We start from the raw sequence: 56479 nt of genomic DNA on the forward strand, positions 1-56479 counted from the left end.
AAGCCGGGCCGGAACGCCACGAGGAACTTGAGGTGCTCGGTGTGCTGACCGACCATCGCGGTGGTCAGCCAGGCGTCCTCGCACCAGGCCCCGGTAGGGGTGAGCGCACCCACGAACCCGAGGTCCTCCGCGGCGCGGGCGATCTGGCTCAGATAGGCGACCGTCGGCGGCCGGTCCCTCCCGGAGGCCGTGGCGGGGGTGCCGTGGCCGCCGCCGACGACGTGGCGGCTGTCGCCGTTGGTGGGGAGGAACCAGTGGAAGGTGAGGGACACGTGGGGTCTCCGATCAGGAACGTCCGTCTGCGGGTCTGCGGGTCTGCCGAGGCAACGGGTGCCGGGGCGCCGGCCTCCGGGGCGCTGGACCCGCGGTCGCGTCTGTCGGCCACCGGGCCGAGGTGGTCCGTCGCGGGCGGGATCTGGGCGATGCTGCCGTCGGCGGCGCCGAGCAGACGGAAGATCTCCGCAGGCGTCAGGGCGCTCACGTCCGCCCCGCCGTGGTCGGCGGGGACGGTGACGGCGAGCAGCCCGGAGGCCGACAGCGCGTCCAGCCCGGCCCGGGGCAGGCGCCGTTCGCTGTCGCGGGCCCGGGCTCCGGCGCGGAACTCCTCGGCGAGCGGGGCCGCCACGGCGAGTGCCTCGGCGTCGTCGGCGATCACATGGGCTGACATCGTGCGCTCAGCTCGCCGCGACCAGGTACGGCGTGCGGCCGAGCGCGGCCGAGAACTGGTCGACGACATGGGTGAGCGCCTCGGTGGCCGTCGGGGCGACCGTGACCGATCCGTCCTCGTGGGCGGTGATGTCCTTGTCCAGGGTGAACCAGCCCTGCACGATGTGGGCCGCGCCCATGGAGTTGAGCACCGGACGCAGGGCGTAGTCGATGGCGAGGACGTGGGCGGTGGAGCCGCCGGTGGCCAGGGGCAGGACCGTCTTGCCGGTGAGCGCGTACTGCGGGAGCAGGTCCAGAAGCGCCTTGAGGACGCCGGAGTAGGACGCCTTGTAGACGGGGGTGCCCACGATGACACCGTCGGCGCGCGCGAAGAGCTCGGTGGCCTCGACGATCGCGGGGTGGCGGAAGTCCGCGCCGAGGAGGGCCTCGGCCGGGACGGTGCGGACGTCGAGCGGGATCACCTCGTGCCCCTGGAGGGCGAGCCGCTGGTCGAGGTGGCGCAGCAGACGGCCGGTGCGGGAGGAGGCGGAAGGGCTGCCGGAGACGGACAGGACGGTGGCCATGGGTCCTCTTTCGAAGGAGCCCGGGGCACCCCGGCAGGGCGGGGCGCTCCGGTGGGAGCGGTCAGGAGTGCCAAGTGCCGGGCGGGTTCGGGCGGTCCGCCTTCGAGGACCCGGCGGGCGGACCCCGCGGCGCTCCTGTGCGCCGGGGTCGTGGAGCGGTCGGGGACGGTCAGACCCGCGCGGGCACGGACTCTTCGCGCGGGTACGGGAGTTACGGCTCCGGTTCGCGGACGAGCGGCGTGTCGCGCTAGCCGACGTACTCGGCCTCCTCGTGGTCCTGCGGGAACCCGAGGAGGAAGGGGTGGACGCCGAGCTTCCCGCAGGCGGCATCGGGGAACCGGCAGGCGCATTTCACGGGCTCGGCGGACATGCGGAACTCCTGGTGCGGATTGTTTTCGGGCACGCCGAACTCACGGGCGCACCGGCGCCCAGGAGCGCGGACGCCAAGAGATCGGCGGGCGCGGTGAATTCAGGCGGGAAAAGGCGAAAGCGCGGCGGATCGCGGGGAGGTGATCAGGCCGCGGCGCAACAGGAGGCGCTGGAGACGCGCGCGAGGTCGACATGGCGTCGCCGCGTGAGGTCCAGTCGCATCATCATGTCGTCGATCGTGGCAGCCGCCTCCGACGGCAGTCAAGGCAAACCCGACCGGTCTCGCATCGCGGACCATTGAATTTCACGAAGGTGTGACAGGTAACCCTTGAACGGGCCCCGGACGGGCCCGCATTCTTCCGTCGTGCGTACGGAACAGCTGGAATACAACGCGGCGGTCACCCGGCTCGGTTCACTGCGCCGGGCGGCCGAGGAACTCCGTCTTTCCCAGCCGGCGTTGAGCGAGACCGTGCGCAACCTGGAGCGTGAACTCGGGGTGGACCTGCTGGAGCGCAAGCGGTCCGGCGCCACCATGAGCGCGTCGGGCAGGGAACTGCTGCCGCACATCATCGGGGTGCTGGACGCGGTGGACCGGCTGCGCTCGGCGGCGGGCGAGCAGCACCGGATCAGCCGCATGGTGCGGGTCGGCACGGTGAACGCCGCGACCGTGCCGCTGCTCATCCCGGCGGTCCGGGAGTTCCGCGCCGCGCATCCCGTGACCCAGGTGGAGGTGGTGGGCGCCCAGCAGACCGACATCCACCGGACCCTGCTGGAGGGCGGGTTCGACCTGGGTCTGGTCAATCATCTGGAGGGCGACGACGAGCCCGCCGAGCTCGAGTCGACCGAGCTGCTGCGCGGCCGGCCGGTGGTGTGCGTGCGCCCCGACAGCCCCTTGGCCCGCGCGCCGTCGGTGTCGGTGGACGACCTGCTCGGCGTACCGCTGATCGGGATGCGGTCGGGCTACGTCATGCATCGCTACGTCCACCGGCTTCTGGCCGGGCGGGGCCTGTCCTTCGCCTACTCCACCAACGGGGCGGAGATGGGCAAGCTGATGGTGGCCGAGGGGCTGGGCGCGACGGTCCTGCCCGACTTCAGTGTGATCGGGGATCCGCTGGAGCGGCGCGGAGCGCTCACCCATCGGCCGATCAGCGGCGACACGACCCGGGTGCTGCTGATGCTGCAACGGCGGCGGGCGGAATCCGTGCCCCGGGCCGCCCGGGACCTGCACGAGGTCTTCGTCCGGACGGCGCGGACCCTGTGCGCGAGGCCCGAGGCGCACTAGTCGGGTGACCTGCGGGGTGACCGTCCCATGATTCACTCGTTTGACGGAGCGCAAGGGCAGTACGTCACCGGTCCCGGAGGTGCCCGCTCGATGCCCCGTCTTTCGTTCCGTCGGCCCCCCGGCGCCGGCGCCGCGGGCGCCCAGGTGCTGCTCGCCGAGTCCGCCCTCGTCGAGCGGTACGCCGATCTGGTCCGGCTCGCCTATCTGGTCCTGCCGCCGTCGATGGGCCGGCACCGCCGGGTGCTGGCCGCCCACGGTCTGGTGCAGCGGGCCCTGCCGGGCGGCCGTCCGGGCCCGGTGCGCGCGACGGTTCCCGCGCCCCGCCGGAAGGCGGGCGGAGCCGACGCCGCGCTGGACCTGCTGCGGGTGGAGGTCCTGCGGACCGCGCTGGCGCGCGCCCGCCGGCCGCGGCGGTGGCCCGCCCGGCTGGCCACGCCCGCCGATCTGGTTCCCCGTCTGCCGTTCGTGGTGGGACTGCGCCTGTTCCCGCGCTTCGGCGGGGTCGAGGAGATGGTCCTCGGCCAGGCCCTGGCCGGGGTGTCCGCGGACGCGCGCGCCGTGTTCGTGCTGCGGCGGCTGGACGGGCTGCCGGACACGGCGGCGCGCGAACTGCTCCGGGCCGCCGGCTCGGCCGACGTCGAGGCCGCGGTGCGGGCGGCGGCCCGCCTCGACGCGTCCGCCGGCGCTCAGGCGGCCACCGCGCTCGCGGCGTCACGGGAGTTCGACGCCTGCACCGTCCAGGCCCGTCCCACCGACCTGCTGCGCCGTCGGCGGCGGGTGCGGCTCGCGGGTGCGGCGGGCGCCGCCGTCCTGCTGACCGTTGCCGCGCTCACGGTGGCCGACCGGGTGACCGTCCCGAGCGAGGGTCCGCGGGACGCGGTGCCCGCCCGGTCCGTCGCGGCCGTGCCCCGGCCGGTGGATCTGGTGCGGACTCCCCCGGACGCCTGGGCGCGCACCTCGCGGGTGGACTTCACCGCCTGGCCGGCCCGCGGCGCCCGCACGGACGACGAGGCGTTGCTCGCCCGCGCGCTGACCGTGTGGGCCCGTCCACCGGCCGGTACCCGTCCGGCCTATTCCCCCGCCACCGCCGAGGACCCGCCGCCCGCCTCGCCCCGGTTGCTGTACGCGGGCGACGTCGGCGACCGGGCGGTCGTGCTCCTGTTCGACGGGATGCGCCTCGCCCGGTACGGGGAGCCGCTCGGCCCGGAGGGACCACGCACCCTCGACGTCTCCCGGGCCGACGACGCGGACGTCACCACGGCGGCCGCGGTCGCCGTGGACGTGCGGGACGGCGCGACGCGCTATCTGCTCGCGCCCTGGGTCGCCGAGGCCCGCACCCGCGACCTGTCCCGGCCAAACGTTCCGGCACGCCCGCTGACGGTGGCGCGGGACGGTCTGACCGCGCCGGTGCCCACGCTCGACGGCGACTGCGCCGGCGCGGGGGTGCTGCAACTGCGGTCCTCCTCGCGGATCGTGGAGGACCACGCGTTCCTGCTGGCGGGCCTGGGCGGCCTGTCGCCGGTGCACCTCACCTACACCCCGCTGCCCGTCCGCGGTGCGCCGCCCGCGCGCCAGCCGCGTGAGGCGACCGGCCCCGCGGCCCTGTCGGCGTGGAGCCGGCTGGGCTGCGGGGGCGGCGCGTTGCGCGGGGGCGGCGGCGTACGGGCCGTCAACGCCTGGGACTTCGCCGAGCAGCGGCTGCCGGACGGCGGCGGGACCGCGGTGTGGACCTGCTCACGCGCCGACACCTGGCGGGGCGTGGGCGACGTCCGGCTCTCGCTGCGGACGGCCGGGGCGCCGGCCCGCGCGGTGGCCTCGGAACACTCGACGGCCGCGTGCAGCCGGTTCGGTCAGCACATCGTGGTCGGTGCGCGCTGGCGGTCGCCGGCGGGCCGCTGGTACCTGCTGGCGGCCGGGAGCCGTGCCGTCACCGGCATCACCGTCACCGAGGGCCGTACCGGGGGCGTCAGCGCGTCCGTCGCCGGGCGCACCCTCGCGGTGCCCGCGCCGCGTGACGCCCGCTTCCGGGTGACGGCCCGGCTGGCGACGGGCGGGACCCTCGACGAGACCGGTCACCGGACCGGTCGGCGTTGAGGGCCGGCCGCCTCGCCGGACCGACCGAGGGGGACCGGCCGTCGCCGGGGCCGGCCGAAGAGGACCGACCGGCGTCGGGGGCCGGCCGCGGAGGGCCGGCCCCGCGCCGCGGCGGTCCGGGGTTCAGTCCTCTTCGCCGAGCGGCACCACGACGAGGAAGGCATCCGACTTCAGGTCCATGACCACGGTGGCGGGCTCCCCCTCGGCCCGCCGCCGCGCCGCGTACTCCTCCGCGGGCCACGATCCTCGCGGGGATCCTGCGGGGAAACGCTCCAACACCTTCGTGCCCATAGCGGCAGACACCTCCCGATGCGAAACGGTCAATCTCTCTGGGATGCGCCTGCCCGGGATCGACGCGGTCATGTTCCGGTCAGCACCAGCGGCTCCTCGTCCGCCTTGTCCCCCTCGCGACCGAGCCGTCCCGGCCACCAGGCGGGGGCGCCGATGTCCCGCACCAGCGCGGGCACCAGCAGCGACCGCACCACGAGCGTGTCGAGCAGGACGCCGAAGGCGACGATGAAGGCGATCTGGGCGAGGAAGGCCAGCGGGATCACCCCGAGCGCGGCGAACGTGGCGGCGAGCACGACGCCGGCCGAGGTGATGACGCCGCCGGTGGTGACCAGACCCCGCAGGACGCCCTCGCGGACGCCGTGCCGCAGCGACTCCTCACGCACCCGCGACATCAGGAAGATGTTGTAGTCGACGCCCAGCGCCACCAGGAACACGAAGCCGTACAGCGGGACGGACGGATCGGTGCCGCTGAAGCCGAACACGTGCCGGAAGACGAGAGCGGAGACGCCCAGGGTGGCGAGGAAGTTCAGCGCCACGGTGGCCACCAGCAGCGCGGGCATCAGCAGCGAGCGCAGCAGGACCGTCAGGATGAGGAAGATGATCGCGAGGACGACCGGGACGATGAGGGTGCGGTCCCGTTCGGCGGTGCGCAGGGTGTCGTACCGCTGGGCCGTGTAGCCGCCGACGAGGGCGTCCGCGCCGGAGACGGCGTGCAGGGAGGTGCGCAGGCGCTCCACGGTCCGCAGGGCCGCGTCGCCGTCCGCGGCGGAGTCGAGGGTGACGTCCACCCGGACCCGCCCGTCGACCACCAGGGGTTCGCCACCGGGCCGGCCGGAGGCGGTGACGCCGGTCGCGGACGCGACCCCCTCGGTGTCCCGGGCCGCGGCGAGGACCGCCGGCAGCCGGCCGGCGTCCGCGACGACCACGGTGGGGTTGCCGGAGCCGCCGGGGAAGTGCCGGCCCAGGGTCTCCTGCGCCGCGACCGAGGGAGCGTCGTTCACGAAGGTCTCGTCGAGCGGCACGCCCTTCGAGGCGAGCGTCGGGGCGAAGGCGGCCCCGGCCAGCAGGACCGCGAGGGTGACCGCCCAGACCCGGCGCGGCGCCCGGTCGACGAGGCCCGCGACGCGCCGCCAGACGCCGTGGCCGGCACCGTCCTCCTTCATGCGGGCGGGCCAGTAGGCGGCCTTGCCGAGGAGGACCAGGACGGCGGGCAGGAAGGTCAGCGTGCTGAGCACGGCGCAGCCGATGCCGATGGCGCCGACCGGGCCGAGCGCGCGGTTGTTGGTGAGGTCGCTGAGCAGCAGGGCGAGCAGGCCCAGGGCGACCGTCGCGGCGCTGGCCACGACGGCGCCCCAGGACTTGCGCAGCGCGGCCGTGATGGCGGCGAACCGGTCGGTGCGCGCGGCGAGTTCCTCCCGGTAGCGGGCGGTGAGCAGCAGGGCGTAGTCGGTCGCGGCGCCGATCACGAGGATGGAGAGGATCCCCTGGACCTGTCCGTCGACGCGCACCACGTCGTGGTCGGCGAGCGCGTACACGACGGCGCAGGCGAGGCCGAGCGCGAAGACCGCGCCGAGGATGATCACCAGCGGGAGCAGCACGCTGCGGTACACGAGCAGCAGGATGACCAGGACGGTGGCCAGCGCGACGGCGAGCAGCAGCCCGTCGATGCCGGCGAAGGCGTCGGACAGGTCGGCCTGGGTGGCGGCCGGTCCGGCCAGGAGGACCGTCGTGCCGGGGACGCGTTCGGCGGCGGCGCGGATCCGGTCGAGGGTGGGGGCGAGATCGTCCCCGAGATCGGGGCGCAGGGGCACCACGCCCTCGATGGCCTCGCCGTCCTCGGAGAGCAGCGCGGGCGACACGTCACCGGCGACGCCCCGGTCGTCGGCGAGGGAGGCGAGTGCCCGGCCGGCGGCGGCCACCCGGTCCTCGACCCCGGCGGTCTCGCCGCCTCCGGCCTCGGTCTTCCCGGTCCAGACGACGATCGCCGGGAGGGTCTCGTTCTGGCGGAAGGCGCGTTGCGCCGCGATGACCTCGGTCGACTCGGCGCTGCGGGGCAGGAAGGCGGCCTGGTCGTTGGTGGCGACCTCGCCCAGCCGTCCGGCGAAGGGACCGAGGACTCCGCCGACACCGAGCCATACGGCGACGAGGAGGACCGGGACGAGCCAGCGGGCTCGTCGAGGGGTGGTGGACATCGTTCTCCAGCTCCGGAAGGAAGGGGATCGGGCAGCGACTGGGGCGGCCGGACGGGACGGGTGACCCAGATATCTCAACAACAAACAATCTCAATGATTGAACAAGTTGCCGCCGGGTGATCGTAGACGTTGCCTGTCCTTCTGTCCCCGGCCGGCCCCCGGATGCGGCGGAACCCGGAATTCTCAGCGCCCCGGAGGGGTGATCCCGGACAGCTCCTCGCCCATCGCGGTGAGGAAGCGCAGCACCACCGACAGCTCGTCCTCGGTGAAGCGCGAGCGCGCGGCCCGGGTCGCCTCGGCCAGCGGCCGGAAGTAGGCGCGGGCCACCGACCGGGCGTCGGCCGCGTAGTACAGGTGGACCACCCTGCGGTCGGCGCTCTCCCTGACCCGGCGGATGTGCCCCGCCCGCTCCAGCCGGTCCACGCACGCGGTGACGGCCCCGGAGGTGAGCCCGAGATGCTCACGCAGCCGCTTCGGGGTCATCGGCCCGTCGGCGTCCAGGATCGCGGCGAGCGCCTGGACGTCCGTGGCGTGCAGCCCCTGGTCGCCCGCGAAGCCGTGCACCAGCCGGTTGATCTCGCCGTTCATCCGCCGCAGCCGGACGGCGAAGGCGTGCAGGTCGGTCGGCGTACCGGGTGCCTCGGACGGCTGTCCCGGCACCCGCCCCTCACGGTCGTTCGCTGTGGCCACGGGGCCAGCGTAGTCGCCGTCCGCGATCACTCGTTCGTGCGCACAAGCCGCTGCCGCATCCGCGGCCCGCCCGCGCGTGGAATCGATCTGCGAGAGGGCCACCGACGCGAAGGAGCGAGGATCCATGACCGCAGACGGCCGCGGCACCCTGTGCCTGGTGACCGGCGCCACGGGATACATCGGCGGCCGGCTCGTCCCGGAGCTGCTCGCGGCGGGTCACCGGGTGCGCTGCCTGGCCCGCTCCCCCGACCGGCTGCGCGACCACGAGTGGGCCGGCGACGCCGAGACGGTGCGCGGGGACGTCACGGACGCCGCCTCGGTCGCCTCGGCGCTGCGCGGCGTGGACGTGGCGTACTACCTGGTGCACGCGCTGGGCACCGGCGAGGACTTCGAGGAGACCGACCGGCGGGCGGCACGGATCTTCGGCGAGCAGGCGCGGGCGGCGGGAGTGCGCCGCATCGTCTACCTCGGCGGCCTCACACCGGCCGGGGTGCCCGAGCGGGAGCTCTCACCGCATCTGCGCTCGCGCGCCGAGGTGGGGCGGATCCTGCTGGACTCCGGCGTGCCCACCACCGTGCTGCGGGCGGCGGTCGTGATCGGCTCGGGCTCGGCCTCGTTCGAGATGCTGCGCTACCTCACCGAGCGGCTGCCCGTGATGGTCACCCCGAGCTGGGTGCGCACCCGGATCCAGCCGGTCGCCGTCCGCGACGTGCTGCGCGCCCTGGTCGGCTCCGCCGGGATGCCGCAGGACGTCAGCCGGGCCTTCGACATCGGCGGACCGGAGGTCCTGACGTACCGCGAGATGATGATCCGCTACGCCGAACTCGCCGAACTGCCCCGCCGGATCATCCTGTCCGTGCCGATGCTCACCCCGCGTCTGTCCAGCCACTGGGTCGGGCTGGTGACCCCGGTGCCGGCCTCCATCGCGCGGCCGCTCACCGAGTCGCTGCGGCACGAGGTGGTCTGTCACGAGCACGACATCGCCCGGTATGTGCCGGACCCGCCAGGCCACCCGCTCGGCTTCGACGAGGCGGTCCGGCTCGCCCTGCGCAGCGTGCGGGAGGCGCGGGTCGCCACCCGGTGGTCCTCCGCGTCCTTCCCGGGCGCCCCCAGCGACCCGCTGCCCACCGACCCCGGCTGGGCGGGCGGCAGCCTCTACACCGACGTCCGCGAACTGAGGGTCGGCGCTCCCCGGGAGTCCCTGTGGCGGGTGATCGAGGGCATCGGCGGTGACAACGGCTGGTACTCCTTCCCGCTCGCGTGGGCCGTCCGCGGCCGGCTGGACCGGCTGGTCGGCGGGGTGGGACTGCGCCGCGGCCGCCGGGACGCGACCCGGCTGCGGGTGGGCGACTCGCTGGACTTCTGGCGGGTGGAGGAGATCGAGCCCGGACACCTGCTCCGGCTCCGGGCCGAGATGCGGCTGCCGGGCCTGGCCTGGCTGGAGATGTACGCGGAGACGGACGCCCACGGCCGCACCCGCTTCCGTCAGCGCGCCCTGTTCCATCCGCACGGGCTGCTCGGCCACGCCTACTGGTGGAGCGTCTCCCCCTTCCACGCCCTCGTGTTCGGCGGCATGGCCCGCAACATCGCCCAGGCGGCGGTGGCGGACGCGGCGGCACGCAAGGGGGAGCCGGTCCGCTGACCGGACGCGCGCGGAGGCCCGCCGGCGCCCGCCCCCTGCATCCGCCGGCCCCGACTTCCCCGAACCAGTGATCGTCCGAACCCCTGCCCCGGAGCCCTGCCATGAACGTCTCGGTCGTCCTGTTCACCGCCGACCTGCGTCTGCACGACCACCCACCGCTGCGCGCGGCCCTCGACGGGACGCGGCAGGTGGTCCCGCTGTTCGTGCGCGACCGGGCCGTGGACGGGGCCGGGTTCGCCACCCCGAACCGGCTGGCGTTCCTCGCCGACTGTCTGCGCGACCTCGACGCGGGGCTGCGCGAGCGGGGCGGCCGGCTCGTCCTGCGCTCGGGCGACCTGGTCGAACAGGTGTGCCGGGTGGCCGCCGAGGCGGACGCGGACGAGGTGCATCTGGCCGCCGACGGGAGCACGCACGCACGGCGCCGCGAGGAACGGCTGCGGAGCGCCCTGGAGTCGGAGGGCGTGCGGCTGCACGTGCACGACGCGGTGACGACCGCCGTCGGCCCCGGAGCGCTGAGGCCGGCCTCCTCGGACCACTTCGCCGTCTTCACGCCGTACTTCCGGCACTGGGCGCAGTGGCGGCTGCGCGAGCCGCTCGACGCGCCGCGCACCGTGCGGGTGCCGGACGGGATCGGCTCGGAGAAGCTGCCCACCCGGAAAGGACTGTCGGGACTGTCTCCCGCGCTGGCCACCGGGGGCGAGGACGAGGGCCGCGAGCGGCTCGCCGCCTGGCTCCGCTCGGGCATCGAGGCCTACGAGGACCGGCACGACGACCTGGCGGGCGACGCGACCTCCCGGCTCTCGCCGCATCTGCACTTCGGCACCCTGTCCCCGGTCGAGCTCGTGCACCGGGCGCGCCGGGCGGGCGGGCCGGGGGCCGAGGCGTTCGTGCGGCAGCTGGCCTGGCGCGACTTCCACCGTCAGGTGCTGGCGGCCCGGCCCGCCGCGGCGAGCGCCGACTACCGCACCAAGCACGACCGCTGGCGTTCCGAGCGGACGGCGGGCGAGGACGTCGAGGCCTGGCGGGACGGCCGTACCGGCTACCCGGTGGTGGACGCGGCGATGCGGCAGCTGCGCCACGAGGGGTGGATGCACAACCGCGGCCGTCTGCTCACCGCGAGCTTCCTCACCAAGACGCTGTACGTCGACTGGCGGATCGGCGCCCGGCACTTCCTGGACCTGCTGGTCGACGGGGACGTGGCCAACAACCAGCTCAACTGGCAGTGGATGGCGGGCACCGGCACCGACTCACGGCCCAACCGGGTCCTCAACCCCGTCACCCAGGCCAAGCGGTACGACCCCGACGGGGCGTACGTACGGCGCTGGCTGCCGGAGCTCGAGGGCGTGGCAGCGTCGGCGGTGCACGAGCCGTGGAAGCTGCCGGACGCCGACCGGGCGGCGCTCGACTACCCGGACCCGATCGTCGAGCTCTCCGAAGGGCTCGCCCGGTTCAAGCGGGCCAGGGACCGCTCCTGAACGCCCGTCGGCGTGTCTCACCAGGCGGGCGCCGCGCTCAGCAGGAGAGCGCGGACCCGGGCCACGTCCCGGTTCTCGACCGCGCCGGGCCGCTGCACGAGGAAGGCCGTGTTGATCGGCGGGTCCGGCGGCTCGTGGAGCGGGACGAGGGCGCCGGACGCCAGTTCGCCCAGGCACAGGTAACGCGGCAGCACGGTGATCCCCGCCCCGCCGACGACCGCGGCCAGCACCCCGCGCAGGTCGGGCACGGTCACCGCGGCGGAGCCCGACAACCGGCGGCCGAAGACGTGCCGCCAGTAGCGGCGCGCGATGGGCAGGTCCTCGGCGTAGGTGACCAGCGGGACGGAGTGCAGGGCCGCCGGTCCCTCGTCGGCCAGCGGTCCGCGCAGCCGGTGCGCCCAGTCCGGGGCCGCGACCAGCACGAACTCCTCGTCCGTCAGCGGGACCGAGGCCAGGGCCCGGCCGCGCGGCCGGGTGGTGGCGATGACCAGGTCGTGCCGCCCCGCCCGCAGCTCCCCGAGCAGCGGGTCGGTCAGACCGGTGGCGACGCGCAGCCGGACTCCCCGGGCCACCAGCGGCGCGAGCGCCGGGAGCACCCGGGTGCAGAGCAGCTCGGCGGGCCCGGCCAGATGCACCGGGTCCGACCGGCCGGGCACCGGGTCCGGACCGGCCACGGCGGCCAGCTCGTCGAGCGGTGCGGAGACGCGGGCCGCGAGCTCGTCGGCCACGGCGGTCGGCGAGACGCCCCGCGGGAGCCGCTCGAACAGCTCACGCCCGGCCTGCCGCTCCAGCGCCCGCATCTGCGTCGTCACCGTCGGCTGGGACAGCCCCAGCATCTGCGCCGCCCCGGTGAAGGAGCCCGAGCGGTACACCGCGAGGAAGGTCCGCAGCAGGTTCAGGTCCAGATGCTCGGCGGAGCGGCCGTCGGTATGTTCCACCTGGCCCAGTATTCCTCCCCCACCCATAGGAAGACCTATGACGGGCATTGGAATCCTCATTGGATCCCTATGCCTCGACCGCCTACGTTCGGCAGGGCACCTCACCCGCCGGGCTCCGCGATCGCGGAGCCCGGCACCGACACTTCCGGAGTTCACCCATGGCCAAGATCCTTTTCGTGCTGACCGGCGCCGACCACTGGACGCTCGCCGACGGCACCCTGCACCCCACCGGCTTCTGGGCGGAGGAGGCCGTCGCGCCGTACGAGGCGTTCCGGGCGGCCGGCCACGAGGTCGTCGTCGCCACCCCGGGCGGTGTCGTCCCCACCGTGGACCGGGGCAGCCTGGCCGCGGAGGTCAACGGCGGTCAGGAGGCCGCCGACCGGATCGCCGCCGCGCTCGACGCCCTTGCGGAGCTGCGACGGCCGGTCCGGCTGGAGGACGTGGACCTCGGCGAGTACGCCGCCGTCTTCTACCCGGGCGGGCACGGCCCCATGGAAGACCTGGCCGTCGACGCCGTCTCCGGTCGGCTCCTGGTCGACGCCCTCCGCTCGGGCAGGCCCCTGGGCGTGGTCTGCCACGGCCCCGCCGCGCTGCTCGCGGCGGTGACCGAGGACGGCTCCAACGCCTTCGCGGGCTACCGGGTCGCCGCGTTCACCAACGAGGAGGAGTTCCAGGCCGGTCTGGGCGACAAGGCCAAGTGGCTGCTCCAGGACCGGCTCACCGAGGCGGGCGTCGACGTCCAGGTCGGCGAGGCGTGGGCGCCGCACGTGGTGGTGGACCGCAACCTGGTCACCGGCCAGAACCCCGCCTCCTCCGCCCCCCTCGCCACGGAGCTCCTGAAGCACCTGGGCTGACCGACCGCCACTGCCGGGCCTGCGGTGACCGGGGCGGGACGGAGGGCGCGCGCGGGCCTCGCGGCCCGGAGCGGGGCCGGGCAGGGCGCGGGGCGGCGGGCACGCCGCGACCCGGCGCCGCGCGGCCCGGCGCCGCTCCGATGATCCGCCCCAGCGGTCCGGGCCGGGCCCGCACTCCCGTCCGGGGCAGGCCCCGCGCGGCGGCTGAGCCGTGACACGCGGCGCGGGCGCGCGAACCGGCCGGTCCGCGTGCCCGCTGCGGGCCGGCCGGTCCACGTGCCCGGTCGGCGCCGCCGCACCCGTGCGGGCCTGGGTCCGGCTGCCGCCGGGCGGACGGGTACGCCTCGTCAGGCGGCGTAGGCGCCGGCCAGGAGGGTCAGGGCGTCGCTCAGTCCGGCCGGGCGAGGGAGGCCCGGGGCGGAGCGGCCCGCCCAGCCGGGGCCGGCGAGCATCACGATCGGGGCGCGCCGGGCGCCGGTGACGCCCCAGCGGGTCTCGGCGAGGTGGCGGGCGAGGGGCAGGCTCGCGGTGGAGCGGGCCTGGGCCCACAGGACCACGGCGACCGGGCCCAGCCGCTGCACGGACGCGATCAGCGCCTCGACGGGCACGGCCGCACCGAACATCCGGGTGGGGATGTCGAGTTGACCGAGCCCCGCGTTCAGCGCCTCCAGCGGCAGACTGTGCTGCTCGCCCGGCACGCAGGCCAGCACCACCGGCCCCGGCCCGCCCGCCGCGTCCGCCGGCATCACGGCGCGGGTGGCACGGCGCAGGGCGGTGGAGACCTGCCAGGACAGCAGGTGCTCCACCTCGACGTACCGGTCGCCGGACGAGGCCCACTTGCGTCCCACGGCGTGCAGGGTGGGGACCATCACCTCCTGCCAGGCGACGGTGAGTCCGTGCCGTTCGACGGCCGTGGCCAGTTGCTCCTCGACGGCCGGCGCGTCGAGCCGCACGGCGGCCCGGGCCAGCCCCCGGCACTCCTGGCGGACGTCGCCGCCGAGCGGCAGGGCGCCGGGCGCGGCAGGCCGTCCGGGGGCCGGCCGCGCCGGTTCCGCGGCGGTCGGGAGCTCCGTCTCGGCAGCGGGCGGGAGCGCCCCCTCCTTCGCCACCCGGGCCGCGTCCGCGGGCGGCACACCGGACGAGGTGAGCCGGCACATCGTCTCCAGTACGGCCACGTCCGCCGCCCGCCAGCGCCGGTGGCGCCCGTCGGCGCGGACGGCGGGTCCGATGCCGTACCGGCGGTCCCAGGAACGCAGGGTGGTGGGCGCCACGCCCAGTCGGCGGGCCAGTGCCCCGGTCGTCAGGCCGGCCTCGTCGGGGCTCGGGAATGCGCTCATGGAGCGACGATACGACGCAGAAACGATGCGTGTTGAGGCGCCTGGTGCGCGGCTCACAGGATGAGGCCACCGGGGCCGCCCCCGGAGCACGTCATGGAACGGCCCGAACGCGGGCCGCCCGACGCGAGGAGCCGTCGTCATGAGCCCCCAGCAGACCGCCGCCCCCCGGCCCGCCCCGGCGCCCGAGCCGCTCGCCGACGAGGACCTCGCCCGGGGCCTGATGGCGGGGGACGAGACGTCCCTGGCCGCCGTCTACCAGCGCTGGCGCACCCTGGTGCACTCGCTCGCCTGGCGTTCCCTGGGCGACGCCAAGGAGGCCGAGGACGTCACGCAGCAGGTGTTCCTCGGGGTCTGGAGCGGGCGCGCGGGCTACCGGCCCGAGCGGGGCGCGCTCGGCGGCTGGATCGTCGGCATCACCCGGCGCAAGATCGCCGACGCGCTGGCCGCCCGGACCCGCCGTCAGGAACTCGTCGCCTCGGCCGGCTCCTGGCTGTCGGTGCGCGACCCCGGCCGCGGCCGTCCCGAAGAGGTCCTGGACCGCGTCCTGGTGCGCGGCGAGCTCGCCCGGCTCCCGGAGCCCCAGCGGCAGGTGCTGCGGCTGACCTTCTACGAGGACCTGACACAGACGCAGATCGCCGAGCGCACCGGCTGGCCGCTGGGCACGGTCAAGAGCCACGCCCGGCGCGGCATGCTGCGGCTGCGCGGCCGCCTGGAGGCCGCGCCGTACGCCTGAGCACGCCTTCCGCACGCGCGTTCCCCGGTCGAATCCGAATTCGACGCACAAGCGCTGCATTCGATCCGTTCGAGGAATGGCGGGCGCGGACCAATCCCCCGCCCCTCGTGCACCGGATTACGTCCGGACATGCCGCACACCCGAAGGATCCCCCGTGAAAGAAGCCGTCTACATCGGCCGGAACCCGGCCTCCCAGCCGGATCCGCAGGAACTCCTGGGCGCGGTGGCCCTGGGCGACCAGGAGGCCTTCGCCGGGCTCTACGACATCGTCGCCGGGCCGGTGCTCGGGGTGGTGCGCGCGGTGCTGCGGGACCGGGCGCAGTCGGAGGAGGTGGCCCAGGAGGTGCTGGTGGAGGTGTGGCGCTCGGCCCCCCGCTACCGCCCTGAGCGCGGCTCGGCCGTCAACTGGGTCCTGACCATGGCGCACCAGCGGGCCGTGGACCGGGTCCGTTCGGTGCAGGCCGCGGCGGCGCGCGAGCACCGGGCCGCCCTGCTGGACCACGCGCCCGAGTACGACGAGGTCACCGAACAGGTGGAGGCCCGGCTCGAACGGGAGCAGGTCAGGCGCTGTCTGCGCACACTGACCGAGCTCCAGCGGCAGGCCGTCGAACTCGCCTACTACCGGGGGCTGACCTACCGGCAGGTCGCCGAGTCCCTGGCGGTGCCGCTCGGCACAGTGAAGACCCGACTGCGCGACGGACTGATCCGGCTGCGCGACTGCCTGGGGGTGAGCGCGTGATCACGTCGGATCTGCACACGCTGTCGGGGGCGTACGCACTGCACGCCCTGGAGGACGACGAGCGCGCCGCCTTCGAACGCCATCTCGCGGACTGCGAGGCCTGTGCCCGTGAAGTCGCCGAGTTCACCGCGACGGCCGCCCGGCTGGGCCTGGCGGTGTCGCTGCGGCCGGCGCCCGGGGGCCGGGACCAGGTGCTGCGCCGGATCGCCGAGGTCCGGCAGGACGCCCCGGACCGGACGCCCTCGGACCGCTCCGGACGCAGGGCGCGCAGGGCGTGGTGGGCGTCCCGCTGGACCCTTGCCGCGTGCCTGGCGGCGACGGCCGCGCTCGGCGGCACGACGGTGTGGCAGTACCAGCGCGCCGAGGACGCCCGGACCGAGGCCGGCCGCTCCCAGCGCGAGTCCGCGGAGCTGTCCGCGGTGCTCGGGGCGCCCGACGCCCGCTCGCGCACGGTCCGGCTGGCGGACGGGGCCGAGGGGACGGTCGTCGTGTCCGCGAGCCGCGACCGTGCCGTGTTCCTCGCGACCGGGATGGCCCGACCGCCCGGCGGCAAGGTCTACCAGCTGTGGTTCGACGAGCACGGCGTCATGCGCGACGCGGGGCTGATGGACCCGCGGCGCACGAGTCAGGCGGTGGTCCTGAGGGGAACGGTCGACGACGCGTCCGCGATCGGCATCACGCTCGAGCCGACGGGCGGGTCGAAGGAGCCCACCTCACAGCCCGTGGCGCTGCTGCCGTTCCCCGCCTGACGCGGACCCGGCCCGGGCGCTCATCCGGACGGCCGTCCGGGTCGGCGCCCGGGCGGCCACGGGAAGAAGCCGCTCGTGCGGGACACGTACGCTGCGTAGCCGGGCCGCTCGGCCATGTGCCGTTCCAGGAGCGGCTTTCCGCTGCCCCTCATCAGCAGGAAACTCATCACGAGCGGGGAGACGACGCCGACGAGAGCCGAGGCGGCGGAGTCGCAGGCGACGAGGAAGAGACCCCACCAGACGCAGAAGTCCCCGAAGTAGTTGGGGTGCCGGGTGTACCGCCACAGGCCGCGGTCCATGACCCGGCCCCGGTGGGCCGGATCCGCCTTGAACCGGGCCAGCTGGGCGTCGCCCACCGCCTCGAAGAACATCCCCACCGCCCACAGCGCGGCGCCGGCCCAGGCGAACGCGGTCAACGGCGCCGACACGTACTGCGCGGCCTGGACCGGCAGCGACACCAGCCACACCAGGGCGCCCTGAAGCAGGTACACCATGCGCAGCGCGTACAGGTTCCGGCTGCCGGGAGCCTTCGCCAGCATCGCATCGTAACGGGGATCCTCTCCGTGGCCGCGGCCGCGGCGCGCGATGTGCACGGCCAGCCGCAGTCCCCACACGGCCGTCAGGACGGTGACCAGGACCCGGCGCCCCGCGTCGCCCTCCCCTGCGGAGAGCACGCAGGTCACGAGGGCGACGGCGGTGAAGGCGACGCCCCACGCGACGTCCACGAGCCGGTGCAGGCCCTTGGCCGCGGCCGGCGCGAAGGTGGCGAGCAGGACGACGAGGACCGTCGCGGCGGCCCAGCCGAGATTGACCGCGAACGCCCCCCAGGGGTAGTCGCTCACGAGCGATCCAGCCTCGCGTACCAGCCCTCCGGGCTGCCCGGCAGCCCACTGTCCCCGAGCGGTGTCGGCCGCACGCAGAGGATCTGGTCGACGCCCATGCGGCCCTCCTCGAAGGCGAGCGCCCCGCCGACCAGATAGAGCCGCCACACCCGGGCCGTCTCCGCGCCGACGAGCCGCACCACGTCGGCCCAGCGGTCCTCCAGGGTGCGGTGCCAGGCGGCGACGGTGCGCACGTAGTGCTCGCGCAGCGACTCGGCGGACCGCACCTCCAGACCGGCGCCCTCCAGGTGGGTGACGGTCTCGCCGAGCGGCCGCATGTGCATGTCGGGGGCGATGTACGCCTCGATGAAGGGTCCGCCGCCGGGCGCGTTCCGTCCGCGGGACATCTGCTGCACGAGCACCCGGCCGCGCGGGCGGACCAGCCGGCGCAGCGCGGCGGCGAAGGCCGGGTACTCGGCGTCCCCGACGTGTTCGCCCATCTCGATGGAGGCGACGGCGTCATAGGCGCCGCCGTCGATGTCCCGGTAGTCCTGGCACACCACCTCGACCCGGTGCTCCAGGCCCCGTTCGCGCACCTCGCGCCGTACGTACGCGGCCTGTTCGTGCGCCAGCGTCACCGCGGTGACCTGTGCCTTGTGCCGCTCGGCGGCGTACAGCGTGAGGGAGCCCCAGCCGCACCCGATGTCGAGCAGCCGCGCTCCGGGGACGACGGCGAGCTTGCGGCAGACCAGCTCCAGCTTGGCGTACTGGGCCTCGGCGGGCGTGCGGTCGGGCTCCTCGTCCGCCCAGTAGCCGCACGAGTAGGCCATCGGCTCGCCGAGGAGCAGGCGGTAGAAGTCGTTGGACAGGTCGTAGTGGTGGCTGATCGCGGCCCGGTCGCGGGCCCGGCTGTGCAGTCCGCCGCGCAACCGGGCCTGGGCCGCGGGCGGGGCGGGGCGCGGTCCGACGGCTCCGAGCCGCAGCGCCTCGGCCGCGGCGCGGGTGCGGTCGGCGAGGCCGGGCCGCGGGGCGTGCGGGCCCCTCTCCCGGCCGGCCGCCCAGAGGGCGCGCAGCGCGAGCCCGAGGTCGCCCTCGACGTCGATCTCACCGGTCACATAGGCCTGGGCCAGGCCGAGTTCGCCGGGTTCCCAGAGCAGGCGGCGCAGGGCTCGGCGGGAGCGTACGACGACGACGGGGCCTTCGGCCGGGCCGGCCTCGCTGCCGTCCCAGGCGCGCAGCCGGACGGGCAGGGCCGTGCCGAGCGCGTCCTCGACGAGAGCGGCGAGCCGGTGGGCGGTGCCGGGCCGGGTGGTGCGGGCGGTGCGCGCGTCGGTCATCGGGTCGGGTCCTCCTTGGCGAACAGGTACTGCTGGACGTCGAGGTAGCCGGAGCGGAATCCGGCCTCGGAGTAGGCGAGGTAGAGGGTCCACATCCGGCGGAACGTGGCGTCGAAGCCGAGGGCGGCGACCTCGTCGGCGCGTTCGGTGAACCGCTCGCGCCACAGCCGCAGCGTCTCGGCGTAGTGTGCGCCGAAGCCGTCGCGGCGGGCGACGGTGAGCCGGGTGTGGTCGCGCACCGTCTGTTCGACGGCCTCGACGGACGGCAGCAGGCCGCCGGGGAAGATGTACTTCTGGATCCAGGTGTGGGTGTCCCGGCTGGCCAGCATCCGCTCGTGCGGCATGGTGATGGCCTGGAGGGCGGCCCGGCCGCCGGGGGCGAGGCGGTCGTCGAGGGTGCGGAAGTAGACCGGCCAGAACTCCTCGCCGACGGCTTCGATCATCTCGACGCTGACGACCGCGTCGAAGGTGCCGCGTGCCTCGCGGTAGTCGCACAGTTCGATCGCGACCCTGTCGGCGAGGCCGGCGTCCCGGACCCGGGCGAGGGCGAGGTCGCGCTGTTCGCCGGAGAGGGTGAGCGAGGTGACCTGGGCGCCGCGCGCCGCGGCCCGGAGCGCCAGTTCGCCCCAGCCGGTGCCGATCTCCAGCAGCCGGGTGCCGTGCCGGACTTGGGCGAGGTCGAGCAGGCGGTCGATCTTGCGGTGCTGGGCGGCGGCGAGCAGGTCCCAGTGGGCCGGGAAGCCGCGGAACAGCGCCGAGGAATAGGTGAGCGTGTCGTCCAGGAAGAGCCGGAAGAGGTCGTTGGACAGGTCGTAGTGGCTGCTGATGTTGGCGCGGGCGTTGTCCGGGGTGTTGCGCCGGTGGTGCGGCTGCCGCTGCGCCCACCAGCCGCGCAGACGCTGGAGCGGGGCGGGGATCAGGTCGGCCGCGTGGGCGGCGAGCACGGTGAGCGGGGCGACCAGGTCGGGCGCGTCCCACTCGCCGGCCATGTAGGACTCGCCGAAACCGATGAGGCCCTGGGCGCCGATCCGGGCGTGGAAGGCGCGCGGATCCCTGATCTCCAGCAGCGGGCCGCCCCGGCCGGCGGAGGTGCCGTCCGCGTAGCGGGCCAGCAGGGGCAGCCGGTCCAGCGCCCGGCGGACGACGGCCGCGGTCACGGCGGTCCGGACGCCGGCGGCGGTCGGCGGGGCTGCCACGCCGGGCCGGCGCGCGGCGTGCGCGTGCGGGACGGCGTGACGGTCGCCCCGCCGCGCGGTGGCGGGGCGGGGCTCGACGTACGTCATGGGTGGTTCTCTCCGGTGCGGTGGTCGGGACGGGGTCGGACGGGCAGGCCGCGCAGATAGAGGCGGACGCCGTGCAGTCGGATGGCGGCGGACACGGCCACGGTGGACCAGGGGCGGCGCAGCGCCAGGCGCAGCAGCATCCCGGTCGTCGCTTCCCGCCGTGTGCCCCGCACGGTTGCGGTGAACGGGCGCCCGCCCGCGCGGTCGAGGTGCACGGTGAGGTCGAGCCGCTCGTCCGGCCTGGGCAGCCTCATGCGGTAGTGGCCGTCGACGGGGAAGAACGGCGAGACGTAGAACTCCTTGTCGGTCCGCGCCCTGCCGTTCGGATCGGGGTCGAGCAGATAGCAGTGGCGTTCGCCGTAGGTGTTGTGGACCTCGGCGACCACGCAGCGCGGCTCGCCGTCGGGGCCGTGGCACCAGTAGAGGGTGAGCGGGTTGAAGACGTGCCCGAACATGCGGGCCTGGGTGAGCATGAGCACCCGGCCGCCCGCCAGGTCCACGCCGCGCGCCGACAGGAAGGCGTCGAGGCCCGCCCGGACGGCGGGCTCGTCGCCGGTGAAGTGGTCGCGCCCGTCGAAGCGGGCCAACGCCCGCAGGGGACGCGGGAATCGGGGCGGCCGGTCGACGTCGACCAGCCACAGATGGGTGCGGTGGCGCAGCACGTACCGCAGGGGCGAGGTGCGCACGTGGGTGACCGTGCAGACGTACAGGGCGGGCGTCGGGGACATCGGCTCGGCCCGCGCCGCGGGCTCGGCCCGCCCGGCCCCGGCACTCCCCCGGGCACTCCGGGGGCTCACCATCGCACCCCCAGCGCGGCCGCCGCAGCCACGCCGGACCGGCAGCCGTCCTCGTGGAACCCCCAGCCGTGGTAGGCGCCGGCGAACGCGGTGACGGTGGTGTTCAGTCCGGGCAGGTCCCGCTGGGCGGCGACCGACTCCGGTGTGTAGACGGGGTGTTCGTAGACCATGCGGGCGAGGATCCGGCCGGGGTCGACGCGGTCCTCGCCGCCGAGGGTGACCACGTACGGCTCGGCCGCGTCCAGTCGCTGGAGCCGGTTCATGTCGTAGCTGACCCGGACGTGGTCGGCGCCCGACCCGCAGGACGGCATCAGGTAGTTCCAGGACGCCCGGGCGCCACGGGCGCGGGGAAGCACCCCTGCGTCGGTGTGCAGGAGCGTGACGTTGCGCGCGTACCGGAACGCCCCGAGCACCTCCTTCTCCCGCGGGGTGGCGTCGGCGAGCATCCGCAGCGCCTGGTCGGGGTGGACGGCGATCACCACGGCGTCGTAGGCCTCGGTCACACCGTCCTCGGTGGTGATCTCGGCGCCGTCCGGGGTGCGCCGCACGGTCCGTACGGGGCTCCCGGTGCGCACGGCGTCCAGGCGCTCGGCGACCCGGTCGACGTAGGCGCGCGAGCCGCCGGTCACCGTGCGCCAGACCGGGGAGCCCCCGATCGAGAGCATCCCGTGGTGCTCCAGGAACCGGAACAGATAGGCGGCCGGGTAGCGCTGGGCGGTGGCGGTGTCGCAGGACCAGACGGCGGCGACGACCGGCGTCATGAAATGCGCGCGGAAATAGGCGGAGAAGCCCTCGCGGTCGAGGAAGTCCCCCAGGGTGAAGGCGTCCTCGGCTCCGTCGGCCAGCAGACGGCGGGCCGCGCGGTGGAAGGCGGGGACCTCGGCGAGCATGCGCAGGTAGGGAAGGAGCACGGCGTTGCGCGGCCGGGCCAGCAGACCGGCGGGGCCGCGCGCGCCGCTGTACTCGAGGCCGCAGCCGTCGCACCGTACGGACATGCTCATCTCCGACTCCTGGGTGGAGACGCCGAGATCGTCGAAGAGCCGCAGCAGGTGGGGGTAGGTACGGCGGTTGTGCACGATGAAGCCGGAGTCGACGCGGTGGACCCGGCCGTCGGGTCCGGTGAGGTCGTGGGTGTGGGCGTGTCCGCCGAGGCGCTCGTCGGCCTCGTAGAGCGTGACCCGGCGGTCCGCGCGGCGCAGCACGTGTGCGGCGGTCAGCCCGGCCACCCCGCTGCCCACCACCGCCGTCCGGCGCCGCCCGTCGGACCCGGCTCCGGGTCCCCCGCGCGGCTCGCCGCCGGTCGCCGCTGTCGTCCGCACCATCGTCCGCTCCTCCCCCCGGCCCCGCTCCGGGGCCGACGCGGTTAATCCGAGGCCGTGGCCGGTGCGGATTGGCGCGGGCGGCGGGATTCTCCGCCGAGGGGGACGAAAGGCATGAGATCCGAACAGTGCGTGCGACCTCTACACATAAAGACTGAATAAGAGCAGAATGGACACGCGCGGCACTTACCGCACCCGCTCCTCAGCGGTCGGGCCCGAGAGTCGAAGGAGACGAATCATGGCCAACGTCTCGCCCACCAGAGGTGACATGTCGACGCACCCCGATGTTCCCGAGATGCAGGCGCGGTACGCCCGCATGCTCGGTGGTCATGACGTGGCGCTCGTGGACGGACCGGTGTTCCTGCTGGGTCTGTACTGCGCCGTGTCCCCGTGGATCCTCCACTACACCGCCAGCCAGCCCGCGCTCATGACCCACAACCTGATCGTCGGGATAGCGATCGGCCTGCTCGCCCTCGGCTTCACCGCGGCTCCCGCCCGGATGTACGGCCTGAGCTGGGCGATGTGCGCGCTGGGCGTCTGGATGATCGTCGCGCCGTGGATCGTCGGCGACAGCCCGGACGCCGGTGTCGCGGTGAACAACATCATCATCGGCGCCCTGGCCCTGATCCTGGGGCTGATGTGCACCGCCACCGCGGCGAGGAGCACCCCGCAGCCCTAGCGCCCCTGTCACTCCCCGGACGACGGCCGGGGCGGGTCCCGGTTCGGCGGGGCCGGGCGGCGACGGGCCGCCGAGGGCCGACCGGATCGGCGGGCCGTACGGCGGGGCCGATCCGGACGGACACCGCGGGCGCCGACCGGACGGGCCGCTCGTCCGGCGGGGCCGGTCCGGTCGCCGCGGGGCGGCGGCCTCCCGCCCTAACGGGTGTAGACATACGGCGTCGTCGTGCTCAGCGGCGCGAAGCCCAGGCGTTCGAGGATGGGGCGGCTCTGGTCGGAGGCGTCGACCTGGAGATAGGGGTAGCCGCGCTCGGCGGCGATGCGGGCGCGGTGGGCGACCAGGGCACGGTAGACGCCCCGGCCGCGCCAGCCCTCGACGGTGCCGCCGCCCCACAGGCCCGCGAAGCTCTTTCCCGGGATGAGTTCCATCCGCGCCGAGCTCACCGGCACGTCCCCGGCCATCGCCAGCAGGGCCACGATCGCGTCCGGGTCGGCGGCGAGACGGGCACGCAGGAGGTCCCGCAGCCAGGAGCCGTCGTGACCGAACGCCCGCTCGTTCGCCTCGACCATGAGCTCGATGCCCGCCCGGTCCGTGACGGGGACGATGCGGACGCCCTCGGGCGGACCGGCGTCGACCAGCTGGTCGCCGGTCTCGCCGATCATCAGGGTCTCCTCCGGATCCGCGGTGAAACCGGCCGCCGTGAGCCGTCGGCCGAGGTCGGCCGGGCGGTCGTGCCGGTACAGCTTCCACTCGAACTCGTGACCGAGCCCGGTGAAGTGGGCGACCTGCTCCGCGATCACCTCGTCGGCGTCGGCGGAGTCCAGGTCCGACCAGAGGACCCCGCTCCAGCCGCCCTCGCCGCCGACATGGCGCACCACGCCTCCGGCGCGTTCGACGCGCGCGTCGGAGGCCTCGGGGCGCGCGCCTTCGCGCATGTCCCGGTCGTACAGGGCGAGTACCGCGGCATGATCCATGCGCCCACTCCAGCACCCAGGCCCGGCCGCGACAACGGGATTAACGGCGCGGGGAGGAAGGGGGCGCCGCGCGGTCCGGCCGCACGGCCGCCAGATACGCGCTCAGCCGGTCGCGGTTGCGGGCGAGACAGTCGATCCGGGCCTGGATGCGGTCGATGTGCCCCTCCAGGAGGGAGGCGGTCTCCGGGGTGAGGTGCTCGGCGGGCAGGACGATCTCGTCGGGGCCCGACAGGTACGGCAGGATCGCGCGGATCATCTCGGTGGTGAGGCCGGAGTCGAGCAGCCCGCGGATCTGCTGCACGTCCCGGACGGCCGCCTCCCCGTAGGAGCGGTAGCCGTTCTCGCCGCGGTCGGGGTGCAGCAGGTCCTGCTCCTCGTAGTAGCGGAGCAGCCGGGTGGGGACGCCGGTGCGGCCGGAGAGTTCACCGATCTTCATGCCGCGCTCCGCTCGTCGGTCCCCGGGGGGCGCTCCCCGCAGCTCCCCGCCGTCGCTCCGCGAGCGGCTCCGAGGCCACGCTTGCCTTCACACTGATGTGAATGTTCGACCATGGTCGCATGTCCACCACCTCCATGGTCAAGGGCGCCGCCCTGCCCGCGTCCCTGCCCTGGCCGGGGCTGCTCGCCCTGTCCACGGCCGCCTTCACCGCCGTGGTGACCGAGTTGCTGCCCGCCGGGCTGCTGCCGCGCATGGCGCCTGCCCTCGGCGTGCCCGAGGCCCGGGTGGGTTTCCTGGTCACCGGATACGCGGTGGCGTCGTTCGTGGCGGCGATCCCGGTGACCGCGCTGCTGCGCGGACTGCCGCGCCGCCCGGTCCTCGTCGGGGCCCTGCTGGGCTTCGCGCTGAGCAACGCGGTGGTCGCGCTGTCGTCGTCGTACGGGCTCACCTTCGCCGCCCGCCTGGTGGCCGGTGTCATGGGCGGCACGCTGTGGGCGATGCTCGCCGGGTACGCGGCCCGGATGGCGCCGGCCGAGCGCCGCGGCCGGGCGATCGCGGTCGTGCTCGCCGGCATCACGCTCGCTCTGTCGCTGGGGGTGCCCGCCGGGACGGCGCTGGCCGGGGCGGTGGGCTGGCGCACGGCGTTCGGGCTGCTGTCCGCGCTGGCGGTGCTGCTGGTCTGCTGGGTGCTCGGGCAGGTCCCGGACTTCCCGGGCGAGGCGCGGGGCGAGCGCGTGCCGCTCCGGCGGGTCGCCCTGCTGCCGGGGCTCCCGGTGATCCTCTCCGTCACCCTGTTCCTGCTGCTGGGCCACCAGGTGCTGTACACGTACATCGCGCCCTTCGCCGAGCACGCGGGCTTCGGACGCACGGATGTGGTGCTGCTGGTGTTCGGGGCGTCCACGGTCGCCGGGATCTGGGGGACGGGCCTGCTGGTGGACCGGTGCCCGCGGGCCACCCTGCTCGGCGCGCTCGCCCTGTGCGCCGCGGTCCTGGCGGTCCTCGGCCGGTACGCGGACGCGCCCGCCGTGCTGCTGGTCTGCGTCGCCGTGTGGGGAGCGGCCTTCGGCGGGGCTCCGACCCTCATCCAGACGGCACTGGTGAACGCCTCGGGGCCCGCCGCCTCGGACGTGGCGACCTCACTCCAGACCACGGTGTACAACGCGGGCATCGCGGGCGGTTCGCTGACCGGAGGTGTGGTCCTGGAGGCGCTGGGCGCGGGAGCCCTGCCGTGGATCGCGCTGCCGCTGGTCGCGCCGGCCCTCACCGCGGTGGCGCTGGGCCGCCGGTACGCCTTTCCGGTCAAGCGGAGCCGGTCCCGGGGCGAGCGGCGCACGTCGGGCGGCACCCTGTCCGGCGTCGGCGCCGCCGATCGCCTCGTCCGGGCGACTCGCCGCCCGCCCGGGTGAGGCGGGGGTACGGGCCCCGCAGGTGCGGTCCGGCCGCTGCGGGAGACGGCCCCCGGAACGGCGATCGCAGGGCCGGTCACCGGGCCGGCCGGTGAGGTTCACGCGCTGCACCGGCGGTGCCGGGGCGGCCGAGGCGGATCCACCCCGCCCGCGCGCGGCGGCGCCGGACCGTCGCAGGCCCCCTGCCCCCGCCCGATACGACCGAGGGGGCCTGCATCACCTCCCGCTACGGGGAGGAGGGCGGCTCAGCGCTCCGCGTGCGGACGGAACCGCCGCTGGAGGGCAAGACCGCCGAGGAGCAACGCCGCACTCCCGGCGAGCGCGGGCAGGGTCGCGTCGGCTCCCGTGCGGGCGAGCGAGGCCACGGCCTCCGGCACCGCGGGCCGGGGTGCCACGGCCGGCGCCTGCGGAACGGCCCGCGGGCCCGGCTGCTGCGCCTGCGAGGGCGGTTCGTGCCGGGTCGGCGGCTGCGGCGCGGGCTCGACGGGCGCCGGGGGCTCCTCGCCGGACTCGTTGACGGACTCGTTTCCGAACGCGGGGTTCGCGATGCCGACGACGTTCACGCTGTTGCCGCTGACGTTCACCGGGAGCTGGACCGGCAGCTGGACGCCGTTGCCGGAGACGACGCCCGGGGAGCCCTGCGCGGCGCCGTGCGCGGTGGCGCCGCCACCGGAGGACGCCGCGCCGTGCGTCCCGGACGCGGCGCCGCCGGAGGACGGGCCGTGTGCTCCCGGAGCGGCCGCCGCGCCCTTGCCGGCGCAGGTGTTGCCCGCGGCGGGGTTCAGCACGCCCACCACGTTCACCGTGTTCCCGCACAGGTTCACGGGGAGGTGCACCGGCAGCTGGACGCCGTTGCCGGAGATCAGTCCGGGCGAGCCGGCCGCGGATCCGTCCGCCGCGGAGTCGGCGTGTGCGGGCAGTGTCACAGCCATCGCGCCGGACACTGCGGCGACGGCCATCACACCGGTTCGGGTAGCCCGTCTCATGGGTCCCTGCCTTCCAGACATGAATCGCGGGCACTCGCCCGCACCCGGTAGAACGTCGGCGCGTCATCCGGGTTATGCCTGAACACGCTTTCACCCCATCGAGGTCCCCCCTGCCCTCCCCCTTCGGCCCCCTCGTCGAACGGGTGTCAGCCCCCGCGCCCGGTCCTCACCTGGCGCGCGCGGCACGACCCGCGAACGGGCGCGCGGAGGGCTCCCGTCCGCCCGGAGGCGGGTCGTCGGCGGGCCGCTTATCGTGAGCGAGGGCGCCGTTCCCGGACCGCTGCGGGCGTCCCTGGAGGCACAGATGCTGGCCAAGCTGCCGACGCGGCCCGCCCTGCGGCGCTGCGCTCTCGCCGCCACCGCCGCGCTGGCCCTGGTGGGCGCGGGCCTGCCGACGGCGACCGCGGACCGCGACCCCGGCGGGGACGAACGCTCCGACCTGTCCCGGTTCTACGGCCAGAAGGTCTCGTGGTCGGCGTGCGAGGGCGACGGCATGCCCGAGGACCTCCAGTGCGCCGACCTGACCGTCCCCCTCGACTACGACCGCCCAGGGTCCGGCACGCTCGACCTCGCGCTCGCCCGCTACCGGGCCACCGGCGACAAGCGCGGGTCGGTGGTGCTCAACTTCGGCGGTCCCGGTGGTCCCGGTGTCCCTGAACTCGGCTACGGAGGGAAGGAGTTCATGGGCCTCACCGACGGCTACGACGTGGTCACCCTCGATCCCCGGGGGGTCGGCCGATCCTCCCCCGTCAGCTGCGGGGAAGGCGAGGACAGCGGGCTGGCCTCCCTGGACGACGACTCCGCGCTCGCCGATCCCCAGGGGCTCCTCACCCGGCTGAAGCGGGCCGCGGCCGACTGCGCCGAGAACTCCGGGCCGGTGCTGCCGCACATAGGCACCGTCCACGCGGCCCAGGACCTGGACGTGCTGCGCGCGGCGCTCGGTGACCGGAAGCTCAACTATCTGGGGTTCTCGTACGGCACCCGGCTCGGCGCGGTGTACGCCGCCCGGTTCCCCGACAAGGTGGGCCGGCTGGTCCTCGACGGCGTCGACACCCTGACCGAGCCGCTCACCGAACAGGGCCTCGCGGGCGCCCGGGGACAGCAGGTGGCGCTGGACGACTTCGTCGGCTGGTGCACGAAGGACATCGCCTGCCCGTTCGGCCAGGATCCGCGCGTGGCCCGCGAGGAGGTCGTCCGGCTCGTGCGCTCGCTGGACGAGGACCCGGTGCCGACCGACTTCGGCGAGGACTTCTCCGGCCAGGACCTCGTCGGCGCGCTCGGCCAGGGGCTGTACAGCAAGGCGCTGTGGCCGCTGCTGGAGCGGGCGCTGGCGCAGCTCATCGAGAACGGGGACGCCAGCGGGGTCCTGAGCTTCGCGACCGGCGGCTTCGCCCTCCCGCTGCCGTTCCCGCTGCGGTCCGCGGGCGGTGGCGAGCCCTCCCCCGGGGCTCTCGTCGACGAGGAGGACGTCCCCCTCGACAACCTGCCCGCGGCGCTGATGGCGATCAACTGCGCCGACGACCCCGACCGTCCCACGGCCGCGCAGATCACCGCGGACCTCAAGCGGCTGCGCGCCGCCTACGACAAGGCCTCGCCGGTCTTCGGCCGGTACCGCCTGACCGAGGTCCTGATGTGTTACGGCCGCCCCAGGGGCACCGACTTCATCCGCGACGAGGTGAAGGACCTCAAGACTCCGCAGATGCTCCTGGTCGGCACGCGCGGCGACCCCGCGACGCCGTACCGCTGGACCGTGGAGACCGCCGAGCGGCTCGGCTCCCCGGCCGTGGTGCTCGACAACAAGGGCGACGGCCACACCGGATACGGGTCGTCCAAGTGCGTGCACCGCAAGGTCGACGACTTCCTGCTGTACGGCTCCCTCCCGCCCAGCGGCAGCTCGTGCGGGCCCGACGAGGACGACGGCTGAGTGCGCCGGTTCCTGCCGCTGCTGCTCGTCTGCCTCCTCGCGGCCGGGGTGACGGCGGCCGCGTGCGCCCGGTCCGCCCGGTGGTGGATCGCGGCCGGACCGCTGCTGGCGGCGGCCTGTCTGGGCGGCTGGGACCTGCTCCAGCGCCGCCGCCCCGTGCTGCGCAACCACCCGCTGGTCGGACGGCTCCGGTACCCGGCCGAGCGGGTGCGCGCGCCTTCCCGGAGCGAGGACGCGCGGGATCCGTTCGGCGCGGACCGGGACGGGGGCGAGTATCTGGTGCCGTCGCTGCGGCCGGTCGAGCCGGCCGAGGAGCCGCCGGTGGTGCGGGTGGGCGGCCCTGACTGTTCCCAGCCCTACGACATGGCGCTGCTGAACGTGTCCGCGATGAGCTTCGGCGCGCTGTCGTCGCGCGCGGTCCTCGCCCTCAACAGGGGCGCGGCGCTGGGGCGTTTCGCGCAGGACACCGGCGAGGGCGGACTGTCGGAGCATCATCTGCGCGGTGGCGGCGACCTGGTCTGGGAGATCGGGTCGGGATACTTCGGCTGCCGCGACGCCGAAGGCGGCTTCGACGCGCGGGAGTTCGCGGACAAGGCCGCGCTGCCCGAGGTCAAGTGCGTGTCGCTGAAGCTCTCCCAGGGGTCGGCGCCGGGCATGGGCGGGGTGCTGCCCGCGGTGAAGGTCAGCGCCGAGATCGCGCGCGAGCGGAAGGTCCCGGTGGGCGAGACGGTGGTGTCGCCGCCCCTGCACCGGATGTTCTCGACACCGCGTGAACTGGTGCTGTTCCTGGCCCGGCTGCGCGAACTGGCGGGCGGCAAGCCGACCGGCTTCAAGCTGTGCGTGGGCTCGCGCCGGGAGTTCCTCGCGGTGTGCGCGGCGATGGTGGCGGAGGGCCTGACGCCCGACTTCGTGGTGGTGGACGGGTCGGAGGGCGGCACCGGCGCCGGGCCCGCCGGGTTCGCCGGGCGCCTCGGGATGCCGCTCACCCAGGGACTGATCACCGTGCACAACGCCCTGGTCGGCGTAGGGCTGCGGGACCGGGTCCGGATCGGGGCGAGCGGCCGGGTGGCCACCGGCGCGGACATCGTCACCCGGCTCGCGCAGGGCGCCGACTACACCAACGCGGCCCGGGCGATGATGCGTGCCGTCGGCTGCGTCGGCGCGCTGCGGTGCCACACCGGGACCTGCCCGGCCGGCGTCGCGACCCAGGATCCGCTGCGGGCGCGCGCCCTGCACGTGGCCGATCAGGCCCGGCAGGTCCGGCGCTACCAGCGGGAGACGGTCCGGGACGCCGTCCGGATCATGGCCGCGATGGGCGTCCGCGAGCCGGCCGGACTCACCCCCGGCCACCTGGTCCGCCGCACCGGGCCCGGTGCGGTCCGCTCGTACGCGGAGCTGTACGAGTGGCTGGCGCCGGGCGAACTCCTCGCCGGACCACCGGAGTCCTGGGAGGCGGACTGGAAGGCCGCGGACCCGGACGCCTTCGGCTAGCGTGCCCCCGGCCGCCGGCTCCGCTACCAGCGGCTACCGGGGCTACCGGGCCTACGAGGACTTGACGGTGACGAAGGCGTCGATGGCCGCCGTCAGTTCGGCCGGCTTCTCGACGGAAAGTTCGTAACCCGCGTCGATGATGCGGACCGTGGCGTCCGGATAGGCCTTGGCCATGCGCAGCATCTGACCCACCGGGAGCTGGATGTCGTGGTAGCCGTGGATCATCAGGGTCGGGGCCTGGATCTCCCCGACCCGGTCCAGCACGTCGAAGGCGCGCATGGCGCCGTACAGCGTCATCACGACCTCGCGCGGGGTGTCGGCGGAGGACTTGACGTACGCGCGGATCTCGTCGCGGGGGTAGCCGGGGGCGAAGGCCCGCTGGATGTTGGCGGCGACGAACAGCTTGAAGGGGACGAGGGTGGAGATGCCCATCAGCAGGCCCCGGCCCCGGCTGTAGGTCATCCGGCCGATGGAGTTGACCAGCACCATGCGCTCGACCCGTGCGGGGTGGGTGAGGGCCACGGTCTGCGAGATCATCCCGCCCATCGAGTGGCCGACCAGCACGAACCGTTCGATCTCCAGGTGGTCGAGGAGGGCCAGGAGGTCCTTCGCCAGCTCCGCGACCGTCCTCACGCCCGCGCCGCTGCTCTCGCCGTGCCCGCGCAGGTCCAACCGGATCACCCGGCGCCGCTCGGCGAAGTGCGCCACCTGGTGGTCCCAGCGGTGCCGGTTCGCGGTCCAGCCGTGCACGAACACCAGGGGCACCCCGTCGCCGTCGCGCGGGCCCTCGTCGTCGTACGTCAGTGCTGCGCCGTCGACTTCGAGCTGCGGCATGGGTGCCTCCTGCGGTGCGATCCCGGTTACTGACGCGTACGGTAACCGGCGCAGGGGGTCGCCGTCACCGTCGGGCGCCTGCGAGATCGCGCACCTCGCCGCGGGATCGCGGGCGAGCGGACCGCGGGGCACGGTGCGGGCGACTCCGGTTCCGGCCGCTCGACGGCGCCTTCGGCGGAGGGAGGGAAGCGGTGCGCCGACGGCCGGATATCACCCGCCGCCCACCGCCGTGACCCCGGCACCACACCTGCTCGAACTTGTCCACCTATTGCCCCAAATGCCTGAACGGCGATTGGGACCTATCGTGCTGATATGGAGCACGCACTGAGCCCAGCGACCCTCTCCGAACTGCGCCGCCCGCGCCCCTATCCCGCGGTGTCCGTGCTGACGCCGACACACCGGCGGGAACCCGAGAACGCCCAGGACCGGGTCCGGCTGCGCAATGTCGTGGCCGAGGCGAAGAAGCAGCTGGAGTCCGATCCGGCGGTCAGCCGCGAACGGCGCGCCGACGTCGCCGACCAGCTCGACCGGGCCCTGGCCGAGGTCGACCTGGCGCACGCCGAGGACGGCCTGGTCATCTACGCCGCACCGGGCGAGCACCAGGTGTGGTCCCTGGCCCGCGCCGTCCCCGAACGGGTCGTGCTCTCCGACACCTTCCTGACCCGCAACCTCGTCTCGGCCCAGGCCGCCGAGCGCCCGTTCTGGGTCCTGTCGGTCTCCGCCGACCGCGTCACGTTGTGGAACGGCGGGGCCGACCGGGTCACCGAGGAACACAGCGGCGGTTTCCCTCTGGTCAGGAGCCAGCCGAACTTCGACGCCGAACGCATGGAGCGGATCGGCGACCTGCCCAGCACCTTCCGCGACGAGGACACCCGGCACTTCCTGCGCGACGCCGACACCGCCCTGGGCAAGCTGCTGCGCGAGCACCCGCGCCCGCTGTACGTCACCGGCGAACAGGCGGCGCTGTCGCTCCTCGACGAGCTGGGCGGAGCCACCCGGGACGCGGTGCACATCGCCCACGGCGGACTCTCCCACGGCACACCCGACGCCGTGTGGCAGGCGGTGCGCCCGCTGCACGACGCGGAGGCCCGCCGCGACACCGCCGCCGTCGCCCGCGAACTCGACTCGGCCCGCGGGCACAAGACGTTCGCGGCCGGCGTCGACGAGCTCTGGCAGAGCGCGCGCGAGGGCCGGATCCGGCTGCTGGCCGTCGAGGAGAACTACCGGGTCACGGTCAGCGACGGCGGCGACCATCTCGTCCCCGCCGTGAGCGGCGACCTGGACGCCCGCGAGGACATCGTGGACGAGATCGTCGAGCAGTGCCTGGAGACGGGCGCCGAGGTGCGCTTCGTGCCCGACGGCGCGCTGGGCGACGCGGACGGGATGGCGGGCGTGCTGCGCTACTGACCCCGCTCGGCCGCGACCCCCGCCGATGACGCCGGCCGGGGTCGCGGCCGTTCGTGCCGGTCGGTGGCGCCGCGCGGGGGCCTCTGCGGCGGCCCTCACCGGCGGCGTACGCTACGGCGTGATCGTCCGCCGGGAGGGTGAGTACGCGTGAGTGACCTGTTGGGCGTGGCCGTGCTGGGTGCCGGACACATGGGGGCCGACCACATACGCCGTCTCGATCACGTGGTGAGCGGGGCCCGGGTCGCCGCCGTGGCCGATCCCGACGCCGCGCGCGCCAAGGAGGCCGTGGCCGGGATCGAGGGGGCGACGGTCCACACGGAGGTGGAGGCCGCGCTCGACGCGCCCGGGGTCGAGGCCGTGCTGATCGCCTCCCCCGGTCCCGCGCACCAGGAGGCGCTGCTCGCGGCCTTCGCCCGCGGACTCCCCGTGCTGTGCGAGAAGCCGATGGTGCCGGACTCGGCCGGAGCGCTGCGGGTGCTGGAGGCGGAGGCCCGGCTGGGCCGGCGGCTGACGCAGATCGGGTTCATGCGGCGCTACGACGCCGGGTACCGCAGGCTCAAGGCCGTGCTGGACGGCGGGCGGCTCGGACGGCCGCTGATGCTGCACTGCGTGCACCGCAACGTCTCCTCGCCGCCCGGATTCACCAGCGCGATGCTGATCGACAGCTCGGTGTCCCACGAGATCGACGCGGCCCGCTGGCTGCTCGGCCAGGAGCTGACCGCGGTCACCGTGCGGCGCCCGCGCCCTTCCGCCGGCGCCCCGCAGGGCCTGCTCGACCCGCAGTTCGTGCTCTTCGAGACCGACAGGGGCGCCTTGGTCGACGTGGAGATCTTCGTCAACTGCGGCTTCGGGTACCAGGTGCGCTGCGAGGCCGTGTGCGAGGCGGGCAGCGCGCGGATCGGCGACGAGCAGGGGATGCTCGTCACCACGGGCGGCACCGCCGGCGCGGACGTGCCCCAGGACTACCTCGTGCGGTTCGCCGACGCCTACGACCGCGAGGTGCAGGCCTGGGTCGACGCCACCCGGCGCGGCCGGGTCACCGGCCCGACCGCGTGGGACGGCTACGCGGCCTCCGTCGTCGCCGAGGCGGGGATCCGGGCCCTGGAGAGCGACACGCGCGTCGCGGTCGAACTCGCCCCGCGCCCGGGCCTGTACACCTCGGACGGCCGCTGACGCCCGACGGACCTCACACATTGCCGAGCAGGGCCTCCAGCCCTCGGTCGACGGCGGCGCCGACATCCTCCCGGCCCGCCGCGACCACGGCGTAACTGCGCAGCAGGAACCGGCGCAGGGCGCCCGTCTCGAACTGGAGCAGGGCCAGGCCGAGCGGAGAGTGGAACTCCACCACCGTGCGGACCGGCCCGCAGGGCCAGATGTGCACGTCCCCGCTCCCGGCCGGACCGCTCACGCCCTGCTCCAGCAGCGCGCGCCCGAAGGTCCAGGTGACGGCGTCGCCCGCGAGGGAGACCTCCGGCGGGAAGTCGACGTGCACGGCGAACGGCTCCGCGGAGTCGTAGCGGAGCGTGGCGGGCACGGGCAGCTCCTGGTCCTCCGCGGTGATCAACCGGGCGCGGACGGGTTGTTCCAGCGTGATGTCCATGCATGTACGACCTCGATGGCGCCGTTTGCATTACGCGAAAGCGGTGTCCAATTCATGTGACCTGCATCACAGCGGCCGTCGCCTGGAACATCAGCCCGCCGAACAGGCGACCGATAGTCACCTCGACCCCCTCAGGCGTCCCTCAAGTCACGTACGTCACCTACGACTTGGCCCCTGACAGGCACCCTCCGACCACCTCCCGGCACCCCTCCGTGAAGACACTGGCATATGCCAGAAGCACCACCGAATCGTGTGTTGCCAAAGCCCTTACACGCCGTCGCGGGCTGTGCAACAGTCGTAACGGCCCTTGTGTCAGCTTTCGCCGTACCGTCCCGCATCGGAGTGCGTCATGTCGCCCCATGTCTCCGCGGATCACCCAGCCGCCCGGCCGCCGGGGCGCGGCTCGGTCGACGCGCTGATCACGCAGACACGGCGGCTCAAGGGCGACATGGACGCCGTACGCCAGGGCACCCGGAGCGACGCGGCGGACCCGCAGGGACGCTGGCAGCGCGCTCTTTGCGATCTGGCGCTGCACCAACTCGACGACCTCGACGCCCACTTGGCCCAGTTGCGGGACGGCCCGCCGCCCGTGCCGGCCGCCGGGCGCGCGCCCGGCGCACCGGCCGCTTCCCGGCGCGAGTCGCTGCTGAGCCGGGTCGGCAGCGCGGAGTGGAACCTGCTGACGGACGAGGCCGTCTGGTCCGAGGAGCTCTACGGGATCCTCGGCCGCGACCCCGCCGCCCCCGCGCTCACCCTCGACGAACTGCCCGCGCTCGTCCTCGACGAGGACCGGCCGAAGCTGACGGCGATGGTCACGGACTGTCTGATCGACGCCCGGCCCATCGACGGCGAGTTCCGCGTCGTACGCCCGGACGGCGAGCAGCGCACCGTGCACATGATGGGCGAGCCCGTGCTCGACTCCGAGGGCGGCACCACCTCGATGTGGGCCGTGCTGCGGGACGTCAGCGCACTGCGCCGCAGCCAGCGGACGGTGCGCGAGAGCCGTGACTCGCTGCAGGGGCAGCGGCTGCGGGCCCAGACCGAGCACCGGCTCGCGGTGGAGTTCCAGGAGGCCGTGCTGCCGCCGTGGCGCGGCTCCCCGCACCGGCCGCACCACGGCCCCCGCTCCCTGGACCTCGCCGCCCACTACCTGCCCGCCGCCACGCCCTCGCGGATCGGCGGCGACTGGTACGACGCGCTCGAACTCCCCGACGGACAGACGCTGCTGAGCGTCGGTGACCTCACGGGCCACGGTCCGACCGTCACCTCGACCACGTCGATGCTGCTGGGCGCCCTGCGCGGCATGGCCATGGCGGGCACCCGGCCGGCCCAACTGATGTCCTGGCTCAACCAGTTACTGGACGCCACGGTCCAACCGGCCCTGGGCAGCGCGGTGTGCTGCCGCTACCGGCCGGAGACCCGCACCCTGATGTGGGCGCAGGCCGGACACCCCGTCCCGCTGCTGTTCCGCGACGGGACGGGACGCCGGCTGGACGCACCGGAGGGCGTGCTCCTCGGAGCGACCGCACGCGCCGGGTACGGGCAGGCCGAGGAGACCCTCGAGGAGGGCGACCTGCTCCTGCTGCACACCGACGGACTGGCGCCCGCCGACCGCCTCCTCGGCCTGGCCCCCCGTCTGGACCGGGCGCGCACCGCACAGGAGTGTGTGCGGATGGTCGTGGAGGAGTGCGGCGAGAGCGAACGCGCCGACGACGCCTGCGTGCTCGTCGCCCGGGTCACCCGGTGAGCCGACCGGCCGACGGCGAACGGCTCACGCCTGAGCGCCGCCGCCCCCCTTGCTCCCCCTGCCGCCCTTCTGCTTGGGCAGCGCGAGCCTGATCTCCTCCCGCAGCTCGCTGATCTTCGGGTAGTTGGCGTACTCCGCGGTGAGCCGGTACATCTGGCTCAGCCGGTCCCAGGTGCGCCGGGAGGAGTTCGACCCCATCGACATCAGGGCCAGCCGCGCGAACCGGTCCGCCTGCTCGGGGTCGTCGGCGATGAAACAGGCGGACGCCATGGACAGATGGTCGAAGATCTTCGACCGCTCCCGCCCGTCGACGCGCAGCGCCAGCGCCTTCTCCGCGTAGTACTGGGCGTGCACCGCCGCCTGCGGCTCGAACTCGGCCAGCGTGCGGTAGGCCAGCGCCTGCATGCCGTACAGATCCTCGTCCTTGAAGGTCTGCATCCAGGACGGCGGGGTGACGTCGCCCTTGTCGGAGACGAAGAGGTCCTCCGCCCGGCCGAGGGTACGGCGCATGGCCTGGCCTTTTCCCATCGACGCCTGTGCCCAGGCCTCGATGGTGTGGAACATCGCCCGGGTGCGCGCGGTCACGTTGTCGCCGGAACCGGACTGGGCGAGTTTCATCAGGTCGAGGGCCTCGTCCGGCCGCCCGAGGTGGACCATCTGACGGGCCGCCCGCGAGAGCGCCTCGCCGGCCCGCGGCCGGTCACCGCCCTCCCGGGCGGCATGGGCGGCGATGACGAAGTACTTCTGCGCCGTGGGCTCCAGGCCGACGTCGTGCGACATCCAGCCCGCGAGGACGGCGAGGTTGGCAGCGACGCCCCACAGGCGCCGCTGGAGATGGGCGGGGTGGCGGTAGGCGAGGATGCCGCCCACCTCGTTGAGCTGGCCCACGACGGCCTTGCGCTGCAGCCCGCCTCCGCGGGCCGCGTCCCAGGCCCGGAACACCTCCACCGAGCGCTCGAGTTCGTCCACCTCCTCCGTTCCGATGGGCGCGGCCTCGTAGCGGTCGAACCCGGCGGGGTCGGCGTGGTGGAGGAGGGGATGGTCGATGACAGGAGCGTCGGAGGAGAGGGTGGGGTCGGTGTGCAGCCACTCGTACATGGCACTGCTGAGAGCTGATCCCGCGGCGAGCGCGGCACCCGCGCCCACCAAGCCGCGTCGGTTGAGCATGAGGTCCATTCCCGTGAATTCGGTGAGGACCGCAGCAGTCCGTTCGGGCGCCCACGGCACATCGTCGGGATGTTCCACACTCCCGCCGCCGGGCCGTTTCCCTGTACGCCCGTGCCGGACCAGACCGAGGTCCTCGATGGTCACGACACGGCCGAGACGCTCGGTGAACAGGGCCGCCAGCACCCGCGGTACCGGATCGCGCGGGATCTCTCCCATGTCGATCCACCGCCGCACCCGGGAGGTGTCGGTCGACAGCTGGGGGTGGCCCATGGCCGCCGCCTGCCGGTTGACCAGCCTCGCGAGTTCCCCCTTGGACCAGCCGGCCAGGCCGAACAGGTCCGAGAGGCGGGTGTTGGGTTGTCCGCTCACGTCAAGCCCCCAGGTTCTCGGCTGAGTTGACAGTAGCCCGGTGAAAGTTGCCGGGCGACTATTCGCCAGGGTTCGCCAGGGTGCGCCAGATGGTGTGCCACTGGGCGACGGGTGTCAGGTAGGAAAGCGCCACCCCGACCCGGTCGCCGAGGGACATTCCCCAGGGTGCACCCGAAAGGACCGGTCGGGGCAGCGTTCTGACGTCCGGCACACGAAGGGATCTGTTTCTCCCATGTACGCAGCATCGTCCTCCGTGTCCGCCCCGCCCCGGTCGCTGCACACCCGCCCGGGCGGCGGCGGCCCCTACCTCGATCCCGCAGCGCGGTCGGCGGGTCCCGCGCTCGGCGCCGGTCCGGTCCGGCGTCCCGCGGGGCTCGGCGCACAGCCGCTCAGCGGGAGACTCGACCTGTCCGGCCCGCAGGGCGCCCAGCTGCGCACGGCGATCGCGTCCGTGCACCGGATCTGCCCGGAGTTCACCCCGGTCCAGGTGCTGCGCCGCAGCGGACGCTCGGTCCTGCTGGTCGGCACCACCGGCCGCAGCACGGCGGTCGCCAAGTGCTTACTCGACCACTCCCCCGTCTGGGCCGAGCAGATCCGGCACGAAATAGCCGCGTACCGCACGTTCGTCCGGCACCGCCCTCCGGTGCGGGCGCCGCGACTGATCGCGGCGGACCCGGACAACTGCACACTGGTGATCGAGCGGATGCCGGGCAGGGTGGCGGCACTGCAGCGGCACCCCACCGAAGCCCCGCCGCGGGCGGACGTGCGGGCGGCACTCGGCGCGGTCTGCCGGCTCAACGCCTGGCGGCCACCGGCGGGGACGTTCGACGCCCCGCTGGACTACGCCGCCCGCATCTCCCGCTACCACGAGCTGGGTCTGCTCACCGACCGGGACCTGGGCGACCTCCAGAAGCTGCTGCACGGCATCGCGGCCTCCGCGGGCCGGCAGGGCATGGGCCAGTTCTGTCACGGCGACGCCCTCCTGTCGAACATCCTTCTCTCACCGGCCGGTCCAGTGCTGGTGGACTGGGAGCACGCGGGCTGGTATCTGCCGGGCTACGACCTGGCGACCCTGTGGTCGGCGCTGGGCGACGCGCCGGTGGCGCGCCGTCAGATCAGCCAGATCGCCCAGTCGGCGGGTCCCGCCTCACGTGACGCCTTCCTGGTGAACCTGATGCTGGTCCTGACCCGCGAGATCCGTACCTACGAGACGGCCGTGCAGCGTTCGATGCACGAGGTCACCCCGACGGCTCCCGGGGCCCATCCGGGTGGCGGGCCGTCCGGCGAGGAACAGCGCCTGCTGCTGCGACGGCTGCACGACGACTGCCAGTTGGCCCGCCGGGCCGTACGCGCGGCGGTCGGCACCCGCTGAGGGGGACGGGGGGCCGCGGTGCCGCCTGAACGGCGGCGCGCCGTGGGCCCCCGGGGTGCGTCAGCGGTGTCTTGACGAGGGAAACCCCGGTGTGCGGGCATGATTGACGGGTTGTCGGCAAGCCGGTGACCGATGGCTCATGTCCGGCCCCGCACTCCCCGCCCGCTCGTCCCAGGAGGCCGTCTTGCGAAAACCCGTCACCCACCCCGTACCTGGCAGACACACCCGAAGAGCCGCCGGCGCCATGGCGTCGGCGGCTCTGCTGCTCCCGCTCCTCGGCGCGGCCTCCCCGGCCGAGGCCACGGACCCGTCGACGTCCCGCACCTCGGAGGCGACCAGCCTCCGGCGGGCCTTCGCCGCCGCGGCGGCCGAGTACCACGTACCGCGGAGCCTGCTGCTGGGCGTCTCCTACCTGCAGTCCCGCTGGGACACACACGGCGGAGCGCCCAGCGTCACCGGCGGCTACGGGCCGATGCACCTCACCGACGCCCGCACCGCGCTCGCCGCGGCGCCGCACCACAGCGAGGGCGCGGAGGACGCCCGCGGCGACTCCGCCCGCCCGGCGCGTGTCCCCGCGACGCGGCTCCCGGCCGCCGAGGAGCTCCCGGCCCGGCTGCGGACCCTGCCGAGGGCGGCGGAGCTGACCGGGCTGAGCGCCGAGGAGCTGCGCACCGACCCCGCGGCCAACATCGCGGGCGGCGCCGCGCTCCTCGCCGCCGCGCAGCGAAGCCTGGGCGAGCCGCCGAGCGCCGACCCGGCGGACTGGTACGGCGCGGTGGCGCGCTTCTCCGGAGCGGACGACAGCGCGACGGCCGCCGCCTACGCCGACGACGTCTACGGCGTGCTCCGCACCGGCGCGGAGCGCCTCACGGACACCGGTGGGCCCCTCGCCCTGGCCGCGGCCCCGGATCTGGCCCCGCGGACCGCCCAGCTGCGGGAGACCGGCCTGCGCACGGCCTCCACGGCCGGCACCGAATGCCCGACGACGGTGTCCTGCGAGTGGATCCCGGCGCCGTACGAGCAGTTCGGCGACAACGACTACGGCAACCACGACCTCGGCGACCGGCCGGCCGCTCCCGGCATCAAGTACATCGTGGTGCACGACACCGAGGGCGGCTGGGAGGGGGTGCTGAACATGGTCCAGGACCCCACCTATGTGTCCTGGAACTACACCCTGCGCTCCACCGACGGGCATGTCGCCCAGCATGTGAAGGCCAAGGACGTGGCCTGGCACGCGGGCAACTGGTACATCAACGCCAAGTCGATCGGCCTGGAGCACGAGGGCTTCCTCGCCCAGCCGGACTCCTGGTACACGGAGGCGATGTACCGGTCGTCGGCGCGGCTGGTGAAGTACCTGGCGGCGCGGTACGGCATCCCGCTGGACCGGCAGCACGTCCTGGGCCACGACAACGTGCCCGGGCCGACCACCGCGAGCGTCTCCGGGATGCACACGGACCCGGGACCCTACTGGGACTGGCGGCACTACTTCGAGCTGCTGGACCGGCCCTTCGCGGCGGCGGCCCGCAGGAGCGGCGCTCTGGTGACGATCCGGCCGGACTACCTCGCCAACCAGCCGGTGTACACGGACTGTGTCACCAAGGGCCTGCCGTGCGCGGCGCACGGTTCCGGCGCGGTGCGCCTGTACTCCGACCACGACGAGAAGTCGGCGCTGATCACGGACGTCGGCCAGGGCTCGGCCCCGACCACGGGCGTGAACGACACCTCCTCGCGGGTGTCCACCGGCCAGCAGTACGCGGTGGCCGACCAGTGGGGCGACTGGACGGCGATCTGGTACCTGGGGCAGAAGGCGTGGTTCCGCAACCCGAAGGACCGGCCCACGGCGGTGCCCGCGGCAGGCCAGGTGATCACGCCGAAGGACGGCCGGGACAGCGTGCCGGTCTACGGCCGCGCCTACCCGGAGGCGTCGGCCTACCCGGCGGGCGTCCCGGCCCAGACGGTGTCACCGCTCCCGTACACCCTGCCGAAGGGCCAGAAGTACGTGGTCGGTGACAAGGTGCCGGGCGAGTACTACTACGCGGTCACCTTCGACACCGGCTCGCACCAGGTGGTGACCGGCGAGGACCAGTACTACGAGATCCAGTACGGCCACCGGGTGGCCTTCGTGCGGGCCGCGGACGTGAAGCTGACCTCGTCCGCGTCGTAGCCGTGCCTCAGCCCTGCTGGAACAGCTCCGCCGGGAGCGGTTTCAGCAGGGCGTACAGGTCGTCGGTGATGGGGCGGTCCCAGGCGGCGATGGTCACCAGGACGTTGTCGCTGCGGTCGAACTGCACGCAGGAGATCCGGCCCTCGGAGAGCTTGAGGCGGCGCACGATCAGCAGGTTGTCGCCCTGCATCACCGGCATGTCCTCGGTGCCGACGACGGTCACCTCCTCGTCGTTCTCCAGCGCGAGGAGCAGCTGGGCGACCTCGAAGGGGACCTCCCCCTCCTCCACCTCACGGGCCGGGGAGCCCTCGGGCAGGTTGCCGATGATCATCGCGGGGCCGCGGCCGCCGAACAGGTCGTAGCGCAGGAAGACGCCCTGGCAGCTGCCGTCGGGGGCGGGCAGCAGCCCGGCGCCGAGGTTGCCGGGCCAGTCGCCCGGATCCATGGCCAGGACGTCGAAGTCGGGCCCGGCGGGGGTGGCGCTGCGGCGGCGGAGGAACGACATGCCGCCATGGTACGTGGACAGCGCCGTCCGGCGACCGCCGGGAGGGACGCGGTTCGTCGTCCCGGGTGGTGTCACTCCCCGGGTGGTGGCGGCAGACGCCTGCCCGCCCGGTCCCCCCGTGCGGGCGGGCTCCGGGTGCCGGACGTACGGTCGGCGCCGGTCTCAGGTCAGGTCGAACTCCCCCTCCCGCGCCCCCGACACGAACGCGCCCCACTCGGCGGGCGTGAAGATCAGCGAAGGGCTCTGGGGGCTGCCGCTGTTGCGCATCGCGATGAACCCCTCGACGAAGGCGATCTGGACATCCCCCCGCCCCCGGCTGCTGGACTGCCACTCGGCGTTGCTGAGGTCCAGCTCCGGCTTGTCCCAGCCCGTGAGCGGCTGCTGCTGGATGGTGCTCTCGGCCACGTCCGTGCTCCTCCCGGTTCGTCGTCCGCGGCTCAGCCTAGCGATCGGTCCCGGACGCCGACAGAGCACGTGAGGGGGACCTTTCAGGACTCCGGTGGCCGCGCTCCCACGAGCCACATGGAGAAGAACTGCGAGCCGCCGCCGTAGGCGTGCCCGAGGACCTTCCGGGCCCGCTCCACCTGGTGTTCCCCGGCCTGGCCGCGCACCTGGAGGGCCGCCTCCGCGAAGCGGATCATGCCGGAGGCGCCGATGGGGTTGGTGGACAGCACGCCGCCCGACATGTTGACGGGCAGGTCGCCGTCGAGTTCCGTCACCCCGGCCTCGGTCAGTTTCCAGCCCTCGCCCTCGTCCGCGAAGCCGAGGTTCTCCAGCCACATGGGCTCGTACCAGGAGAACGGCACGTACATCTCGGCGGCGTCGATGTCGCGGCGCGGGTCGGTGACGCCGGCCTGCCGGTAGACGTCGGCGGCGCAGTCCCGGCCGGCCCGCGGCGACACCGCGTCCTTGCCGGCGAAGAGGGTCGGTTCGCTGCGCATCGCGCCGCCGAGCATCCAGGCGGGCGGCCGGGGCGCGCGGGCGGCTCCGGCCCGGTCGGTGAGGATCATCGCGCAGGCGCCGTCGGAGGAGGGGCAGGTCTCCGAGTAGCGGATCGGGTCCCAGAGCATGGGCGAGGCCTGGACCTTCTCCAGCGTGATGTCGTGCTCGTGCAGGTGGGCGTAGGGGTTCTTCAGCGCGTTGCGCCGGTCCTTGTACGCCACCAGCGAGCCGACGGTGTCCGGGGCGCCGCTGCGGCGCATGTACGCCCGCACATGGGGTGCGAAGAAGCCGCCCGCCCCGGCGAGCAGGGGCTGCTGGAAGGGGATCGGCAGGGACAGTCCCCACATGGCGTTGGACTCGGACTGCTTCTCGAAGGCGAGGGTGAGCACGGTGGCGTGGACGCGGGCCGCGACGAGGCCCGCGGCGACGAGCGCGGTGGACCCGCCGACGGAGCCTGCCGTGTGGACCCGCAGCATCGGCTTGCCGACGGCGCCGAGGGCGTCGGCGAGGTAGAGCTCGGGCATCATGACGCCCTCGAAGAAGTCGGGGGCCTTGCCGATCACGACGGCGTCGATGTCGGCCCAGTTCAGTTCGGCGTCGTCGAGGGCGCGCCGGGCGGCCTCGCGGACGAGCCCCGCGATCGACACGTCCCGGCGGGCGGCGACGTGCTTGGTCTGGCCGATCCCGACGACGGCCACGGGCTCCTTGCTCATCGCGGTTCCCCTTCGAGTACGGCGACCAGGTTCTGCTGGAGACACGGGCCGGAGGTGGCGTGGGCGAGGGCGCGGTCGGACTCGCCCCGGTGGATGCGCGCGGCGGCCTCGCCGACCCGGACGAGGCCGGCGGCCATCATCGGGTTGGCGGCGAGGGCGCCGCCGGACAGGTTCACCCGGACGCTGTCGTCGAGCCGCAGCGCCTTGCGCAGGACGACCTCCTGCGCGCTGAAGGGCGCGTGGAGTTCGGCGGTGTCGACGGGCCGTTCGAAGGCGCCGGCCCGTTCGGCGGCCAGGCGGGTGGAGGGCGAGTCGGTCAGGTCGCGCACACCGAGGGCGTGGGCCTCGATCCGGTGGTCGATACCCCGGATCCAGGCGGGCCGGGAGCACAGCTCGCGGGCCCGCTCACCGGCCGCGAGGATCACGGCGGCGGCGCCGTCGCCGACCGGCGGGCAGTCGCCGGTGCGCAGCGGCCGTACGACGTAGTCCCCCTGGCGGGCCGAACCACGCGACTGCGCGCGGGGGTTGAGGGTCGCGACCCGGCGGCTGCGGGCGCCGATCGTGGCGAGGGCGCTCTCGTCGGTGTCGCCCGCGTCGATCAGCGCCTGCGCCTGGAGGGCGGCGAGGGCGACGGAGTCGGGCCACAGCGGGGCGACGTAGTACGGGTCGAGCTGACGGGTGAGCACGTCGCGCAGGGAGCCGGGCGAGGACTTGCCGTAGGAGTAGACGAGGGCGGTGTCGGCGTCGCCGGTGAGCAGCTTGGTCCAGGCCTCGTACAGGGCCCAGGCGCCGTCCATCTCGACGTGGGACTCCGAGATGGGCGGCCAGGCGCCGACGCCGTCGAGCGCGAGGGTGAAGGAGAAGGCCCGGCCGGCGAGGTAGTCGCTGGAGCCGGAGCAGGTGAAGCCGATGTCGGCGGTCTTCAGTCCGGTCCGGTCCAGGACGCTGTGCAGGACCGGCATGAGCATCTCGACCTCGGAGAGCTCGTCGGTGGTGCGCAGGACGTCGGTCTGCGCGAAGGCCACCACCGCGATGTCCCGGTTCACAGCAGCTCCTTGTAGGCGTCGTAGTCCGCGTCGGGTTCGCCGGTCGGCCGGTAGTGGTCGGGGTAGCGGGCGCCGTCCGTCCACACGGGTTCGACGCGCAGGCCCATGCGCACCTGGTCGTAGGGGATGCCGCCGATGCGGGCGTGCAGGGCGAGGTCGGCGCCGTCGAGGGCGATGTGGGCGTAGACGTAGGGCACCTCGATGTCGAGGTTCTTCGCCTTGATGTTGACGATGCAGAAGGTGGTGACGGTCCCGCGCGGCCCGACCTCGACCTGTTCGGCGGTCGGGACGCCGCAGGTGGGACAGGCCCCGCGCGGCGGCACGTACACCTTGCGGCAGGACGGGCAGCGCTCGCCGACGGTCCTGCGGTCGGCGAGGGAGGTGATGTAGGCGGTCTGGGCGCGGCCGGGCGAGTAGGTGTAGTCGAGCCGGGCAGCGGCGACGATCCCGGCGACCGGGTCCGCGAACTCGCCGTCGCTTCCGCCGAGTTCGATCGGCCCGCCGTCGTACGGCTCGAAGCAGGCGATGTCGGTGATGGCGCCGGTGCGCTCCTCGGCCCAGCGGATCCGGACCCGCATTCCGGTGCGCACGGCCTCGGGGCCGGGGGCGTCGAGGGCGTGCAGGAGGGCGGTGTCGGCGCCGTCGAGCCGGACCAGGACCCAGGCGAAGGGGGTGGTGAGGGGCTGTCCGCGGCGGGGGGCGTGGTTCCACGCCCAGGTGGCGACCGTGCCGCTGGGGGCCACCTCGACCAGGTCGCGCAGTTCGTCGGCGGTGACCGGGTCGTACTCGACGGGCGGGACGAGGGTGCGGCCGTCGGTGGCGGTCACGCCGAGGACGACCCGCTCGCGCAGACCGGTGAGAAAGGCGCTCTGGACGGGTCCGAGGGACCGGGTGAAGGGGAACTCGACGACAAGCGGCGCTTTGAGCACTTCGGGCATCGGGGCTGCCTCCTCGGGAAGCCGACGTCGGCGGGAGCGCCCCCCGGAAGGGGCGCGGGAAACTGCGCGACCAGCCACGACGGGCCCGCAGTACGGCGAACAGCGGTTACCGCCCACGCACCCCGCGGATTGTCACGCACGCCGGTAGACCGGCGCCCGCTTCTCCGCGAAGGCGCGGGCGCCTTCCTTGGCGTCGTCGGTGTCGAACACCGGCCAGCCCCGGGTGAGTTCGGCGGTCAGGCCGTCGGTCTCGGTCAGATCGGCGGCCTCGTAGACGGACGCCTTGACGGCCTCCACGGCGAGCGGGGCGCAGGCGTTGACGCGTCCGGCGATCTCCAGGGCCTTGTCCAGGGCCGTGCCGTCGGGGACGACATGTCCGATCAGGCCCACGGCCGCGGCCTCGCGGGCGGGGTAGGGCCGGCCGGTGAGCAGCATCTCCAGGGCGTGGGTGCGCGGGATCTGGCGTGGCAGCCGGACCGTCGAGCCCCCGATCGGGAACAGGCCGCGTCTGACCTCGAAGAGGCCGAAGGTGGCGGATTCGCCCGCGACGCGGATGTCGGTGCCCTGGAGCATCTCGGTGCCGCCGGCCACGCAGTACCCCTCGACGGCGGCGATCACGGGCTTGCGGGGGCGGTGGTGGCGGAGCATCGCCTTCCAGTGGAGATCGGGGTCGGCCTTGAGCCGGTCGCGGTGCCGCTCGCCCTCCATGCCGTGGCCGGCCAGTGCCTTGAGGTCCATGCCGGCGCAGAAGGAGCCGCCCGCGCCGGTGAGGACGATCGAGCGGACCGAGTCGTCCGCGTCGGCCTCGAGCCAGCCGTCGTACAGGCCGACGAGCATGGCGATCGACAACGCGTTCCTGGCCTCCGGTCTGTTGAGCGTGAGCACGAGTGTGGCGCCTTCGCGTCGCACGGTGAGGTGTTCGGTGCCGCTCATCGCAGGTCTCCCCTCGGAAAGAACGAGAACAGGTTGCAGGAGGTGTGATGGCAGTTCAAGGGTTTTCTGACAGTCAGTCAGATTTATTGGCGCGAGCCCTTCCCACTTGCCGCCCCCTTTGCTCAGATGACCGACGAACCGTCGGAGAACCAGGCCCCCCGGTCAGGAGGAGCGGTGGAGTACAACCTTGCCGACCTGTTCGAGTCGGTCGTCGACGTGGCGGCGGACCGTGAGGCGCTCGTGTACGTCGACCACCCCGGCACGGGCGCGGAGCGCCGGTTGACGTACGCGGAGCTGGACGCCGCGGCCAACCGGGTCGGCCACCATCTCCTCGACAGCGGGATCCGCCCGGGCGAGCACCTCGGCCTGCACCTGTACAACGGCGTCGAGTACCTCCAGACGGTACTGGGCTGCCTCAAGGCGCGGATCGTGCCGGTCAACGTCAACTACCGTTATGTGGAAGAGGAGCTGGTCTACCTCTACCGGGACGCCGACCTGGCGGCGCTCGTCTTCGACGCGGAGTTCACGGACCGGGTGGCGGCTGCGCTGCCGCAGACGCCGGCGCTGCGGCACCTGATACGGGTGGGGCCGCCCGGCGAGGACTTCACCTCCTTCACGGACGCCGAGGCGAGCGGCTCCCCCGGACGCGGATTCCCGTCCCGGTCGGGAGACGACCAGTTCATCATCTACACCGGTGGCACGACCGGGCTGCCCAAGGGGGTGATGTGGCGTCAGGAGGACCTCTTCTTCGCGGGCCTGGGCGGCGGCTCGCCCACCGGAGAACCGGTGAAGAAGCCGGAGGAGATCGCCGAGCGGGTCGCGGCCGGCGGTACGGGGATCACGTTCTTCCCCACCCCGCCGCTGATGCACGGCACCTCCACCCTCACCGCCTTCATCGGCTTCCACTTCGGTCAACGGGTCGTGCTGCACCGCAAGTTCGTGCCCGAGGAGGTGCTGAGGACGATCGAGAGGGAGAAGGTCACCAGCATCTCGCTGGTGGGCGACGCGATGCTGCGGCCGTTGATCGACGCGCTCGAGGGACCCCTCAGGGGCACGGACTGCTCGTCGGTGTTCAGCGTGTCGTCGTCCGGCGCGATCATGTCGGACACGGTCCGCCGCCAGTTCCGGGCCCTGATGCCGAACGCGATGCTGCTGAACAACTTCGGCTCCTCGGAATCCGGGTTCAACGGCACGGCGACGGACGACTCGGGCCCCGAGCGCGGCTTCCGGGTCCGCGTGAACTCCCGTACCCGGGTGGTCGATCCCGCCACCCACGAGCCGGTCGCCGCGGGCGAGGTCGGGCGGGTCGCCCAGTGCGGTCACGTGCCGCTCGGCTACTACAACGACCCGGCGAAGACGGCCGAGACCTTCTTCCGCAAGGACGGCGAACGCTGGGTGCTGCTCGGCGACATGGCGACCGTCGACGAGGAGGGCGTGGTCGTGGTCCTCGGGCGCGGCTCGCAGTGCATCAACACCGGGGGCGAGAAGGTGTACCCCGAGGAGGTCGAGCAGGCGCTGAAGTCTCATCCGGACGTGTACGACGCCCTGGTGGCCGGGGTGCCGGACCCGACGTGGGGCAACCATGTGGCGGCGGTCGTGCAGATGCGCGACGGCGCCGCGCGGCCCTCGCTCGAGGACATCCAGCGTCATTGCCGCTCCCGGCTCGCCGGGTACAAGATCCCGCGTCAGCTGGTGGTCACGCAGGCCATCCGCCGCTCGCCGAGCGGGAAGGCGGACTACCGCTGGGCGCGCGAGGTGGCGGTCGCCGAGAGCCGCTGACCCGGCCGGGTCCCGGCCGCGGGCGTCAGCTCCAGGGCGTGACCGTCAGCCGGACGCTCGCCTCCTCACCCAGGATCGGCGCCGCCGTCGCGGGGAGGGGGATGTGGGCCAGCCAGACGCCGCCACGAGGGTCCTCGTCGCCGCACGGGGCGCCGGTGGGCCGGTGCTCCCAGATGGCGCCGGGGAGGTCCGAGTTCCAGACGGCCCACACTCCCGGGCCCTGCGGGGCGGAGCCGACGTCGACGACGAGGATGTCGGCGAAGTCCGCGGTCTGTTCGAGGTGGTCGGTGAAGCGCAGGATGCCGTCCCGCTCCCGCAGCGACAGGATCCGCAGGTGCAGCGCGTAGCGCAGCGTGGGAGTCTCCGGGGGCCGCGGCGCCCTGCTGTTGAGGAACGTCGTGGCCAGCGGGACGGGGTCGGCGGGCGAACCGTCGCCGTGCGGCCGCGGCAGCTGGATCGGGCACCAGTGAGCGGCCAGTTGTTCGTGCATCACGCCGGGCAGCCCGCGCACCGCCAGCCGCACCTCGGCCTGCCAGCTGATGCCGCGGCCCTCGCCGGGCAGCCGGACGCCGACCAGTTCGGCCTGGACCCGCAGGTCGCCGAAGAGGAAGCGCTGGAGGTTCTGGTAGCCCTCCTCGGAGTTGACGAGTCCGTAGCGCCCGCTGTGACTTCGGTGGACGAACGCCCGCTGGGCGTGGGGCACTTGGGCGTTGTCGATCTGCACCAGCCCGTCGCTGCGTGCGCCGACGGCACGCGCGGACAGCCCGTGGGCGACGTCGTAGTCGGTGGGATCCGTGCCCACCAGGCAGAAGACCCGGTGCGGCGGGAAGCGGCCCTCGGGAATCTCCCGCGGGTCCCACCCGCGCGGCGGTCCGCCGTCCTCCCGGAGCGCGTCGGGGGTGAGGTACTCGTACATGCGGCGGGGGGCGAAGACGTCGGCGCCGGCGACGCCGGTGGCGGCCATCAGCCGCTCGACGAGACCGGATCCGACGTCGAAGGCGATGCCTCCGTGCGGGGTGCCGTAGGTGAAGAACTTGTCCACGTGGTCCGCCGGGTCCTCCCCCCGCTCGGGGAGGATCTTCTGGAGCAGGCAGCGGCAGACGAGGCCGCCCATGGAGTGGGCCACGAGGTGGACGCGCGGCGCGCCGCTCTTCTCCCTGAGCCGCGCGACGAGGCGGCGCAGGTCCTCGGCCGCGTCCTCCAGGCGGAACTTCCTGGGGTTCGTGCCCCAGGTGCTCGCCGAGGCGTCGTAGAAAACGGTGGATCCAGATGCTGTCGGGCGGGATCTCGTCGTGCGTGTCCAGGTACGTCTCCTGGCCGCCCTGCACCAGGATCCGGTACCCCTCGTCGAGATGCAGCCGCAGCAAGGGGCTCTCGAACTGGTGGAAGGCGGGCTTGTCGTCCGGTCCGACGCGCACGTGCGTCGAGCCCTCGTTGAAGCCGTAGAACGGGTCCTGGACGGCGTTGTCGATCCCCGAGGTGCCGCCCGCGAATCCCCGTACGTACACGATGGGGAGCTTCGGCTGGTCGGGCATGGCCCACTCCGCGGATCGAGTCGCCGGTGGAGGCATTTCCAGTCTAGGCGGGCGGCACCGGACCGGCGACCGGTGTGGCGTCGAGGAAGGTCGCGGTGCGTCCGGTGAACCACTCCGGGTCGTCCAGCCACGGGTAGTGGCCGGCACCGGGCTGTACGGCGAACTCGGCGTTCGGGAAGGCGTCGGCGAGGAGGCGGGCGAGGGCGGGCCGGGGGCCGCCGTCCCGCTCACCGGCGAGCACCAGCACCGGGGCGGCCACGGCCGCGAGGGCGGCCCGCAGGGTGGGCGGGTCGAAGGCCTCCGGGTCCAGGAAGGCCTTCTCCGCCTCGGGGTTGGTCTGTTCGTCGGCGGCGTCGTCGTGGGCGCGGGCCGCGGCGTCCCAGCGGCCGTAGAAGAAGGCGCCGACCACCGCCCAGTCCGGCTCGTCCCCGCGCGCGAGCCACGCCTCGAACGCCGGGTACGCGGTGGCGAACCACGGTTCGTCCGCGCGCAGCCGGGCCGCCGCCAGCCGGTCCTCGGCGGTGGCCGGACACCCCAGAGCCCACGGTGTGGCGGTGATCAGCGCGAGCCGCGACACCCGGTGCGGGTAGCGGGCCGCGTACAGCAGGGCGAGACTGCCGCCCGCCGAGTGGGCGAGGACGTCGATCCGCTCCCGGCCCAGCCGGACGCGCAGCGCCTCGACGTCGTCGACCTGCCGGTCGCACCGGTAGGTCGCCGGGTCCGCCGGGACGGCGGAGTCGCCGGTGCCGCGCAGGTCGAGGAGGATCAGCCGGCGGCGGGCGGCGAGCCCGCCGAGGTCGCCGAGGTAGGCGGAGGCGCGCATCGGGCCGCCGGGCAGGACGACGAGCGGCTCGCCCTCGCCCCGTACGTGGTAGGCGAGCTCGGTCCCGTCCGGGGCGGTGAAGATCGGCATGCCCCCGATCCTCGACGCGGGCCGGACCCGTGCGCAACGGCATTCTCCCGGGCGAAAGTCACGGCCGCCCCCTTGCCTGCGGCGGGCCGGCCTGGATTACTGATCCCGAGGAAGATCGACCGAATGATCGGTCGCCCGTATTGCCATGGTTCGATGGTCGTGTCGGCAGGGCGACGAGGGTGACGAGGGTGACGAGGGAGAACGTCCCATGACGGATGCGAGGAACCTGCTGGACGAGGGCGAGCGCCTCGACGAGGACGCCCTGCGTGCCCTGCAACGGGAGCGGCTGCGGGCCTCGTTGCGCCACGCCTACGCCAACGTGCCCTTCTACCGCGAGTCCTTCGACAAGGCGGGCGTCCACCCCGACGACTGCCGTGACCTCGGCGACCTGGCCCGCTTCCCGTTCACCACCAAGGCCGACCTGCGCGCGCACTACCCGTACGGGATGTTCGCCGTGCCCCGGGAACGCATCCGCCGCATCCACGCCTCCAGCGGCACCACCGGCCGCCCGACGATCGTCGGCTACACGGACGCCGACCTGGCCATGTGGGCCGACATGGTGGCCCGTTCGATCCGGGCGGCGGGCGGGCGGCCCGGTGACACGGTCCATGTGGCCTACGGCTACGGCCTGTTCACCGGCGGCCTCGGCGCCCACTACGGCGCCGAACGCCTCGGCTGCACGGTGATCCCCGCGTCCGGCGGCATGACGTCCCGTCAGGTCCGGCTGATCCAGGACCTCGAACCCCGGATCATCATGGTGACCCCCTCCTACATGCTCACGCTGCTCGACGAGTTCGAACGCCAGGGGGTCGACCCGCGGTCCACCTCCCTGCGCGTCGGGGTGTTCGGCGCCGAGCCGTGGACGGAACGGATGCGTCAGGAGATCGAGGAGCGGTTCGCGATCGACGCCGTCGACATATACGGGCTGTCGGAGGTGATCGGCCCCGGGGTGGCGCAGGAGTGCGTGGAGACGAAGGACGGCCTGCACATCTGGGAGGACCACTTCTATCCCGAGATCGTCGACCCGATCACCGGCGAGGTCCTGCCGGAGGGCGAGGAGGGCGAGCTGGTCTTCACCTCGCTCACCAAGGAGGCGATGCCCGTCGTCCGCTACCGCACCCGGGATCTGACCCGGCTGCTGCCGGGCACGGCACGGGCCTTCCGGCGGATGCGGAAGGTGACCGGCCGCAGTGACGACATGGTCATCCTGCGCGGGGTGAACCTCTTCCCCACCCAGATCGAGGAGATCGTGCTGCGCACGCCGGGGGTGGCGCCCCACTTCCAGCTCCGGCTGACCCGCGAGGGGCGCCTCGACGCCCTCACGGTCCGTGCGGAGGCCCGCCCCGACGCGACCCCCGAGGAGCGCGACACGGCCGCGCACAGCATCGCGGCGGCCGTGAAGGACGGGATCGGTGTGTCGGTCGCCGTCGAGATCGTCGATCCGGAGTCGCTGGAGCGGTCGGTGGGCAAGATCAGGCGGATCGCGGACCTGCGGGAGTCATGACGCGAACCGTTCGCGCAGCTCCCGCTTGAGGATCTTGCCGCTGGCGTTGCGCGGCAGCTCGTCGACGAACAGCACCCGCTTCGGCGCCTTGAAGTGCGGGAGGCTCTCGCGGGCGTGGGCGACGAGTTCCTCCTCGGTGACCTCGCCGCGCGGGACGACCACGGCCGTGATCGCCTCGATCCACTTCTCGTCGGGCAGGCCGATCACGGCGGCCTCGGCGACGGCGTCGTGGGTGTACAGCGCGTCCTCGACCTGGCGGGAGGCGACCAGCACCCCACCGGAGTTGATGACGTCCTTCACCCGGTCGACGATCGTGAAGTAGCCGTCGGCGTCGCGCACGGCGAGGTCGCCGGAGCGGAACCAGCCGTCGCGGAACGCGGCGGCGGTCTCCTCGGGCTTGTCCCAGTAGCCCTCGCACAGCTGCGGTGACCGGTAGACGATCTCGCCGGCCGTGCCGTCGGGGACGTCCTCGCCGTTCTCGTCGACGACCCGGGCGTCCACGAACAGGACCTGGCGCCCGCAGGAGTCCAGTCGGCCCTTGTGCTCGTCGGGGGCGAGGACGGTGGCGAGCGGGCCGATCTCGCTCTGGCCGAAACAGTTGTAGAAACCCAGCTCGGGAAGGCGTTCCCGCAGCCGCTCCAGCACGGGCACCGGCATGATGGACGCCCCGTAGTAGGCCTTGCGCAGCCCGCTCAGGTCGCGGGTGGCGAAGTCGGGCCGGCCGGCCAGCCCGATCCATACGGTCGGCGGGGCGAAGAGGCTGTCGACGCGGTCCGCCTCGATGAGGTCGAAGAGACGGTCGCCGTCGGGCGCGTCCAGGACGATGTTGGTCGCGCCGACCGCGAGATACGGCAGCAGGAACACGTGCATCTGCGCCGAGTGGTAGAGCGGGAGGGAGTGCGCCGGGCGGTCGCCCGCGCTCAGGTCCAGGGCGGCGATGGCGCTCAGGTACTCGTGCACCAGGGCGCGGTGCGTCATCATCGCGCCCTTGGGCAGGGCCGTGGTGCCCGAGGTGTAGAGCAGCTGCACCAGGTCCTCGGAGCGCGGTTCGGGACCGTCGTACGCGGGGGTCGCGGGCAGCCGGGCGAGGAGCGAGTCGTCCGCGTCGCGCAGCGGCAGCGTCCTGGTGCCGGCGGGGAGCCGGCCGGCCAGGTCCGGATCGGCGAGCACCAGCGCGCTGCCCGACTGCCGGACGAGGTACGCCAGGTCCTCGCCGGTCAGGTTCTGGTTGACGGGGACGTGCACGAGGCCGGCGCGGGCGCAGGCGAGGAAGGCGATGAGGTAGGCGTCGGAGTTGTGGCCGTAGGCGCCGACCCGGTCGCCGGGGGCGAGGCCCTCGCCGAGCAGGACGCTCGCCGCGCGCGAGACGGCCTCGTCGAGTTCCTCGTAGGTCCAGGTGCGGTCGCGGTACTCGACCGCGACGCGTGCCGGGGTGCGGCGGGCGCTGCGCCGCAGCACCCCGTCGACCGTGCTGCCATGTCCGGGCGTCATGACTCATGATCCTCGGACGGCGGCCGGGGCGGGTCAAGTCGCCGGCGGCCCGGGACGCGAACCGGGCTCCGGCCGTGGCGTCCCCTCCGGGGAAGGGACGCCGCACGCGTCCGCCCGGTCCCGCTCACACGGGCCGCGTCCGTCCCTCCCAGTACGGCTCCCGCAGCCGCCGCTTGTAGAGCTTGCCGTTCGGGTCGCGGGGCATCTCGGTGATGAAGTCGATGCTCCTGGGCCGTTTGTAGCCGGCCAGCCGTTCGGCGCAGTGGTCGAGGAGAGCGGCGGCGAGGTCGGGCCCGGGCGTGTGTCCGGGGGCCGGTTCGACCACGGCCTTCACCTGCTCGCCCCAGTCGTCGTGCGGGATGCCGAAGGCGGCGGCGTCGGCGACGGCGGGGTGGGCGAGCAGCGCCGACTCGATCTCGGCGGGGTAGATGTTGACCCCGCCCGAGATGATCAGGTCGATCTTGCGGTCCCGCAGGAAGAGGTAGCCCTCCTCGTCGAGCACGCCGAGGTCGCCGACGGTGAAGAAGTCGCCGATGCGGTTCTTCCGCGTCTTGTCGGCGTCCTTGTGGTAGGTGAAGCCGCCGGTCGCCATCTTCATGTAGACCGTGCCGAGTTCGCCGGGCGGCAGGCGCTCGCCGGCGTCGTCGAAGACGGCCAGTTCGCTGATGGGCCAGGCCTTGCCGACCGTGCCGGGCTTCTTCAGCCAGTCCTCGGCCGTGGCGAAGGCGCCGCCGCCCTCGCTGGCCGCGTAGTACTCCTCCACGCAGGTGCCCCACCAGTCGATCATCGCCCGTTTCACATGGTCGGGGCAGGGCGCGGCGCCGTGGATGGCGTGCCGCACGGACGACACGTCGTAGCGGGCCCGGACGTCCGCCGGGAGTGCCAGCAGGCGGTGGAACTGCGTCGGGACCATGTGCGTGTGGGTGCACCGGTGGGTGTCGATGAGCCGGAGCATCTCCTCGGGCGTCCACTTGTCCATCAGGACCAGGGGGTGGCCGATGTGCAGGGACGCGGCCGCGAACTGGAGCACGGCCGTGTGGTAGAGCGGCGAGCAGACGAGATGCACGTTGTCGTCGAAGGGCCGGATGCCGAAGATGCCGAGGAAGCCGCCGAGGTAGGACTCCTCGGGCAGCTTGCCGGGCAGCGGGCGCCGGATGCCGCGCGGGCGGCCCGTCGTGCCCGAGGTGTAGTTCATCACCCAGCCGAGGGTGCGGTCGGCGGGCGGCGACTCCGGTTGTCCTTCGAGGAGTTCGGCGTACGGGCGGAAGCCCTCGACCGCGCCGACGGCGTACCGGTGGGTGGCCGGGAGACCTGCCTCGTCGGCGGCCCGGCGCGCCTGGTCGGCGAACCGCTCGTGGGCGAGCAGGACCTTCGCCCCGGAGTCGGAGACGATCCAGGCGATCTCGGGCCCCACCAGGTGGTGGTTGACGGGGACGAGATAGAAGCCGGCCTGGGTGGCGGCGAGATGGGCGGCGAAGAACTCGGCCGAGTTGGGCAGGACGACGGCGAAGGCGTCCCCGCGCTCCAGTCCGGCGGCGCGCAGTCCGTGCACGAGCCGGTTGGCGGCGGCGTGCAGGCGGCCCGCGCTCCACCTCTCTCCGTCCGGCGCGATCAGGACGGTGCGGTCGGGGTCCTGGGCCGCCTGGGCCCAGAAGCCCGCGGGGGGTGTGCTGGTCACGTTCCGCTCCTTCCGGCGATGCGGTTGACGCGGTCCACGGCCCGCTCGAAGCCGCGGGTGAGGTCGTCGAAGACGGCCTGGACGCTGCGGACGTCGTTCATCCGGCCGACGATCTGGCCGACGGGCGTGCCGAGCAGGGGGTCGACCTCGTACTTCTGGATGCGCGAGACGGCCTCGGCGACGAGCAGGCCCTGGAGCGGCATCGGAAGGGTGCCGGGTCCGTCGGCGGCGTCCCAGGCGTCGGTCCATTCGGTGCGCAGCTGGCGTGCGGGCTTCCCGGTGAGGGCGCGGGAGCGGACCGTGTCGCCGGAACCGGCCGCGAGGAGTTTGCGGGTGAGGGCGGACGAGCGCAGATCGGCCTCGGCGGTGGTCAGCCAGACGGATCCGAGCCATACGCCCTGGGCGCCCAGCGCGAGGGCGGCGGCGACCTGCTGTCCGCTGCCGATGCCGCCGGCCGCGAGGACCGGCAGCGGGCCGACGGCTTCGACGACCTCGGGGGTGAGCACCATGGAGGCGATGTCGCCGGTGTGGCCGCCCGCCTCGTAGCCCTGGGCGACGACGATGTCGATGCCGCCGTCCCGGTGTTTGCGGGCATGCCGGGCGCTGCCGGCGAGGGCGGCGACGAGCACGCCCTGCTCGTGGGCGCGGGCGACGACGTCGGCGGGCGGGGAGCCGAGGGCGTTGGCCAGCAGCCGGATCGGGTAGGCGAAGGCGACGTCGAGCTGGCCGCGGGCGACCTGTTCCATCCAGCCCGTGATGCGCCATCCGGACGCCTCGCCCTCGGCCAGCTCGGGCACCCCGTACTTGGCGAGGGTGTCCCGCACGAACTGCCGGTGCCCTGCGGGGATCATCGCTTCGACGTCCGCCTCCGTGACGCCTTCGACCTTCTTCGCGGGCATGACGACGTCGAGGCCGTACGGCTTGCCGTCGACGTGCGCCTCGATCCAGTCCAGGTCGCGTTCGAGGTCGTCGGGCGCGGTGTAGCGGACCGCGCCGAGCACGCCGAAGCCGCCGGCGCGGCTGATGGCCGCGGCGACGGCGGGGAACGGCGTGAAGCCGAAGACGGCGTGCTCGACTCCCAGTTGCTTGCTCAGCTCCGTCTGCATGGGCGCAGGATGCCGCAGCCGGTGCGACGACGGAAGCCCCTTTCTGATACTCCGTCAGATTCGATGCCCTCGGCCGGGTACGCACATCCGCTGGGTGCCCACGACCGAGAGCAGCCGCAGCGCCTCCTCGGACGACGAGCCCGGGGCGGCCGTGCAGATGACCACCCCCTGGTCCCGGTCGGTGATGTCCGGGACATCGCAGTCGACGGTGACGAGACCGACGACGGGGTGGCCGATCGTCGCCCGGCTCGACGCGGCGACCCCGCCGGGCCGCGCCGCGGACCCGGAGGAGATCGCCCAGGCCGCGGCCTGGCCGCTGAGCGACCGGGCGTCCTGCGTCACCGGCACGGTCCTGCGGGTCGACGGCGGCATGCGGGCCTGGTCTCCCGGCCGCTCAGCGGGCGGCCGGCTCCTCCAGCACCGCCATCGCCGCGTTGTGTCCCGGCACCCCGCTGACCCCTCCCCCGCGCACCGCGCCCGCGCCGCACAGCAGCACGTTGGCGTGCCGGGTCTCCACGCCCCAGCGACCGGCGCCCTCCTGGGCGTACGGCCAGGCCAGGTCGCGGTGGAAGATGTTGCCGCCGGGCAGCCCGAGGTCGCGTTCCAGGTCCAGCGGGGTCCTCGCCTCGATGCAGGGGCGGCCGTCGGCGTCGGTGGCCAGACAGTCCG

The 56479-nt window shown here is 73.9% G+C and carries 51 protein-coding genes and 3 pseudogenes (2 of these 54 running past the window's edge); 20 read left to right on the forward strand and 34 right to left on the reverse strand.

From position 1 onward, the window contains the following. The 5 genes and pseudogenes from J2X68_RS28465 to J2X68_RS40340 all read right to left on the reverse strand — a co-directional run. Positions 1-272, reverse strand: partial view of an LLM class flavin-dependent oxidoreductase gene (locus J2X68_RS28465; RefSeq protein ID WP_310435438.1) — the 5' portion only. The gene continues 874 nt to the left of window position 1, outside the view; 272 of the gene's 1146 nt are visible here — the first part of the coding sequence; the start codon lies at positions 270-272; its stop codon lies off the left edge, out of view. A 137-nt stretch (positions 273-409) separates the two neighbouring features. Next, positions 410-667 (reverse strand): annotated as a pseudogene (locus J2X68_RS28470) (acyl-CoA dehydrogenase family protein); the annotation flags it as partial. Positions 668-674: 7 nt separating this feature from the next. Further along, the gene (ssuE, locus tag J2X68_RS28475) at positions 675-1229 is read right to left on the reverse strand and encodes an NADPH-dependent FMN reductase (RefSeq protein WP_310435439.1); all 555 of its coding nucleotides are present in this window, start codon (positions 1227-1229) and stop codon (positions 675-677) included. A 247-nt stretch (positions 1230-1476) separates the two neighbouring features. Then, on the reverse strand, positions 1477-1599 hold the full coding sequence (locus J2X68_RS28480) for a hypothetical protein (protein ID WP_310435440.1): 123 nt from the start codon (positions 1597-1599) through the stop codon (positions 1477-1479). Between the two features lie 143 nt (positions 1600-1742). Continuing rightward, positions 1743-1826 (reverse strand): putative leader peptide, encoded by an 84-nt coding sequence (locus J2X68_RS40340; RefSeq protein WP_353693630.1) that lies wholly within the window; start codon positions 1824-1826, stop codon positions 1743-1745. Positions 1827-1962: 136 nt separating this feature from the next. Here J2X68_RS40340 and J2X68_RS28485 point away from each other — a divergent pair, with 136 nt between their 5' ends. Both J2X68_RS28485 and J2X68_RS28490 read left to right on the forward strand, forming a co-directional pair. Then, entirely contained in the window at positions 1963-2880 is a 918-nt protein-coding gene (locus tag J2X68_RS28485) for a LysR family transcriptional regulator (RefSeq protein ID WP_310435441.1), read from the forward strand. A 90-nt stretch (positions 2881-2970) separates the two neighbouring features. Beyond that, positions 2971-4974, forward strand: coding sequence for a hypothetical protein (locus tag J2X68_RS28490; protein ID WP_310435442.1), 2004 nt, complete (start codon positions 2971-2973; stop codon positions 4972-4974). Positions 4975-5097: 123 nt separating this feature from the next. Here the strand turns inward: J2X68_RS28490 and J2X68_RS28495 are convergent, their stop codons facing one another. From J2X68_RS28495 to J2X68_RS28505, 3 genes are all read right to left on the reverse strand, one after another. Further along, positions 5098-5265: a hypothetical protein gene (locus J2X68_RS28495; RefSeq protein ID WP_310435443.1), complete on the reverse strand. Its 168-nt coding sequence runs from the start codon at positions 5263-5265 to the stop codon at positions 5098-5100. A 68-nt stretch (positions 5266-5333) separates the two neighbouring features. After that, positions 5334-7457, reverse strand: coding sequence for an MMPL family transporter (locus tag J2X68_RS28500; RefSeq protein WP_310435444.1), 2124 nt, complete (start codon positions 7455-7457; stop codon positions 5334-5336). Positions 7458-7640: 183 nt separating this feature from the next. Next, a complete protein-coding gene (locus J2X68_RS28505; RefSeq protein WP_399041039.1) occupies positions 7641-8147 on the reverse strand; it encodes a MarR family winged helix-turn-helix transcriptional regulator in 507 nt (168 codons plus the stop codon). A gap of 124 nt (positions 8148-8271) precedes the next feature. On the opposite strand from J2X68_RS28505, the gene J2X68_RS28510 reads away from it, so the two are divergent. Together J2X68_RS28510 and J2X68_RS28515 are read left to right on the forward strand one after the other, a co-directional pair. Next, positions 8272-9789 carry an SDR family oxidoreductase gene (locus J2X68_RS28510; RefSeq protein WP_310435445.1) on the forward strand — a complete coding sequence of 506 codons (1518 nt, stop codon included), beginning with the start codon at positions 8272-8274 and terminating at the stop codon, positions 9787-9789. A gap of 101 nt (positions 9790-9890) precedes the next feature. Further along, positions 9891-11264 (forward strand): deoxyribodipyrimidine photo-lyase, encoded by a 1374-nt coding sequence (locus tag J2X68_RS28515; protein ID WP_310435446.1) that lies wholly within the window; start codon positions 9891-9893, stop codon positions 11262-11264. Between the two features lie 17 nt (positions 11265-11281). On the opposite strand, the gene J2X68_RS28520 is transcribed toward J2X68_RS28515, so the two are convergent. Next, positions 11282-12229 carry a LysR family transcriptional regulator gene (locus J2X68_RS28520; protein WP_399041042.1) on the reverse strand — a complete coding sequence of 316 codons (948 nt, stop codon included), beginning with the start codon at positions 12227-12229 and terminating at the stop codon, positions 11282-11284. 131 nt (positions 12230-12360) lie between these two features. On the opposite strand from J2X68_RS28520, the gene J2X68_RS28525 reads away from it, so the two are divergent. Continuing rightward, entirely contained in the window at positions 12361-13056 is a 696-nt protein-coding gene (locus J2X68_RS28525) for a type 1 glutamine amidotransferase domain-containing protein (protein WP_310435448.1), read from the forward strand. 347 nt (positions 13057-13403) lie between these two features. Here the strand turns inward: J2X68_RS28525 and J2X68_RS28530 are convergent, their stop codons facing one another. Next, entirely contained in the window at positions 13404-14393 is a 990-nt protein-coding gene (locus J2X68_RS28530; protein WP_310435449.1) for a MerR family transcriptional regulator, read from the reverse strand. Between the two features lie 139 nt (positions 14394-14532). On the opposite strand from J2X68_RS28530, the gene J2X68_RS28535 reads away from it, so the two are divergent. The 3 genes from J2X68_RS28535 (at position 14533) to J2X68_RS28545 (ending at position 16614) form a co-directional block, all read left to right on the forward strand. Then, positions 14533-15126 (forward strand): sigma-70 family RNA polymerase sigma factor, encoded by a 594-nt coding sequence (locus J2X68_RS28535; protein ID WP_310435450.1) that lies wholly within the window; start codon positions 14533-14535, stop codon positions 15124-15126. A gap of 154 nt (positions 15127-15280) precedes the next feature. Next, the gene (locus J2X68_RS28540) at positions 15281-15865 is read left to right on the forward strand and encodes a sigma-70 family RNA polymerase sigma factor (RefSeq protein ID WP_310435451.1); all 585 of its coding nucleotides are present in this window, start codon (positions 15281-15283) and stop codon (positions 15863-15865) included. After that, entirely contained in the window at positions 15862-16614 is a 753-nt protein-coding gene (locus J2X68_RS28545; RefSeq protein WP_310435452.1) for an anti-sigma factor domain-containing protein, read from the forward strand. Before J2X68_RS28540 ends, J2X68_RS28545 begins: the two co-directional genes overlap by 4 nt. Before the next feature lie 20 nt (positions 16615-16634). Here J2X68_RS28545 and J2X68_RS28550 read toward each other — a convergent pair whose 3' ends face one another. The 5 genes from J2X68_RS28550 to J2X68_RS28570 form a co-directional block, all read right to left on the reverse strand. After that, complete coding sequence (locus J2X68_RS28550) at positions 16635-17456, reverse strand: DUF1295 domain-containing protein (protein WP_310435453.1); 822 nt, start codon at positions 17454-17456, stop codon at positions 16635-16637. Beyond that, complete coding sequence (locus J2X68_RS28555; protein ID WP_310435454.1) at positions 17453-18772, reverse strand: cyclopropane-fatty-acyl-phospholipid synthase family protein; 1320 nt, start codon at positions 18770-18772, stop codon at positions 17453-17455. Before J2X68_RS28555 ends, J2X68_RS28550 begins: the two co-directional genes overlap by 4 nt. Then, positions 18769-20055: a class I SAM-dependent methyltransferase gene (locus J2X68_RS28560; RefSeq protein ID WP_310435455.1), complete on the reverse strand. Its 1287-nt coding sequence runs from the start codon at positions 20053-20055 to the stop codon at positions 18769-18771. Before J2X68_RS28560 ends, J2X68_RS28555 begins: the two co-directional genes overlap by 4 nt. Further along, positions 20052-20783: a DUF1365 domain-containing protein gene (locus J2X68_RS28565; protein ID WP_310435456.1), complete on the reverse strand. Its 732-nt coding sequence runs from the start codon at positions 20781-20783 to the stop codon at positions 20052-20054. The genes J2X68_RS28560 and J2X68_RS28565 overlap by 4 nt, the downstream gene beginning before the upstream one ends. 65 nt (positions 20784-20848) lie before the next feature. Then, complete coding sequence (locus J2X68_RS28570; RefSeq protein ID WP_310435457.1) at positions 20849-22174, reverse strand: FAD-dependent oxidoreductase; 1326 nt, start codon at positions 22172-22174, stop codon at positions 20849-20851. Positions 22175-22409: 235 nt separating this feature from the next. Between J2X68_RS28570 and J2X68_RS28575 the strand changes: the two genes are divergently transcribed. Continuing rightward, complete coding sequence (locus J2X68_RS28575) at positions 22410-22850, forward strand: SPW repeat protein (RefSeq protein WP_310435458.1); 441 nt, start codon at positions 22410-22412, stop codon at positions 22848-22850. A gap of 197 nt (positions 22851-23047) precedes the next feature. On the opposite strand, the gene J2X68_RS28580 is transcribed toward J2X68_RS28575, so the two are convergent. Both J2X68_RS28580 and J2X68_RS28585 read right to left on the reverse strand, forming a co-directional pair. Then, positions 23048-23824 carry a GNAT family N-acetyltransferase gene (locus J2X68_RS28580; RefSeq protein ID WP_310435459.1) on the reverse strand — a complete coding sequence of 259 codons (777 nt, stop codon included), beginning with the start codon at positions 23822-23824 and terminating at the stop codon, positions 23048-23050. A gap of 40 nt (positions 23825-23864) precedes the next feature. Beyond that, positions 23865-24260, reverse strand: a complete 396-nt coding sequence (locus J2X68_RS28585) for a MerR family transcriptional regulator (RefSeq protein WP_310435460.1) — start codon at positions 24258-24260, stop codon at positions 23865-23867. A 119-nt stretch (positions 24261-24379) separates the two neighbouring features. Between J2X68_RS28585 and J2X68_RS28590 the strand changes: the two genes are divergently transcribed. Next, on the forward strand, positions 24380-25666 hold the full coding sequence (locus J2X68_RS28590; RefSeq protein WP_310435461.1) for an MFS transporter: 1287 nt from the start codon (positions 24380-24382) through the stop codon (positions 25664-25666). Between the two features lie 245 nt (positions 25667-25911). Here J2X68_RS28590 and J2X68_RS28595 read toward each other — a convergent pair whose 3' ends face one another. Next, complete coding sequence (locus J2X68_RS28595) at positions 25912-26625, reverse strand: chaplin (RefSeq protein ID WP_310435462.1); 714 nt, start codon at positions 26623-26625, stop codon at positions 25912-25914. A gap of 331 nt (positions 26626-26956) precedes the next feature. On the opposite strand from J2X68_RS28595, the gene J2X68_RS28600 reads away from it, so the two are divergent. Further along, a complete protein-coding gene (locus tag J2X68_RS28600) occupies positions 26957-28576 on the forward strand; it encodes an alpha/beta hydrolase (protein WP_310435502.1) in 1620 nt (539 codons plus the stop codon). Continuing rightward, positions 28577-30067 (forward strand): FMN-binding glutamate synthase family protein, encoded by a 1491-nt coding sequence (locus J2X68_RS28605; protein ID WP_310435463.1) that lies wholly within the window; start codon positions 28577-28579, stop codon positions 30065-30067. It begins immediately after the preceding gene. Positions 30068-30118: 51 nt separating this feature from the next. Here J2X68_RS28605 and J2X68_RS28610 read toward each other — a convergent pair whose 3' ends face one another. Beyond that, a complete protein-coding gene (locus tag J2X68_RS28610) occupies positions 30119-30901 on the reverse strand; it encodes an alpha/beta fold hydrolase (RefSeq protein ID WP_310435464.1) in 783 nt (260 codons plus the stop codon). Between the two features lie 312 nt (positions 30902-31213). Here J2X68_RS28610 and J2X68_RS28615 point away from each other — a divergent pair, with 312 nt between their 5' ends. Beyond that, a complete protein-coding gene (locus tag J2X68_RS28615; RefSeq protein ID WP_310435465.1) occupies positions 31214-32308 on the forward strand; it encodes a chemotaxis protein in 1095 nt (364 codons plus the stop codon). A 147-nt stretch (positions 32309-32455) separates the two neighbouring features. Further along, on the forward strand, positions 32456-33481 hold the full coding sequence (locus J2X68_RS28620) for a Gfo/Idh/MocA family oxidoreductase (RefSeq protein WP_310435466.1): 1026 nt from the start codon (positions 32456-32458) through the stop codon (positions 33479-33481). A gap of 13 nt (positions 33482-33494) precedes the next feature. On the opposite strand, the gene J2X68_RS28625 is transcribed toward J2X68_RS28620, so the two are convergent. After that, entirely contained in the window at positions 33495-33908 is a 414-nt protein-coding gene (locus tag J2X68_RS28625) for an SsgA family sporulation/cell division regulator (RefSeq protein ID WP_310435467.1), read from the reverse strand. 349 nt (positions 33909-34257) lie between these two features. Here J2X68_RS28625 and J2X68_RS28630 point away from each other — a divergent pair, with 349 nt between their 5' ends. Then, positions 34258-35655, forward strand: coding sequence for a SpoIIE family protein phosphatase (locus J2X68_RS28630; protein WP_310435468.1), 1398 nt, complete (start codon positions 34258-34260; stop codon positions 35653-35655). Between the two features lie 24 nt (positions 35656-35679). Here the strand turns inward: J2X68_RS28630 and J2X68_RS28635 are convergent, their stop codons facing one another. Then, positions 35680-37191: a hypothetical protein gene (locus tag J2X68_RS28635; RefSeq protein ID WP_310435469.1), complete on the reverse strand. Its 1512-nt coding sequence runs from the start codon at positions 37189-37191 to the stop codon at positions 35680-35682. A gap of 232 nt (positions 37192-37423) precedes the next feature. Between J2X68_RS28635 and J2X68_RS28640 the strand changes: the two genes are divergently transcribed. Both J2X68_RS28640 and J2X68_RS28645 read left to right on the forward strand, forming a co-directional pair. Beyond that, positions 37424-38563 (forward strand): aminoglycoside phosphotransferase family protein, encoded by a 1140-nt coding sequence (locus J2X68_RS28640; protein ID WP_310435470.1) that lies wholly within the window; start codon positions 37424-37426, stop codon positions 38561-38563. Between the two features lie 244 nt (positions 38564-38807). Next, on the forward strand, positions 38808-40727 hold the full coding sequence (locus tag J2X68_RS28645) for an N-acetylmuramoyl-L-alanine amidase (protein WP_310435471.1): 1920 nt from the start codon (positions 38808-38810) through the stop codon (positions 40725-40727). A gap of 7 nt (positions 40728-40734) precedes the next feature. On the opposite strand, the gene J2X68_RS28650 is transcribed toward J2X68_RS28645, so the two are convergent. The 6 genes from J2X68_RS28650 to J2X68_RS28675 form a co-directional block, all read right to left on the reverse strand. Continuing rightward, positions 40735-41232, reverse strand: a complete 498-nt coding sequence (locus J2X68_RS28650) for a hypothetical protein (RefSeq protein ID WP_062646030.1) — start codon at positions 41230-41232, stop codon at positions 40735-40737. Between the two features lie 162 nt (positions 41233-41394). Then, positions 41395-41637, reverse strand: a complete 243-nt coding sequence (locus J2X68_RS28655; RefSeq protein WP_020126126.1) for a DUF397 domain-containing protein — start codon at positions 41635-41637, stop codon at positions 41395-41397. Between the two features lie 83 nt (positions 41638-41720). Further along, positions 41721-42887, reverse strand: coding sequence for a thiolase domain-containing protein (locus tag J2X68_RS28660; protein ID WP_310435472.1), 1167 nt, complete (start codon positions 42885-42887; stop codon positions 41721-41723). Continuing rightward, positions 42884-43933, reverse strand: a complete 1050-nt coding sequence (locus J2X68_RS28665) for a thiolase domain-containing protein (protein ID WP_310435473.1) — start codon at positions 43931-43933, stop codon at positions 42884-42886. Before J2X68_RS28665 ends, J2X68_RS28660 begins: the two co-directional genes overlap by 4 nt. Next, positions 43930-44871: an OB-fold domain-containing protein gene (locus J2X68_RS28670; RefSeq protein ID WP_310435474.1), complete on the reverse strand. Its 942-nt coding sequence runs from the start codon at positions 44869-44871 to the stop codon at positions 43930-43932. The genes J2X68_RS28665 and J2X68_RS28670 overlap by 4 nt, the downstream gene beginning before the upstream one ends. 132 nt (positions 44872-45003) lie before the next feature. Further along, complete coding sequence (locus J2X68_RS28675) at positions 45004-45804, reverse strand: crotonase/enoyl-CoA hydratase family protein (protein WP_310435475.1); 801 nt, start codon at positions 45802-45804, stop codon at positions 45004-45006. 174 nt (positions 45805-45978) lie between these two features. Between J2X68_RS28675 and J2X68_RS28680 the strand changes: the two genes are divergently transcribed. Continuing rightward, positions 45979-47583, forward strand: coding sequence for an acyl-CoA synthetase (locus J2X68_RS28680; protein ID WP_310435476.1), 1605 nt, complete (start codon positions 45979-45981; stop codon positions 47581-47583). Positions 47584-47608: 25 nt separating this feature from the next. Here the strand turns inward: J2X68_RS28680 and J2X68_RS28685 are convergent, their stop codons facing one another. Together J2X68_RS28685 and J2X68_RS28690 are read right to left on the reverse strand one after the other, a co-directional pair. Then, positions 47609-49249, reverse strand: coding sequence for an alpha/beta fold hydrolase (locus J2X68_RS28685; protein ID WP_310435477.1), 1641 nt, complete (start codon positions 49247-49249; stop codon positions 47609-47611). After that, entirely contained in the window at positions 49162-50031 is an 870-nt protein-coding gene (locus J2X68_RS28690; RefSeq protein ID WP_310435478.1) for an alpha/beta hydrolase, read from the reverse strand. Before J2X68_RS28690 ends, J2X68_RS28685 begins: the two co-directional genes overlap by 88 nt. Positions 50032-50239: 208 nt before the next feature. On the opposite strand from J2X68_RS28690, the gene paaK reads away from it, so the two are divergent. Further along, complete coding sequence (gene paaK / locus J2X68_RS28695; protein WP_310435479.1) at positions 50240-51535, forward strand: phenylacetate--CoA ligase PaaK; 1296 nt, start codon at positions 50240-50242, stop codon at positions 51533-51535. Here paaK and J2X68_RS28700 read toward each other — a convergent pair. The 4 genes and pseudogenes from J2X68_RS28700 to J2X68_RS28715 form a co-directional block, all read right to left on the reverse strand. Further along, complete coding sequence (locus tag J2X68_RS28700; protein ID WP_310435480.1) at positions 51530-53026, reverse strand: acyl-CoA synthetase; 1497 nt, start codon at positions 53024-53026, stop codon at positions 51530-51532. The two genes, paaK and J2X68_RS28700, sit on opposite strands and share 6 nt — an antisense overlap. A gap of 124 nt (positions 53027-53150) precedes the next feature. Further along, positions 53151-54704: an acyl-CoA synthetase gene (locus tag J2X68_RS28705; protein WP_310435481.1), complete on the reverse strand. Its 1554-nt coding sequence runs from the start codon at positions 54702-54704 to the stop codon at positions 53151-53153. Then, positions 54701-55810: a nitronate monooxygenase gene (locus J2X68_RS28710; RefSeq protein ID WP_310435482.1), complete on the reverse strand. Its 1110-nt coding sequence runs from the start codon at positions 55808-55810 to the stop codon at positions 54701-54703. Before J2X68_RS28710 ends, J2X68_RS28705 begins: the two co-directional genes overlap by 4 nt. A 54-nt stretch (positions 55811-55864) precedes the next feature. Then, positions 55865-56056 (reverse strand): annotated as a pseudogene (locus J2X68_RS28715) (transcriptional regulator); the annotation flags it as partial. On the opposite strand from J2X68_RS28715, the pseudogene J2X68_RS28720 reads away from it, so the two are divergent. Continuing rightward, positions 56055-56189: pseudogene (locus J2X68_RS28720) on the forward strand (SDR family oxidoreductase); the annotation flags it as partial. The pseudogenes J2X68_RS28715 and J2X68_RS28720 sit on opposite strands and share 2 nt — an antisense overlap. Before the next feature lie 15 nt (positions 56190-56204). Here the strand turns inward: J2X68_RS28720 and J2X68_RS28725 are convergent. Beyond that, a protein-coding gene (locus tag J2X68_RS28725) for an NAD(P)/FAD-dependent oxidoreductase (RefSeq protein WP_310435483.1) crosses the window boundary here: on the reverse strand, positions 56205-56479 show its 3' portion. Its footprint extends 1333 nt past the window's final position; 275 of the gene's 1608 nt are visible here — the last part of the coding sequence; the start codon falls outside the window, past its right edge; its stop codon occupies positions 56205-56207.

This window comes from Streptomyces sp. 3330 (assembly GCF_031456635.1).
In the GTDB taxonomy this organism is placed as follows: Bacteria; Actinomycetota; Actinomycetes; order Streptomycetales; family Streptomycetaceae; genus Streptomyces.

Bases quoted from the DNA above. Each gene is read 5' to 3' on its own strand.
- J2X68_RS28690 (WP_310435478.1), bottom strand. From the start codon at position 50,031: ATGCCGATCTTCACCGCCCCGGACGGGACCGAGCTCGCCTACCACGTA.
- J2X68_RS28640 (WP_310435470.1), top strand. From the start codon at position 37,424: ATGTACGCAGCATCGTCCTCCGTGTCCGCCCCGCCCCGGTCGCTGCAC.
- J2X68_RS28645 (WP_310435471.1), top strand. From the start codon at position 38,808: ATGGCGTCGGCGGCTCTGCTGCTCCCGCTCCTCGGCGCGGCCTCCCCG.
- J2X68_RS28700 (WP_310435480.1), bottom strand. From the start codon at position 53,026: ATGACGCCCGGACATGGCAGCACGGTCGACGGGGTGCTGCGGCGCAGC.
- J2X68_RS28520 (WP_399041042.1), bottom strand. From the start codon at position 12,229: ATGGGTGGGGGAGGAATACTGGGCCAGGTGGAACATACCGACGGCCGC.
- J2X68_RS28580 (WP_310435459.1), bottom strand. From the start codon at position 23,824: ATGGATCATGCCGCGGTACTCGCCCTGTACGACCGGGACATGCGCGAA.
- J2X68_RS28615 (WP_310435465.1), top strand. From the start codon at position 31,214: ATGGAGCACGCACTGAGCCCAGCGACCCTCTCCGAACTGCGCCGCCCG.
- J2X68_RS28660 (WP_310435472.1), bottom strand. From the start codon at position 42,887: ATGAGCAAGGAGCCCGTGGCCGTCGTCGGGATCGGCCAGACCAAGCAC.
- J2X68_RS28565 (WP_310435456.1), bottom strand. From the start codon at position 20,783: ATGTCCCCGACGCCCGCCCTGTACGTCTGCACGGTCACCCACGTGCGC.
- ssuE (WP_310435439.1), bottom strand. From the start codon at position 1,229: ATGGCCACCGTCCTGTCCGTCTCCGGCAGCCCTTCCGCCTCCTCCCGC.
- J2X68_RS28625 (WP_310435467.1), bottom strand. From the start codon at position 33,908: ATGGACATCACGCTGGAACAACCCGTCCGCGCCCGGTTGATCACCGCG.
- J2X68_RS28495 (WP_310435443.1), bottom strand. From the start codon at position 5,265: ATGGGCACGAAGGTGTTGGAGCGTTTCCCCGCAGGATCCCCGCGAGGA.
- J2X68_RS28630 (WP_310435468.1), top strand. From the start codon at position 34,258: ATGTCGCCCCATGTCTCCGCGGATCACCCAGCCGCCCGGCCGCCGGGG.
- J2X68_RS28555 (WP_310435454.1), bottom strand. From the start codon at position 18,772: ATGACCGACGCGCGCACCGCCCGCACCACCCGGCCCGGCACCGCCCAC.
- J2X68_RS40340 (WP_353693630.1), bottom strand. From the start codon at position 1,826: ATGATGATGCGACTGGACCTCACGCGGCGACGCCATGTCGACCTCGCG.
- J2X68_RS28480 (WP_310435440.1), bottom strand. From the start codon at position 1,599: ATGTCCGCCGAGCCCGTGAAATGCGCCTGCCGGTTCCCCGATGCCGCC.
- paaK (WP_310435479.1), top strand. From the start codon at position 50,240: ATGACGGATGCGAGGAACCTGCTGGACGAGGGCGAGCGCCTCGACGAG.
- J2X68_RS28650 (WP_062646030.1), bottom strand. From the start codon at position 41,232: ATGTCGTTCCTCCGCCGCCGCAGCGCCACCCCCGCCGGGCCCGACTTC.
- J2X68_RS28590 (WP_310435461.1), top strand. From the start codon at position 24,380: ATGTCCACCACCTCCATGGTCAAGGGCGCCGCCCTGCCCGCGTCCCTG.
- J2X68_RS28670 (WP_310435474.1), bottom strand. From the start codon at position 44,871: ATGCCCGAAGTGCTCAAAGCGCCGCTTGTCGTCGAGTTCCCCTTCACC.
- J2X68_RS28500 (WP_310435444.1), bottom strand. From the start codon at position 7,457: ATGTCCACCACCCCTCGACGAGCCCGCTGGCTCGTCCCGGTCCTCCTC.
- J2X68_RS28570 (WP_310435457.1), bottom strand. From the start codon at position 22,174: ATGGTGCGGACGACAGCGGCGACCGGCGGCGAGCCGCGCGGGGGACCC.
- J2X68_RS28585 (WP_310435460.1), bottom strand. From the start codon at position 24,260: ATGAAGATCGGTGAACTCTCCGGCCGCACCGGCGTCCCCACCCGGCTG.
- J2X68_RS28530 (WP_310435449.1), bottom strand. From the start codon at position 14,393: ATGAGCGCATTCCCGAGCCCCGACGAGGCCGGCCTGACGACCGGGGCA.
- J2X68_RS28535 (WP_310435450.1), top strand. From the start codon at position 14,533: ATGAGCCCCCAGCAGACCGCCGCCCCCCGGCCCGCCCCGGCGCCCGAG.
- J2X68_RS28525 (WP_310435448.1), top strand. From the start codon at position 12,361: ATGGCCAAGATCCTTTTCGTGCTGACCGGCGCCGACCACTGGACGCTC.
- J2X68_RS28510 (WP_310435445.1), top strand. From the start codon at position 8,272: ATGACCGCAGACGGCCGCGGCACCCTGTGCCTGGTGACCGGCGCCACG.
- J2X68_RS28710 (WP_310435482.1), bottom strand. From the start codon at position 55,810: ATGCAGACGGAGCTGAGCAAGCAACTGGGAGTCGAGCACGCCGTCTTC.
- J2X68_RS28560 (WP_310435455.1), bottom strand. From the start codon at position 20,055: ATGACGTACGTCGAGCCCCGCCCCGCCACCGCGCGGCGGGGCGACCGT.
- J2X68_RS28600 (WP_310435502.1), top strand. From the start codon at position 26,957: ATGCTGGCCAAGCTGCCGACGCGGCCCGCCCTGCGGCGCTGCGCTCTC.
- J2X68_RS28575 (WP_310435458.1), top strand. From the start codon at position 22,410: ATGGCCAACGTCTCGCCCACCAGAGGTGACATGTCGACGCACCCCGAT.
- J2X68_RS28490 (WP_310435442.1), top strand. From the start codon at position 2,971: ATGCCCCGTCTTTCGTTCCGTCGGCCCCCCGGCGCCGGCGCCGCGGGC.
- J2X68_RS28515 (WP_310435446.1), top strand. From the start codon at position 9,891: ATGAACGTCTCGGTCGTCCTGTTCACCGCCGACCTGCGTCTGCACGAC.
- J2X68_RS28610 (WP_310435464.1), bottom strand. From the start codon at position 30,901: ATGCCGCAGCTCGAAGTCGACGGCGCAGCACTGACGTACGACGACGAG.
- J2X68_RS28675 (WP_310435475.1), bottom strand. From the start codon at position 45,804: ATGAGCGGCACCGAACACCTCACCGTGCGACGCGAAGGCGCCACACTC.
- J2X68_RS28595 (WP_310435462.1), bottom strand. From the start codon at position 26,625: ATGGCCGTCGCCGCAGTGTCCGGCGCGATGGCTGTGACACTGCCCGCA.